Here is a 43,768-nt window from a genome sequence, read left to right as displayed (position 1 = left end):
TTGCCGCCTGCAATTCACAGACAGCAAGCCCTTTCAGCTGCTTGAACAATTTTTACTTCAGAATATTGTCTAACTTTTTGGGGTCACTTCACTTTCGTCCAAGTCCTTTTCTGTTTTTATCAAGTGCTCACACGTCGAGCGCCATATTTGTGCGTTCCATCACCACCACGAAGATGGGAATGAGGATGAGCTGCAAGATGATGCCGGGGATGGCCGTCGTCACCGCGCCGGAGAGGAAGAGGGCGAGGCTGAACTCCGTGCCCTGAAGGCCCGTGAGCAGAAACTTCACAAGCCCCCACACAAGGCGGCCCGCGACCATCGCGGAGATGAGCGAGACGTAGATGCGCCAGCCTGTTTTCGGCAGCTTGCGGTACAGAAGACCGGCGATGGCGCCGTAGGTCGCCATTTCAAACGCCATGGCGATGGCGACCCAAACGGGCGGCATGCCGAAGATCATCGAGCGCAGCAGCGGGGAGATAAAGCCGACCGCGAGTCCCCACGGCCAGCCGCACATGAAGCCGCACAGCAGCGCGGGAATGTGCATGGGACAGAGCATGGAGCCGATCTCGGGGATCTGGCCGGTCAAAAACGGCAGGACCATCGCCAAGGCGAGGAAGAGCGCGGAATAGGTGAGTTTTCTCACCGGGGAAGCGGTACGGGCAGTTGCAGTGGCAGCGTTGTTCATGGTTTGTTCTCCATTCCTTCGAGCAGCGAACGGATGTGCGCCATGGCGTCGTCCAGAATGGCGGAGGATTTTTTGTCCACGCCCGCGACATACGTGCTACATAGATTCATCGGGATGAGCACACGGTAGGCATTGCTTGACGCGACGGCGTTTGCCATGGCGGGGGAGATCTCGCCCATCAGCGCATCGGCGATCGCGATGCCGATGGGGCCGGCGATGATCTGCGCGCTGCGGCAGGCCACGATGACGGGGTTTTCGCCCGTGGCCACGCGGTCAGCGCCCGCGCGGCGCATCGCGTCGGAAGCGGCGCTGTTCGTACCGACCGCCATGATCTCGAGGTGCGGGAAGGACTTTTTGATGTTCTCGACCAAAGTTTTGCCGAGCTTTCCGCCCTGGCCGTCGATGACAAGGATCGTCACGGTGTTCTCATCCTCTCTTGCGTCTTGTTTTCTGCGCGAAAACCCTTGAAAAGATAAAGAAAAGGCATCAATATTTCCCTTGCAGGGAGATTGATACCTTGGTGATACCTCGTTTGCTTTCAGGGAACGCGCGGAAGAAAAGTCAGCTTGTGCCAACGCTGCCGGCTTGTGCCGACGCGGGAATTTTATCAAAAAAGCGCAGGGCTGTCAATCCCTTGCCCCTTGCGAAAGGGGCGAAAAAGCGCTATGATAAACGAAACTTTTTGGTAAAGGAACTCCGCCGCTATGACGAATTTTACCGATATTCGCGACTTTCTGCGCGCCCACTGCGCGCGCTATCCAGAGCTGGCGCTTCAGGACGTCTTCAAGGCGCTCTATCAGAGCGCCTTTGGCTGCGAGCATCTGATCGCCGACCCGTCCGCCGCCGCAGACTACATCCGCGCCGAAGCGGCGCGAAGCGGTGACCGTATCTCCGAGCTCGTCGAGCTGCTCAGCGGCGACTACTGCCGTGTGCACCTCGGCATTTTGCAGGACGGCTTGAACGCGGAGACGTTTGCGCGGCTCTTCGCCCTCTCTGCGCGGCACGAGGAGTGCGGGCGCGAAAAGCTCGAAGCGATGCTCACCGCCTTGCAGACAATAGCAGACGCGGGCGAGCTGCCGTTTTCTGCGCAGGAGACGGCGGAAGCTGTTGAGAGGTGGCGCAAGGACGGCTTTCCGCCGCTGCACCACTCCGAGATATTTCGGCAGAATTACGCGCCCGCGTACCGCGTCCTGCGGCGCGACTTCGCCCGCGCGCTGCCGCTGTTTGCGCGCATCGACCGCCTGACGGCGGAAAGAAGCCGCGTGCTCGTCGCCATCGAGGGCGGCAGCGCCAGCGGCAAGACGACGCTCGGCGAGCTGCTGCAAAATGTTTACGGCTGCCCTGTCTTCCACATGGACGACTTTTTCCTCCGCCCTGAGCAGCGCACAGAGGCGCGCTTCGCGCAGCCCGGCGGCAACGTTGACCGCGAGCGCTTTTTGGAAGAGGTGCTCCTGCCGCTGCGCGAAGGAAAGCCCGTCGATTACCGACGCTTCGACTGCGCGACGTTCACCATTGCCCCGCCGCAGCGGATTAAGGAGGGAACACTCAACATTGTCGAGGGCGCGTACTCCATGCACCCCGACCTTGCGTTGTACTACGATCTATCCGTTTTTCTGTCGATTTCGGCAGAAAAACAGCGCGAGCGCATCCTCAAACGGAATGCGCCCGCGCATGCAAAGCAGTTTTTCGACCGCTGGATCCCTTTCGAGCAGCGCTATTTCGACGCGCTCGATGTGCGGAACCGCTGCGATCTCATCCTTTCGGCGGACGATTAAATGAGCGTGCCGCTCGGCGCGATGCCGAGCACGTACTCGACTGCGATGGCCACAAGAACAACCAGCAGCGAAATGATGAAGCCGTGGAGCATCGGCTTTGCGCCAGACTTGCACAGCGCCGCGAAGTTCGTATTGAGGCCGATGGCGGCGAGCGCCGCGACCATCAGGAACTTGCTGATACTCTTGAGCGTTGTAGCGAGACCGGCGGGGATGACGCCGACGCTGCACAGAATCGACATTGCGAGGAAACCGAGGATGAACCACGGGAACACCGACTTCATATTGACCTTGACGCCATGGTCGCCGCTTTGCGCGGCGGCCTTTTTCTTGAGGTGCACGCTGATGGCGGCGAAGACCAGCACCGTCGGGATGATGGCGAGTGTGCGCGTCAGCTTGACCATCGTGGCAAAGTCGCCTGCGGCCTCGCTGAAGGCGTAGCCCGTGGCGACGACGCTCGAGGTGTCGTTGACCGCCGTGCCGGCCCACAGGCCGAACGCCGCGTCGGAAAGGCCCATCGCGCGGCCGAGCAGCGGGAACACGACGACCATGATCGTGTCAAAGAGGAACGTTGCCGACATGCCGTAAGCGATGTCCATGTCCGTTGCCTCGATGACCGGTGCGATGGCGGCGATGGCGCTGCCGCCGCAGATGCCCGTGCCCGCGTTGATGAGGCTGCTCGTCTTCCAGTCAAGCCCCAGCGCCTTGCCGATCACATAGCCGAGGCCGAAGCACGTCGCCAGTGTGAAGAGCATGACGGTGAGCGAGAACTTGCCGACCGTCAGCACGGTCGTGATGTTCAGGCTGGCACCGAGCAGTATGATGGCGAACTTCAGAATTTTCTTCGAGGTGAATTTGATGCCGGGCTTCGTCTTGGCATTCGGCGCGTAAAAGCGGTTCACGATCATGCCGATGAACATCGCGATGACCGACGCGCCGATCAGGTGCAGCCCCGCAGACTCTTCCAGATGCTCTAAAAACTTGGCTACCACGGCAATGACGAGCGCGATGGCGCAACCGGGCAGCATTTTTTTCACAGTTTCGATGAATTTCATGTGTTTTTCTCTCCTCCAATGCGTGTTGCGGGTGTATTATATCACCGACTTATGATATAATAAAATTATAAATAAGAATATGTCGATTCCTGTTTGTTATCGACAAAGGGGAGAGAACATGGACCAGCGGCTTGAGACCTTTTTGACCGTGTGCGCCACGATGAACTACCGCAAGGCGGCGGAGCAGCTGCATTTGACGCAGCCCGCCGTGACGAAACAGATCCAGGCGCTCGAAGCGCTGTACGGCGTGCGCCTTTTTACCTACGACAGCCGAAAGCTCAGAAAAACGGCGCAGGGCGAAACGCTTGAGATCTACGCCATCAGCCAGCGCTATCAGGACGAGGAGCTGCGCCGCGCGCTCAAACGGCAGGAGAAGACGAGCCTTCGCATCGGCGCGACGAAGTCCATCGGCGACTATATCCTGCTGCCGCAGATCATCCGCTTTTTGAAAGAACCGGACAACGAGCTCTTTTTTACCGTCGACAATACGGCACACCTGCTCGCCCAGCTCGAGGGCGGTGAGCTTGACTTCGTCGTGCTCGAGGGCATTTTCGACAAGAGCCGGTACGAGAGCTTTCTGCTGCGCAACGAGCCCTACATCGGCATCTGTGCGAAAGATCACCCGTTTTCGGGCCGCGAGGTGCCGATGGATGAGCTCTTTTCCGAGCGGCTCATCCTGCGCGAGCCTGGCTCCGGTACGCGAAAGATTTTAGAGCGAGAGCTCATGCAGTGCGGCTACACGGTCGAGGCATTTCGCGCGAATGTCTGCATCAGCAGCTTCAAGCTCATCCGGCATCTGGTGAGCGAGGGCTGCGGCGTGAGCTTCCTCTACGAGGCCGTCGTCAAGAATGATGCGCAGTTCGGGCATTTTTCCTGCCCGCCGCTCACGGGCGTGCACGAGCTGAACGTCGTGTGCCTCAAAAACACCAATGTGCCCGCGCTTGCGCGGCGGTTCCTTGATCTGTAAATTTGGGCAATTCTGCCGATCTGCGCAAAAATGCGGGGAATTGAGCGATATGACTGCGGTTTATGGAATCAGTCAATGGAAAAATCCAACATTTTCCTGTAAAATAGAGCTTGGATAAGATAGGTGATGATCGCCGCGCGATATTTTTGCTGCGCGGTGGCAAGCACGCGGTACACCGCGAAAAGGGAGAGCAGGAACATGAGCGATATCAACGGCAGCAGGCCCACGAATTTCCCTCTCGACGAGAGTAAGCTGGATTTCAAAATACCCCGCACGGACGCCCCGCGCGAAAACGTCCTCAAGCTCGGCAGTATGATCACGAACCGCATCGGCCTCAAGGCCACGGCGGACGACCCCGAGTACTGGGGCCTTGCCGGCGTGATGACCGACGAGATGGTCGACGTCGCGCTCAAAATGGGCGTGCGCAAGCCCAAAACGACCGAGCAGTTGATGAAGCTCACCAAAATGGAGCGTGAGCCGCTCGAAAAGCTCCTCACGGAGATGGCATGGACGGGTATCATCGAGTACAACTGGGAGAACATGGACGGCAAGAACCCCAAGCATGAAAAGCGTTGGGTGCTGCCGCTGTTCGTCCCCGGCAGCGCGGAATTTCTGAACATGCGCAAAAGCCAGATCGACGAGCATCCCGAGGTCGCGGCATTCTTTGAGCGCATGACGATGCTCCCGCTCGAAAAGATCACGCCCATGGTGCCGCCGGGAGGCGCGGGCATCGGCATGCACGTCATCCCCGTGGAAAAGGCCATCGAGACGGAGAACGAGTCCGTTGACTTAGAGCACATCTCCTACTGGCTCAGCAAATACGAGGGCAAGTACGCCAAGAGCATGTGCTCCTGCCGCGCTAGCCGCGCCAAGCTTGGTGAGGGCTGCGGCGATGACGCCGAAAGCTGGTGCATCGGTGTGGGCGACATGGCCGACTACATCGTCGAAACACAGCGCGGCGAATACATCACGAAGGACGAAGCGCTCGAAATTTTCAAAAAGCCGAGGACAACGGCTTTGTCCACCAGATCACGAATATCGACGGTGAGCAGAAAATTTTCGGCATCTGCAACTGCAACGTCAATGTCTGCAACGCGCTGCGCACATCGCAGCTGTTCAACACGCCGAACCTGTCGCGCAGCGCCTATGTCGCGAGCGTCGAGAGCGAGAGCTGCGTCGCCTGCGGCCGCTGCGTCGAAAACTGCCCCGCGGGCGCGGTCAAGCTGGGACAGAAGCTCTGCACGAAGGACGGCTACATCGAATATCCCCGTCAGGAGTTACCCGACGATGTCAAGTGGGGGCCTGAAAAGTGGAGCGTCGACTACCGCGACAGGAACCGCATCAACTGCTACAATACCGGTACCTCGCCGTGCAAAACGGTCTGCCCAGCGCACATCGCGGTGCAGGGCTATTTGAAGCTTGCCGCGCAGGGCAAGTACCTCGAAGCCTTGCAGCTCATCAAGCGCGAAAATCCGTTCCCCGCGGTCTGCGGCCGCATCTGCAACCGCCGCTGCGAGGACGCCTGCACGCGCGGTACGGTCGATCAGGCCGTCGCCATCGACGAAGTCAAGCGCTTCATCGCCCAGCAGGACCTGAATGCGGAGACGCGCTTTGTGCCCGAAAAGGTCATCCCGAAGGTCGACGGCGAATTTTCCGAGAAGATCGCCGTCATCGGCGGCGGCCCCGCGGGCCTGTCGTGCGCATACTACCTCGCTGAAAAGGGCTACCGCCCGACGGTGTTTGAAAGGGAAGCGCGTCCCGGCGGCATGCTGATGAACGGCATTCCGAGTTTTCGCCTCGAAAAAGACGTGGTGGAGGCCGAGATCGACATCCTGCGTGAACTTGGTGTCGAGTTCCGCTGCGGCGTGGAGGCCGGGAAAGATGTGACCATCGCACAGCTGCGCGAACAGGGCTATCAGGGTTTCTATGTGGCCGTCGGTCTCCAGTCCGGCGGTAAGCTGAATATCCCCGGCGGCGACGCGGACGGCGTCATGGCGGGTATCGACTTTATGCGGCAGGTCAACCTGCATGAAAAGAAGACGCTTTCCGGTAAGGTCGTCGTCATCGGCGGCGGCAACATCGGCGCGGACGTTGCGCGCACGGCGGTGCGCTGCGGCGCGGAGAGCGTTGACCTCTACTGCTTAGAGGCTTACGACGATATGCCAATGGGCGAGGAAGACCGCAGCGAGTGCGAGCGCGACAGCATCACCGTCCACGCCGGCTGGGGCCAGACCGAGATCGTGGTGGAGGACGGCAAGTGCGCGGGCATCAGGTTCCGCAAGTGCACGCGCGTCAAGAACGACGAGGGCCGCTTCGCACCTGAGTTTGACGACAGTGTGAGCGAGCAGGCCGAGTGCACGACGGTTCTCTACTGCATCGGCCAGAAGGTCGACTGGCGTGAGCTGCTCACCGGCACCGCTGTTGAGTTCAACCCCAACGGCACGGTCAAGGCAGACCCCGTCACGTATCAGACGGCGGAAAAGGATATCTTCGTCGGCGGCGACGCTTATACGGGTCAGAAATTTGCCATCGCCGCCATCGCCGCGGGCAAGGAGGGCGCGATCTCGCTGCACCGTTTTGTCCAGCACGCGACGTTGACGGTCGGCCGCAACCGCCGCCAGTTCATTGAGCTCGACAAGGAGAACGCTCTGATCCCCGTCAATTACGACACAACGCCGCGCCAGCGCATCGGCTATAACGAGGCGCTGCGCAGGACGTTTAGCGACGAGCGCGTCGCGTTCACCGAAGAGCAGATCAAAAAGGAGACCGCGCGCTGCCTTAGCTGCGGCGCGAGCATCGTCGACCCGAACAAGTGCATCGGCTGCGGCGTCTGCACGACGAAGTGCGCGTTCGACGCCATCCACCTGCACCGCGAGAGACCGGAGTGCAGCAAGATGTACGCCTGTGAGGACAAGATGAAGGCCATCCTGCCGTACATGATCAAGCGTGAGTTCAAGATCAAGCGTACGGCGAGAAAAAGCAAGTAATGCACGAGCTGGGCATTGTCTTCCACGTCATCAAGAGCGTGGAAAAGATCGGAGAGGAAAACGGCCTGACGAACGTCGCGTCCGTGACGCTCGAGCTCGGCGAGGTGTCCGGCGCGATCCCGCACGAACTCGAAAGCTGCTGGAACTGGGCAGTCAAGAAGACCGAGCTTTTACCGGAGGCCGCGCTCAAGATCGAGACCATCCCCGCCGTTACGTACTGCGAGGGCTGCGGGCGCGACTATCCCACGGTGCAGTTTGGCCGCACCTGCCCGCACTGCGGCAGCAAAAAAACATGGCTCAAGCAGGGCAGCGAGATCAACTTAAAGGAGATCGAGGCGATATGACAGAACCCATAAGATCATCGAGGTGAAAGAGAGCGTCTTCGCCGACAACGACCGCGAGGCCGCGCGCCTGCGCGCGTACAGCTCAAGCAGGACAGAACGTTTCTGCTGAACCTGATGTCCTCGCCGGGCAGCGGCAAGACGACGACGCTGCTGCGCACGCTTGAAGCGCTCAAGGATGAGCTGCGCATCGGCGTGATGGAGGCAGACATCGACTCTGACGTGGATGCGAAGACTATCGCGGACGCGGGCGTGAAGTCCATCCAGCTTCACACGGGCGGCATGTGCCACCTCGATGCAAGCATGACGGAGCAGGGTCTCAAGGAGATCGGCACGAAGGACTTGGACCTCGTCGTGCTCGAAAACGTCGGCAACCTCGTCTGCCCCGCGGAGTTCGACACGGGCGCGGTCAAAAACGCGATGATCCTCTCCGTGCCGGAGGGGCATGACAAGCCGCTCAAGTACCCGCTCATCTTCACTGTGTGCGACGCGCCCATCATCAACAAGATCGACGTGCTGCCGTATTTCGACTTTGACATGGAAAAGGTCGTCGAATACGCGCACATGCGCAACCCAAAGCTCAAGATATTCCCCCTCTCCGCCAAGACCGGCGAAGGGGTGGACGCCTGGTGCGACTGGCTGCGCGAGCAGGTGCGCGATTGGAACGAGTGAGAAAAGGAAAAGAGATGTACCGCAAGGTACATCTCTTTTTGTTATGCGTCCAGCCGGAAGACCGACGGATAAATTTGCCCGTCCCTGAACTCAAGCACGCCGTAGGTCGGGCGGCGGGGATCGCCAATCGAACCGGGATTCATCATCATCGGCCGCGACGCCGCGTCCACGAGCGGCACGTGCGTGTGGCCGAAGAGCAGAATGTCGGCGTTCATCTCGAGCGCGCGGTACTGCGCGCGGAGAAGTCCGGTCTTCACCCCTAACGTGTGCCCGTGCGCGATGAGCACGCGGTGATCGTCCAGAATCAGCACGCGCTCAAGCGCTTCAAAGCGCCCGAAGTCGCAGTTGCCGGGGACCTGCTCGAGCGGCAGGCTGGGGAAAAGTTCACGCAGCTCCTCGACATCGCGCCAGCCGTCGCCAAGATGGATGATGCCCTGCGGCTTTACGAGCTCTACCGCGCGCACCATGTTGTCGACATTGCCGTGCGAGTCGGATAGTACCAAGTATTTCATAGCGCTCACAGGAACTTGTCGAGCTCGCGCTCGACCTCATCCATTTTTTTGATCTGCGGCTTGTCGATGCGGTAGCCGCCCTTGACGACCATGTCGAGCTCACGCAGCGCGCTCAAATTCTGAAGAGGGTTGCCGGAGCAGACGATCAGGTCGGCCTGCTTGTCCGCCTCAATGCTACCGGTCAGATCACCGATGCCCGCGAGCCGGGCGTTGAGCTTCGTCGCGCTGTACAGCGCGAACGCGGGCGTCACGCCGCAGTATTTGACGAAATAGTGCAGCTCGCGCCACATGTCGTAATGTGTGATGTACGGGCAGCCGACGTCCGTGCCGAGACCGACCGGCACGCCCGCGGCGAGGTTTGCCTTTGCGAGCGCGACGATGCCGTCGAAGACGATCTTGCCGTTTTCCTGCTGCTCATACGTCGCGTGCGAAATGCTGCGGTCGAAGAGCGCGTAGGGCAGGGCGGGGGAAATGGTCGAAATTTGGAACGCCTTGCGCTGCTTGAAGAGTGCGATCATTTCATCGTTCGGCTGTGCGCCGTGCTCGATGGAATCGACGCCGTTTTGCAGCGCGACCATCACGCCCTCAGGGCTCTCAACGTGCGCCGCGACGATCATGCCGAGCGAATGTGCCTTGTCGCACGCGGCCTTGACAAGCTCGGGCTGCATGCGCAGCACGCCCGGCTCGCCCACGACTTCGGCGTCCAGCACGCCGCCGGTGATCATCAGCTTGATGAGGTCGGGCTTTTCGGCGGCGATCTTTTCGACGAGCGCCGCGGCCTCTTCGGCGGAGTGCGCCTCGTAGGCGAGCGAACCCGCCATGTGCCCGCCGGGGACGGAGACCGCCATGTTCGACGCCAGCACGCGCGGGGCAAGAATTTTGCCCGCCGCGGCGAGGTCGCGAATTTTCGTGTCGTAATCGGCGACGCCGCCGACTGTGCGGATGGTCGTGACGCCGGAGAGCAGCTCGGTTTTTGCGTAGCCCTCGCACATGCTGACACCGATCCTGTTCGTCAGCGCGCAGAAGGTGATGAGCTTCACGAGCTTTTTCGGGTCGCTCGCCTTCTTTTTCGGCTTGCCCGAGGCGGGCAGGTGCACGTGCATGTTGATGAGACCCGGCAGCACATATTTTCCGCCGAGGTCGACTGCCTCATAGCCTGCGGGGGTATGCTGTGCGTCGACGATCTCATTGATTTTCTCGCCGTCGATGCACACGGCCTTGCCCGTCTGCGGCTCCATGTGCTCAGAGCCGTCGAGAAGCACGCAGTTTGTCAATGCGTACTTTTTGTCGTTGTGGTACATCGGAGTGTGCGCCTTTCCTGTTATCGAATCTGGCCGCTGCCGGTGATGACGTATTTATAGGTGCTCAGCTCGTCGAGCCCCATCGGGCCGCGCGCGTGGAGCTTCTGCGTCGAAATGCCCATCTCGCAGCCGAGGCCGAACTCCCCGCCGTCGGTGAAGCGGGTGGAGACGTTGACGTACACCGCCGCGCTGTCGACCTCGTCGACAAAGCGGTCGGCCGCGGCTTGGTTCTCGGTCACGATGCAATCGCTGTGGTGCGTCGAGTGATGCTGGACATGTGCGATGGCCGCATCCAGATCATCTACGACCGCGACGGCGAGAATGTAATCGAGAAATTCCGTGTCGAAGTCGAGCTCCGTTGCCGCCGTGCCGGGAATGATCTCCGCCGCGGCTTCGTCGAGCCGCAGCTCGACGGGGACAAGGCCCGCTTCCCTACGCTTGTCGACAAGCGCGGCCTTGAGCTTGGGGAGAAATTCCTTTGCAATGTCGCAGTGGACAAGGCAGACCTCTTCCGCGTTGCAGACGGACGGGCGGCTCGTCTTGGCGTTTTCGATGATCTTTACCGCCATGTTGAGGTCAGCGTCCCTGTCGACGTACACATGGCAGATGCCCGTGCCGGTCTCGATGCAGGGAACGCTTGCATTTTCCACGCACGCGCGGATGAGCCCCTTGCCGCCGCGGGGGATCAGCAGGTCGACAAGGCCGTCCGCCGTCATCAATACCTGCGCGCTCGCATGCGTTGTATCCTCAACGATGTTGACAATGTCGGGGTCGCCGCCGACGGACTCAACGCCCGCCTTGAGCGCCGTGACGATGGCGTGAGAGGAGCGATAGGCCTCCTTGCCGCTGCGCATCATGCAGACGTTGCCGCTCTTGATGCACAGCGCCGCGGCGTCCGACGTGACGTTCGGGCGGCTCTCGTAGATGATGGCGACCAGACCGAGCGGCACCTGCCGCTTGGTGATGGTCATACCATTGGGGCGCTTGAACTGCGCGAGCGCGCGGCCCACGTGGTCGGGCAGCGCCGCGGCCTCGCGGATGCCCTCTGCCATCGCGTGGATGCGGCTCTCCGTCAGGGCGAGACGGTCGAGCATCACATCGGAGATCGCGCCCTTCGCCGCCTCCATGTCCTTGGCATTTTCGCGCAGGATATCTTCGCTGTTGGCCTCAAGGCTCTCCGCCATCGCGAGCAGCAGCCGGTCCTTCTCCTCGGCGCTTGCGCTGCGGATGCTGCCCCAGGCAGCTTTTGTGCGTTCCAGAAGTTCGATCGTTGTCATGCTTCATCCCTCTTTGCCAAAAATCTTGTGCCCACGCGCTTGCCCGCGGCCACATCGTAGAGTACCTCGGGCGACTGGCCGTTGGCGATGACCATTTCGCAGCCTGCTGCCGTCGCCATCTGCGCGGCGCGGAGCTTGGTCGCCATGCCGCCAGTGCCGAGGTTCGAACCGCTACCCCCGCCGAGCGAAATGATGTGCTCGTCGATCTTTTCCACCGTGTCGATGAGCTTCGCGTCGGGGTTCTTGCGCGGGTCTCCGTCGAAGAGCCCGTCGATGTCCGAAAGCAGAATGAGGAGGTCCGCCTGGATCGTCACGGCCACGATGGCAGAGAGCGTATCGTTGTCGCCGATGCCGAACTCCTCGGTGGAGATGGTGTCGTTCTCGTTGATGACCGGCAGCGCGCCGAGCTCTAAAAGCCGCGCGAGCGTGTTGTGGAAGTTCTGCTTGCGCACGCCGCCCTCTTCGATATCCGGTGCGGTGATGAGCAGCTGTGCCACAGTGTGGTTATACTCGGTGAAGAGCTTGTCGTAAATGTACATCAACTCACACTGGCCGACAGCGGCGGAGGCCTGCTTCGTCGGCACGTCTTTCGGCCGTTCGCTCAGGTTGAGCTTGCCAAAGCCCATGGCGATGGCGCCAGAGGAGACGAGGATGATCTCGTGTCCCATATTTTTAAGGTCGCTTAAAACCTTGCACAGCTTTTCCATACGCTGGATGTTCAGCCGCCCCGTGGGGTGTGCCAGCGTGGATGTGCCGACCTTGACGACAATTCTCATATCGTGATCCCTCCGATCAAAGCGGGCGCGCGATGCGTGCGGACGCTGGAATTTGCCCATTATTATACCGCGCCGATCCGCGTTTTGCATCCTTTTTTTGCAAATTTTACGCCGTACTGACACAGTAAAGTGAAAAAGCACAGGCGCGCGAAAGCGCGCCTGTGCTTTTTTGTGAGTTTCCACTTAAAACGGTTTTTTCGCGACCTCCAAGATCACGTCGAGCATGCCTTGAATCTGCGGGGTGATGACCTTGTTGCGGTGATAAAGCACCTGCCGCCACTGGCTCATCTGGCAGTCGGCCACGGGGATGATGGCAAGGTTGCCCTTGTGAATGCTCATCTTCGCCGTGTAGCGCGGCAGCGCGGAGAGATACTCTGGATTCTCGCGGATGAGCTTGAGCGCGAGCGTGTCGCTCTCGAGCTCCAAAAACGGCTCGACACTTAGATCCTGACGGGCAAGCTCGCGGTCGAACTGGTCGCGGTAGGGGTTGCCGTGGTTCATCAGGATGAACGGGTGCGACACAAGGTCGGCAAGGTGCACATCATCGCGGGCAGAGAGCGGGTTTTCCGTGTTCGTCACGATGACGATGTCCTCCTGCGCTTCAAAGACTTTGACAAACTGCGTGTCGAAGATCTGCTCATCGAGCGTGTAGATGATGTCGAGCTCATTCTTGACGAGCATTTCGGTGATGGAGGCGATATTGCCCGCGTGCAGGCTGATCTGCACGTGCGGAAAACGCTCATGGTAGAGCGGCACGATGTTAGAGAACGAGGCGGTGAGCAGCGAATTGAGCGTGCCGACGCGCACGGTGCCGCTCAGCTCGGAATCCGACGAGGCAAAGGCGCTGGCACGCGCGATGGCGCTCACCACGTCGCGCGCGTAGGAGACAAAGTCCTTGCCGTACTGCGTGATGGAGACCGTTTTGCCGATGCGGTCAAAGAGCTGCACGCCCAGCTCACGCTCGAGCTGCTGGATCTGCACCGTGACGGCGGACTGGGAATAATCCAGAGCTTCCGCCGCACGGGAGAAGCTCTTGAGCTCCGTGACTTTTAAGAATGTGACCAGGTTGCGGACTTCCATGGTTGTCCTCCGATTCAAATTTGTAATACATTTTCAAAAATATATTAGTGGAAATATCTTAATTTGTCAATAGACGCATTATAAAAAATAATGAGTCGGGCGAAAAAGTCGGCCGTGGACACACGGCCGGCTTTTTATGAAGGGGATCAGTCCTTGTACTCGTGGTGCAGCAGCTCGTGCGCGCGCTCATTGAGACCCGCGGCATACATCGCGTCGAGGACGGGGTTGCGCTCGCTGCGCTTGAACATCGCGCTGCGGTCGATCTCGTACAGGCCGTGGGCGCGCTTGAGCTTGGTGCTCATCAGCGCGTAGGGCTGGCCCGCGCCGCCGACGCAGCCGGTGCGGCAGGACATGACCTCGACCAGGTCGACCTCGACCTCGCCGTTTTCGATTTGATCGAGCAGCTTAGCTGCGTTGGCAAGGCCGTGGGCCAGGGCGACGCGCACGTCGCGCCCGTTAACGGGGATGGTCACAAAGCGGACGGCCTCCGTGCCGCGAAGACCGCTATGCTCGAGCATGCGCAGGACGTTTTTGCTCTTGTCGGGCAGGCAGCAGCGGAGCACCGCCTCCGCCACGCCGCCGGAGGTGCCGAAGATCTCGGCCGCGCCGCTGCCCATGCCGAACGGCAGGTCGGGCGACTCCTTTTCGAGCATCTGGAAGCGGATGCCGGATTCCTTGATCATCTTGATGACCTCCTGCGTGGTCAGCACGAGGTCGACGTTCGGTACGCCGTCGCGGCGGAATTCCTCGCGTCCGGCCTCCATTTTCTTGGCTGTGCAGGGCATGATGGCGATATGGAAGGTCGTGCGGCCGTCGGCGGCGTCTTTTTCGCGGTACTTGTCCTTTAAGACCGTTGCGAACATTTGCATGGGCGAGAGCGCGGAGGACAGGTTCTTGATGAACTGCGGGCGCTCCTGCTCCACATAGCGCACCCAGGACGGGCAGCAGGATGTCATCAGCGGGAGATTTTCGCCCGTTTCCAGGCGGCGGAGGAATTCCTTCGATTCCTCGCGCACCGTGAGGTCCGCGCCGAAGATCGTATCGTAAATTTCGTCCGCGCCCATGATCTTGAGCGCCGTGACAAGCTTGTCGAGCACATTTTCGCCCGCGGGCAGACCATAGGCCTCACCGATGGCGACGCGCACGGCGGGCGCGATCTGGATGACGACGCGCTTTTGCGGGTCGTGCAGGGCACGCCACGCCGCGCCGATGTCGTTTTTGACGGTGATGGCGCCGGTCGTGCATACGGCGGCGCACTGGCCGCAGCTGACGCAGTGAGTGGTCGAGATGGGCTGGTCGTCGCCCGCCTCAATGTGCAGCCCGGGGCCGCGGCCGGCAAAGTGCAGGATGCTCATGCCCTGAACCTCCTTGCACACGCGCACGCAGTCGCCGCAGAGGATGCATTTGTTGAGGTCGAATGTGACCGCAGGGCTTGAAAAGTCCATCGGTACATGCTCGCGCGTATCCTTGAAGTGAACGTGATGGATGCCGAAGCGCACGGCCATCTCCTGCAGACGGCAGGAGCGGTTTTTTTCGCAGGCGGTGCAGTCGCGGCAGTGCGAGGCAAGCATCAACTCCAGCGTCATGCGGCGGTATTTGAGAAGGCGTGACGTGTTCGTGCGGATGCGCATGCCGTTTTTCGGCTTGGTCGTGCAGGCGGCGTCGATCTTGCCGGTGTCCAGATCCTCGACCATACACATGCGGCACGCGCCGTAAACGGAAAGGTCGGAGTGGAAGCAGAAGTTCGGCATTTCCACGCCCGCCTTGCGGCAGACATCCATGATCGTGGGCTCGTCGTCGAACTCCACGCGGATGTTGTCGACATACATGATACCCTTAGCCATCGATCTCCACCTCCTGGATCGCATCAAAGGGGCAGGCCTCGATGCAGGTATAGCATTTGACGCATTTTTCCGGATCGATCACGAACGGCGACTTGATGACGCCCGTGATGGCCTCGGCGTGGCAGGAACGCGAGCACTTGCTGCATCCGCGGCAGATGCTCGGGTCGATCTCGAGGCGGATGCGGTTATAGGGAAGTCCACCCGGCTCGATTGGCTCGCGGTCAAGCTCGCAGAGCGCGCAGTCCCCACGCAGGTGATCCTTGAATTCCTCGGGAAAGTATTTGATGGCCGTCTCCAGCGTGTGGTAGGAATTGCGGCCCAGATTGCAGAACGCCGTGACCGAGATCATCTCGCCAAGGTCGGTGAGCATATGAAAGTCCGACTCGCTGAGGCGGTAGTCCCGCATGGCCCAGAGCAGCTCGTTCATGCGCTTTGTGCCCTCGCGGCAGGGAACGCACTTGCCGCAGAACTCTGTCTGCGTGTACTGCATAAAGCGACACGCGACATCGACCATGCAGCGGTCCTCGTCGAGCACCGTGATGACGCTGTCGCCGCGGCGCACGCCGTAGGGCTTGAGCTTTTGAAAGTGCAGGGGCAGATCGAGATGCTCCTCGACGAGAAGGCCGCCGCTCGGGCCGCCGATCTGCACCGCCTTAAACTTTTTCCCATTCGGAATGCCGCCGCCGATCCCGTAGATCGCCTCTCGGATGGTGGTCGCCTCCTCGGGAATGTCTACATAGCCGGGGTTGGCGATGTCACCCTTGAGTAAAAAAATTCTTGCCATTTCTCTCTCCATGTTTCGTTTTTTAAATTTCAAAAAATCTAATAGAATATGTAGCACGAAAGACTCTAACACTGCGCCTTAAAATTGTAAAGGGATGCACTGATAAATTATTTGAATAGGAGAGCGGGCTATAAGCAAAAGACGGAGGAGACCGCCTATAATAAGGCGGTCTCCTCCGTTTCTTCTTCGTCCAAAAGCTGCATGATCGACACTTCGAACGCCGTGCGTTCCTCACTGCCGCTTTCGAGCAGCTTGGTGTAGGTCCGGCTCTGCACGCGGCCCTCAAGCGCCAATCGCTCGCCGACGTCCATGCCCGCGATCTGCACGGCGGTCTGTCCCCAGGCGATGCAGGGTAAGTAGTCCGCGCGCCCGTAGTGGCGGTTGACTGCCAGAATGACGTCGCAAATGCTGCGGCCGAGCGGCGTGCGCCGCAGCACGGGCTTTTTGCACAGCGCGCCCGAGAGCAGGATGCGGTTAAAGTACGAGCCGTCGCCCGGCTCGATGCTCTGGGCGAACACGGTGATGACGAGCCGGTTGCCCTGCCCGCTCTTGTTGTTAAACGAGCGCAGCTGCCCGACGATGCGAAGGCTCTGTCCCTCCTCCACAGGGCAGACGCGCAGCAGTGCCTCGCTCGCCACGATGACGGGCACGTCGTTCTGGCCTGACAGGCGCTCGACCCGCAGGGGAAATTTGTCGAACCGGCGGGTATGGTTCTCGTGCGAAAAGACGGGCTCGCCTGCGGCGACGCCCCACAGCTCCACATAGTTCTGGTTGCGCTCCATATCGTACACCTCAGCACAGTTTTGTTGGTGTATCCTATGAAAAAGAACGTGGAGATATGCCGTGCCGAGCGCGAGGACAAGAAGAAAGAGCCGTCTTTCGACGGCTCTTCCTTTTTGTTGATCGCGTGAGCGATAAATTACATCTTGGAGATGATCTCGACCAGCTCTTCGCCGATGCGGCCCTGAGCCTCGACGGTCGCGGAGCCGATGTGCGGCGTGCAGGAGACCATCGGGTGGGAGTAGAGCGCAACGTTGGTCGCAGGCTCGTCGGCATAGACGTCCAGACCGGCGGCGCGGACCTTGCCGCTGTTGAGCGCGTCAAGAAGCGCAGCCTCGTCGACGTTGGTGCCGCGGGAGGTGTTGATGATGACGACGCCGTCCTTCATCTTGGCGATGCGCTCAGCGTTGATGAGAGCGCCGCCGTCGACAGCGGGAGCGTGGACGGAGATGAAGTCGGACTTGGCGAGCAGCTCGTCCATCTCAACATAGGGGATGCCGAGCTCTTCCTCGATGCCGGGGATGTGGAAGATATCGAACGCGATGACGTTCATGCCGATGGCCTTGGCCATCTTGCCGAGCTTCTGGCCGATGCGGCCGAAGCCGACGATACCGAGCGTCTTGCCGGTCAGCTCGATGCCCTTGCCGTAGGCCTTCTTCTCCCACTTGCCCTCGCGCATGGAGTGGCCGGCGATGGAGATGTAACGGGCGCAGGAGAACATGTGAGCCATGGCGAGCTCAGCAACGGACTCGGAGGGGGACTTCGGGGTGTTCTTCACCTCGATGCCGTTGTCCTTGGCGTACTGCACGTCGATATTGTCGAGGCCGACGCCGGCGCGGATGACGCACTTGAAGCGGCTGCCCTTGGCCTCGTCGATCTGCTTGGCGCGCAGCTTGGTCTTGGAGCGAATGATGGCGACATCAAAGTCGCGCAGGGCCTTACCAAGCTCGTCGGGCTCGTAGAACTGCTCAACGAGCTCGTGACCCATCGCGCGAACCTTCTCGATCGCGCCCTTATCCATACCGTCGGTAACAAGAATACGCATTTTAACTTTCTCCTTGTAAATATTTTAATCGTTGACCCAGCCGCTCTTTAAGCGGCGGCACCGGTGAACGCTTCACCGGTGAGGGAGTATCTAAAAGGGGGATGTGATCCCCCTTTTAAAAAGCAATTACTTGGTGTGCTCGGCCTCAAACTTCTTCAGGAATTCGACGAGAGCCTGAGCGCCCTCGATGGGCATGGCGTTGTAAACGCTGGCGCGCAGACCGCCGACGCTCTTGTGGCCCTTGAGGTTATCGTAACCGGCAGCCTTGGTAGCAGCGACGACTTCGGCGTCGAGCTCGGCGGAATCGGTGACGAAGGGGATGTTCATGAGGGAACGGAACTCGGGCTCAACCGTGCCATGGAACATCTTGGAGGAATCCAGGAAGTCATAGATGACCTTGGCCTTCTCGACATTGCGCTTGTGCATCTCCTCGAGACCGCCGATGCTCTTGAGGTACTTGAACACCTTGCCGCAGCAGTAAATCGCCCAGCAGTTCGGGGTGTTGTACATGGAGTCGTTCTTGGCGTGGGTGTCGTAGCGCATGTAGATGGGCATCTTGGGATCGAGATCCTCGCGGATGAGGTCCTCGCGGATGATGGCGATGACCATACCGGCAGGGCCGACGTTCTTCTGCACGCCCGCATAGATCATGCCGTAATCGCTGACGTTGCAGGGCTGGGAGAGGAACATGGAGCTCTGGTCGGAGACAAGAACATGGCCCTTGGTGTTGGGCAGCTGCTGCCAGGTCACACCGTGGATGGTCTCATTCTCGCAGATGTAGACATAGTCGGCATCCTCGGGAATGTCAAGATCGGAGCAGTCGGGGATGTAGCTGTAGTTCTTGTCCTTGGAGGAAGCGGCGACGATGACCTCGCCGTACTTCTTAGCCTCGGCAATGGCCTTCTTGGACCATGCGCCGGTTTCGACGTAGACGGCCTTGCCGTTCTTCATCAGATTCCAAGGCACAGCCGCGAACTGCAGCGTAGCGCCGCCCTGAATGAACAGGACCTTGTAGTTGTCGGGAATGCCCATCAGGTCGCGCAGGTCAGCCTCGGCCTCGTCGACGATCTGCTGGAAAACCTTGGAGCGGTGGCTCATTTCCATGACGCACATGCCGCTGCCGCGGTAGTTCATCATCTCGTCACGGATTTCCTCCAGCACGGGCTCCGGCATCATAGCGGGACCGGCAGAGAAGTTGTAGGTGCGATTGTACTTCATTGTTGGTGTCCTCCTGATTGTCTTTTTTGAGCAATAGCAACAGAAATTGCATGATATGACAGCTACAGTATAGTCTATCGTGCGGGGATAATCAATAGAAAAAAGCAAACTTATCATTTATTTAAAAACAACTGTGCCGCGCTTTGAAAAACAAAAAGCAAATGCAGAAATTATTGACAAACGATAATTCTTCTGCTACGCTGACGATAGAAATTATCGCAAAACAATAATTCTGGAGGTGCGATATGAAACGTGACCGGATCAAGACCTTACTTTTGGCGGAGGCGCTTATCTGCGCGCTGCTTGCGCTCGCCCTGTGGCTTTTCGAGGGCGACGCCTTTTCTGTCGCCGGATTCCCCGGCAGCGCAGTGGGGCAGGGACTGAGTGCGCTGGCCGCCTCGGGACGCTTTGGCTTCGCGCTGGCGTTCACGCTGTATGCCGCGGTGATCCTGCTGCCGCTCTATGCGCTCGTGCACATCGCGGCGCGGCGGGAGCTGAAGCCCGAGGACGCGCTGCTCGTGCTCATCGCGTTTGCCGCGGCTTGCGCGCTCTTTCCACACGGCTGGACCGCCTATTGGAGCACATCGGCGGAGGCACTGTTCCCGCGCCTTGCCTGGCAGTGGCTCATTTTCGCGCTGCTCGCGGGCTGGGTCGTGCTGCGGCTGCTGCGCCGGTTTTCCGGCGGCGATACGCAGGAGCTCTTGAAGCTCTTCCGCGCGCTGCTTATCCTCGCGGCGGCGTACTTCGTCTTCGAGGTTTGCTTTGCGGAATTTGCGGGCCTGTTTTCCGCCATCGACGCTCTCAAGGCGGGCAACAGCGCCTTTACAACCGATACGGTACTGCCTGCGGCAACGGACATAACGGGTTCGAAGAGCCTTGTGTTCAGCTATGTTGTCCTCGCCCTGCGCTTTGCCGCGGAAGTCCTTCCTACGCTGCTCGCCGCGGCGACGGCGTACTTCGCCATCGGCCTTCTCGACACGATGGAAGACGGCGCGTTTACGCAGGAGAGCGCCGCCTACGCGCCAAAGCTCGCCGAATGGTGCGTCAAGGTCCTCAAGCTCAGCGTGCTGTTTGCGCTCGCGGTCAACGTTTTACAGGCGGTTTGCGCGCCGCTCATCCTCAGCACCAGCATTTCCATCCGCCTGCCGGTCCTCGAGCTGTGCTTCGTGCTGGCGGCGCTCCTCGGCGCGCGGCTCATCGCCTCGAACGTCGCCCTTGCGGCGGACAACGACCTCTTTATCTGAGGGTGCTGCCATGGCGATCACGGTACATTTGGACGAGGTGCTGAAAGCGCGCGGCATGACAAGCAAGGAACTTTGTGCCACCGTCGGCATCACGGAGGCAAATCTTTCCATTCTGCGCAGCGGCAAGGCCAAGGGCGTGCGCTTTGCGACGCTCAACCGCATCTGCTGCGCGCTCGAGTGCAATGTGGGCGACATTCTGCAATGCGACGGAGAATTGGAGGCAGAGCATGAAGAGTAAAACGAAAACGATACTGATTTTTGCTGCGATCCTCGCGGCGGTCTTTCTCATTGCCTTTCTCGACGGCGGCGCGGTGCAGTCCGCCGCGGACGAGGAGGAAGAGGGCACGCTCATCGGCGCTTTCGTCTCGGAAGAGGACATCGACATCGGCGGTGATCTTGCGGTCTCGGCCGCGGGCAAATTCGTCTGGAAGGCCGGGGGGCTCTATATGGAGACAGACGACTGGTCCGCGCTCGGTGAGCGCGGCGGCGGCATCTACTGCACGATGGAGCCGGACGCGCGCTACGGTGAGGAGGACGCCAAGTCGCCGAATATCACGATCTTCGGAGCACTCGGTGCGCCGCTGGGGAAGGCCGGTATCGACGATGACAACGGCGTCCGTACGACGGACATCGACCTCTCGGGCGAGGTCTACGCCTGCGGCAGCAGACATGTGATCTTCAACTTCTATCCCATCTACCAGACGTCGGATGGACGCATTTATTTGACGCGCGGCAACAGCATGGGCATGTCCGGCTCGGACGGCGGCAGCGTGACCCACACGCTCACGAGCGATAAGACCGAGACGATCGGCGGCATGTCCGAGCGCGTGAAGGTCAGAGTTGCCATCACCGCCGTCTCCCGCCCGACGCCGACGAAGTTCACCGTCGCGCACATGGACGAAAACGACGATCTCTTGAAGCTTGAAGAGTTCGCGCCCGACGCGCTGCCCGAGTCCATCACCGCCGCGCCCGGCGCGGCGTATCTCATCGGCACGAGCTATGGACAAGACGGGGACGTAGAGACGGCGGAATACGACATTTGCAGCCGCAGCAATGACAGTGCGCCGTATGCTTACTCAAATCTGGACACTTTCCGCTATCAGGACGGTAAGCTCTGCTCAATCAGCATCAAGGTCAACTGGGGGGAGGGAACAGCATGAAACGACTGATCGCCTTTGCGCTGGCGCTCGCAGTGGTGTTTGGTGTGAGCTTTGCGCTTTACAAGCCCGAGCGGATCGAAGCCGCGGCGCAGGAGACCATGGACGACGAATGGGTCGGATACTTCTTCGCCCTCGAACCCTTCGACGGCAGGCGCTACGCGACGGAGAACGGCGATGATTACGACTTCGGCGTGCCCAGCGTGCCGGCGTTTGTGACCATCACAGCGTTTGAACCCGACGATCCGGATTACGAAGAGGGCTCTGAATTCAACTATTCCGTCGGTGCGGCGGTGTCCGACGAGGTGGTGGGCAGCGGAATGCGCGTCAACGTCGACGACAACGGCAGCAGCTACGAGACGAGCGGAGAGATCGCGCTCGACGCGCTGGGACAGGCGGAACTGTACGAATGTTATGTCTACCGCACGCCCGCGGGGGACTACTATGCCGAGTGCACACAGGACAATGGCACAAATGTGCGTTACAGGACATCCAGCACAAACCTGAACCAGACGCGGACGATATCGACCGAGCGGTCGAGCGACTGGAGCGTGAACGGTAAAACGCAGAGCCGCTCGATCAAGGTGAGCGTTTCATTCGCGGCGCACACGGCGGCAGAATCGGTCGAATTTGTCTGGATGGACAGCGATAAGAACGTTCTGTCGCGCGCGGCATACGCCGCCGACGCTCTTCCTGAGACGCTGACCGCGCCGGACGGCGCGTCGATGCTTGTCGTGACGCAGACGAGTGCGGACGGCACAAGCGCCCGCTCACTCTGCACACAGGATGATCTGTTCGCCAGAGCCTATGTTCCCTCGATGCTTTCCGGCCTCCTGCGTGTCGTCGATGTGTCGCTCGACTGGGGAGAGAATGGGACTTAACCAATTCTTAATAAAGAATTCGCTAAGAAAATGATTGCAATACGCGGGCAAAGCGGGTAAGATGGGGTTAACTCAAAGAAAAGAGGAACTTGCCATGCGTCCCGACGGAACCCGAGTGAAAGAGGCGTCCACCATCGTTTCGGCATTGCCCTATGTCATGCCGCGGCGCTACGATGCGCAGAATTTCATCACCGAATACGCCGATATGGAGGTCCTGCGCCGCTACATTCAGGAAAAGCGCCGCGAAGGCGTGCGCATCCCGTATATGACGCTCATTCTGGCGGCATACTTCAAGGCGTATCAGGAAAATCCGAAGATCAACCGCTTTATCATGAACAGCAAGATCTATCAGCGCAACCACTTCTGCGTCAGCTTCGTCATCCTGAAAACGCGCGCCGACGGCCGCGCGGACGAGACGTCGATCAAGGTGTTCTTTGAGGACGGGGACGATATCTTCTCCATCAACCGCAAGATCGAGGAGGCGGTCGCGCAGAATCAGGTGGCCGCGCATAACAACAATACGGATAAATTCGCGAATTTTCTGTTCGCCATCCCCATCATGCCGGGGCTTTTGTTCGGCCTTGTCAAGCTGATGGACCGCTGCGGCCTGCTGCCGCGTAAGATCATTGATCTGAGCCCGTTCCACACGAGTCTTTTTATCACGAACCTTGCCTCCATCAACACGAATTCCATCTTCCACCACTGCTATGAGTTCGGCACGACGGGTGTGTTCGTCAGCATGGGCAAGCCTATTGCCAATTATATGAGCGGGGAGTATAATAAAAAAATGATCCCGCTCTCCGTCGTGATGGATGAGCGCATCTGCACAGGACACGAGTACGCGCTGTTCTGGGCGAGCGTGCGCCGCTATCTCAAGCACCCCGAACTGCTGGAGGGCAAGACGACGGAGGAAAACGCAGATCTCGCGGAGGACTGCGTTTGATCAGCAGCCACAAGCCGCAAAGCGCGGGATCTGCGCTTTGCGGCGTTTTCTACTTTTATATGTAGAAGAAAGGACAGGGAAGCTTCCTTGATCGAACCAAAGTCTCAGGTAAAGAAATGCAGCGCCCACGCAGAAATTTTGCAGCAAAACGATGAACGCACCGTCTACCGTCTCAGGGAGACGGACGGCGAGGTGCGCATCACGGCCTATCCCGTTTTCTCCGGCATCGAGCTTGCCTATCACGATGTGCACGCGCCGTCCTACCGTCTGTCAGAGCCGGGCGCGGCGGGACTCATCGAGATCCAGCACTGCCGCGAGGGACGCGCGGAATACTGCTGCGGCGGCGAGCATTACTTTTTGGCTCCCGGCGACCTCTCCGTCGTGCGCCGCGCCGCCATCGAGGGGGAGGTGGAATTCCCCACGGGACACTACCACGGCATCACCGTCACGCTCGACCCCGCCCTCGCACCTGACTGTTTGTCCTGCATTTTGCAGGATGTCGACGTCCGCCCCAGCGTGCTGGCGGAGAAGTTCTTCGCCGACTCGGAGTGCTTTGTCTCGCGTTCGTCGGCGCGCGTGGAGCACATCTTCTCTGAGCTCTACGCCGTGCCCGCCGGCATCCGCCGCGGCTACTTTAAGGTTAAGGTGCTTGAACTGCTGCTCTTTTTGAGTGCGCTCGACGTGGCGCACGAAAAGCACGGCTATACCGCCGCGCAGGTGCGCCTTGCGCGCGCGGCGCGCGACGCGCTGCTTGCAAGCACGGAGGACGACGTCACGATCTCGGCGCTCTCGCAGGAGCTTGGCGCGTCGTCCTCGCAGCTCGCCGCGAGCTTTCGCGGCGTGTACGGCATGACGCCCGCAGCGTTTTTGCGCGCGCAGAAGATGCACAGTGCCGCGCAGCTCCTGCGCACGAGCGACCGCACGGTGCTCGATATCGCGGGGCAGTTCGGCTATGACAACGCCAGCAAGTTTGCCAAGGCCTTCCGCAGTGTGATCGGTGTGTCGCCGAGCGCGTACCGCGCGGGCGCGGACAGCGACAGCTGCGCGCCGACGGCGGAAAAGGCAGAATAAAATATTTTGGAGCCTCATCCGATCAATTTGGAGCGGATGGGGCTCTTCTTTTCGGGTATCCTAAGACACGTCAAGAGAGAGGACGCCGCTCCCCAGAAGTTAGAGAAATCTAACTTCTGGGGAGCCACCACCGAAACCAAAGGGGAGGGAAACGGGCATGTCTGAAGAGATCCTGGTGCGGCAGGGTGCGCCGACGTTGGCAGGTATCAAAACGGGCAGCCTCTTCCCTTGTCCTTGCGAAGATAAGGAAGCGCTCTTTGCGGACATCCGCCGCCTGAACCGTCTGCTTGTGCCAAAGGGCCTGTGTCTGCTGCCGATCCGTTTTCTGAAAGGACAGGTCCTTTTGTACCTGTACCGCCCCTCTGAGCTGCGGAGAGATTTGGAGAACGAACAGGCGGCCGAGATCCTGCACCACGCGGGCTACAATAGCGGCCACTGCGGACGCTGCATCGCAAACCTCATCCGCCGATTCCGTGAGGGCGGCGAATTCCCCCATGAGGTCGGGCTTTTCCTCTCGTATCCGCCGGAGGACGTCAAGGGCTTCATCGACCACCGCGCCTGCAACTTCAAATGCGCGGGGCTGTGGAAGGTCTACGGCGACGAGAAGAAGGCGCGCGAGCTGTTCGCCCGCTTCAAAAAATGCACGGAGATCTACTGCGCACTCTGGGAGGCCGGCTCGGGCATCGAGCAGCTTGCCGTGGCAGTGTGATAGATACTGATTTATGAAAGGAACATACTGATATGAAAAAGACTGCTGTTGTTTATTGGAGCGGCACGGGCAACACCGAGGCCATGGCCAAGGCCGTCGCTGAGGGCATGGAGAGCGCGGGCGCGCAGGTCACGATGTTGACCCCTGACCAGGTCAAGGCCAGCGAGCTGAGCGCTTATGACGCGATTGCCTTCGGCTGCCCCGCCATGGGCAGCGAAGTGCTCGAGGAGATGGAGTTCCAGCCCATGTTTGACGAGGTCAAGCGCAGCCTTGGCGGCAAGAGCGCCGCGCTGTTCGGCTCCTACGGCTGGGGCGACGGCGAGTGGATGCGCGGCTGGGAAAAGGACTGCGATGATTCCGGCATCCGCCTTGTGTGCGAGAGCGTGACCTGCTGCGAAGCGCCTGATGACGCCGCGCTGGACGCCTGCCGCGCGCTGGGCAAGGAGCTTGCAAAGTGAGGATTCCTCTGTGGACGAAAAGCGCGCGATGAGGAAGCTCAGGCGGAAAGCACCTGTGCTCGTTGCGCTTGCGGTCATCCTGCTGAGTCTTGCCATCGGCGGATGCCTGCCTTTTTGAAAACACGATGCGATGGAAGGCCGCGTACGGGGAGTGCGCGGCCTTCCGATTTTTATTTGCGCTGCCGAAACGGCAGATTTTTACTGATAGACATTATCGTGGCTTATGAATATGTAAAATATCATCAAAAAACTGATAAATAGGGCGGAGCCTTTCTCTCTTTTGCCGCATGGACGAAAAGAGCCCTCTGTGATACCATATTGCTTGTCAAGTTGAGCTCTTTGTAACTGACGGAAACGTGGGTCACCACAGGGGAGCAGAGAGCGTTTCTTGCTGAAATTCAGCAGCCGACCGTCTGGGCACTTCAACTGCACATTGAGGCAGTGGAGCGCCCATTTTTGCTTTTAAGGAGGCAGAACTATGCGAAAGGTAGCCGTTATTATGGGCAGCACGAGCGACCTGCCCGTCGCCGAGAAGGCGATCCAGACGCTCAAGGAATATGGGATCGAGACCGAGGTCCGTGTGTTATCCGCCCACCGGTGCCCGAACGAGGCAAGAGAATTTGCAGCGTCGGCACGGGAGAGCGGATTTTCTTGTATCATCGCGCTCGCGGGCATGGCCGCGCACTTGGCCGGCGCGATGGCCGCGAATACGACGCTTCCCGTCATCGGCGTGCCGTGCAGCGGCGCGAAGCTCGACGGCATGGACGCGCTGCTCTCGACCGTCCAGATGCCGAGCGGCATCCCCGTTGCCACCGTCGCTATCGACGGGGCGAAAAACGCCGCCATCCTTGCCGTCCAGATCATGGCTGTGAGCGACGAGGGCCTTGCCCACAAGCTCCAGGCCGCACGTGACGAGGGCACCGCCGCTGTCTTGAAGGCGGACGAAGAGCTTCGCGAGCGCTACAAAAACTGAGAAACCATCCATCCATATCAATCAACAAAAATATAAAATAAAAGGAGAACAGTCATCATGGAAAAGAAAGAACAGCTCTACGAAGGCAAGGCCAAGAAGGTTTACGCCACCGAAGATCCCAACCTCGTTATCGTTTCCTACAAGGACGACGCCACCGCCTTTGACGGCGCAAAGAAGGGTACCATCGTCGGCAAGGGCGTCATCAACAACCAGATGACCAACCGTCTGATGGCCAAGATGGAAAAGGCCGGCATCCCGACCCACTTTGTCAAGGAGCTCAGCGAGCGCGACACGCTCGTCAAGAAGGTCTCCATCGTCCCGCTGGAGGTCATCATCCGTAACATCTCCGCCGGTCACTTCGCCTCCCGCTACGGCGTGGAGGAGGGCATCGTCTTCTCCGAGCCCACGATCGAGTTCTCCTACAAGAACGACGATCTGCATGACCCCCTGATGAACGCCTATCACGCCGTTGCCCTCAAGCTCGCGACCTGGGAGGAAATCGAGCTCATCAAGAAGTATGCCTTCGCCGTCAACGACACGCTCAAGGCATTTTGGAGCGAGTGCGGCGTCACGCTCGTCGACTTCAAGCTCGAGTTCGGCAAGACCGTCGACGGCCAGATCGTCCTCGCCGATGAGATCAGCCCCGACACCTGCCGCCTGTGGGACAGCAAGACGAACGAAAAGCTCGACAAGGACCGCTTCCGCCGCGACCTCGGCGGCGTGGAAGACGCCTACGCCGAAGTCATGAAGCGCCTGATGGCCCACGACGCACAGTAAGATCAAATATGACAGAGAATCACAACATCATCCCGGCGCGCCACATTCACGAAGAATGCGGCGTGTTCGGCATCTTTACGCCTCAGGAGGCGGACGTCGCGTCCTATGCCTACTACGCGCTCTACTCCCTCCAGCACCGCGGACAGGAGAGCGCGGGTATCGTCGTCAACGACGACGGCCTGTTCCGCTCGCTACGCGACACCGGCCTTGTGAGCGAGGTCTTCCCGCCTGAGCAGCTCAAGTCGCTCGGCCAGGGCACCATCGCCGTCGGCCATGTGCGCTACGGCACGACCGGCAGCGACAACAAGCGCAACGTCCAGCCCATTCTGGTGAACCACTTCAAGGGCCGCATGGCGCTCGCGCACAACGGCAATCTGACGAATTCCCGCGAGCTGAGGCAGGAGCTTGAAAGCCGCGGCTCCATCTTCCAGACCACGACCGACAGCGAGGTCATCGCCTATATCATCGTGCAGGAGAGACTGAATCGCGGCTCCATCGAAGAGGCTGTCTCCGCTGCGATGGACCGCATCGAGGGCGCGTATTCCCTCGTCCTCTCCTCGCCGACGAAGCTCATTGCCGCGCGCGACCCCCACGGCTTCCGTCCCCTCTGCATGGGGCATCTGAAGGACGGCTCTGTTGTCTTCGCGTCTGAATCCTGCGCGCTCGACGCCATCGGCGCCGAGTTCGAGCGCGACATCCGCCCCGGCGAGATCGTTGTCGTCGACACGGCCGGCGTTCGCTCCGACACGAGCCACTGCGGCAAAGCGCCGAAGAAGCTCTGCGTCTTCGAGTTCATCTACTTCGCCCGCCCTGACTCCGTCATCGACGGCAGCAGCGTCCACATCGCACGCCAGCGCGCAGGCGCGTTCCTCGCGCTCGAGCATCCCGTGCAGGCGGATGTCGTCATCGGCGTGCCGGATTCCGGCCTTGATGCAGCCCTCGGTTACGCGCGCCAAAGCGGCATCCCCTACGGCATCGGCTTTATCAAAAATAAGTACATCGGCCGCACGTTCATCTCGCCCACGCAGACGATGCGCGAAAATGAGGTCAACATCAAGCTCAACCCCATCCGCTCCGTGGTTGAGGGCAAGCGCGTCGTGCTCATCGACGATTCTATCGTCCGCGGAACGACCTGCCGCCGCACGATCGACCTTTTGTGGAAAGCGGGCGCAAAAGAGATCCACATGCGCGTCAGCGCGCCGCCGTTCGTCTCCGAGTGCTACTACGGCACGGACATCGACGACAAAAATAACCTCATCGCCACGCACCACACGGTCGATGAGATCGCGAAGATCATCGGCGTCAACTCGCTCGGCTACTTAAGCATCGAGGACGTCGTCAAGCTCGCCGACAACACCGAAAACGGCTTTTGCACGGCCTGCTTCGGCGGCGGCTATCCCACGAGCATCCCGAAAGACGGCGGCAAGGACCGCTTTGAGTGCAAAATCAGTGAAGGGGAGAAAAAGAAGAATGCGTAGTTTTTCTGAGAGCTACCGTGATGCCGGCGTGAATATCGAGGCCGGCTATGAGGGCGTCAAGCTGATGAAAAAGCACGTCCAGCGCACCATGATCCCAGGCGTTGTGTCCGATATCGGCGGCTTTGGCGGCCTGTTCGCACCCGATCTCACCGGTATGAGCGAGCCCGTGCTCGTCTCGGGCACGGACGGCGTGGGCACGAAGCAGCGCATCGCGCAGCTGATGAACAAGCACGACTCCGTCGGCATCGACTGCGTTGCTATGTGCGTCAACGACATCATCTGCTGCGGCGCAAAGCCCATCTTCTTCCTCGACTACATCGCCATCGGCAAGAATGAACCGGAGAAGGTCGCGACGCTCGTCTCCGGCGTGGCCGAGGGCTGCGTGCAGTCCGGCTGCGCGCTCATCGGCGGCGAGACCGCCGAGCACCCCGGCACCATGTCTGCCGACGACTATGACCTCGCGGGCTTCGCCGTCGGCATTGTCGACCGCGCGAAGATCATCGACCACGACCGCATGCGTCCGGGCGACGTTGTGATCGCGCTTACCTCAAGCGGTATCCACTCCAACGGTTATTCCCTCGTGCGAAAGGTCTTCAACGTCGAGCACGCGGACCTCGGCGCGTATGTCGACGAGCTCGGCTGCACGCTGGGCGAAGAACTGCTGCGCCCGACGAAGATCTACGTGAAGCCCGTCCTCGCGGCGATGGACGTGGCCGACGTCCACGGCGTCAGCCACATCACAGGCGGCGGCTTCTATGAAAATATTCCCCGCTGCATCCCAGACGGCCTGTGCGCGAAGATCGACAAATCCGCTCTCCGCACGCCGCCGATCTTCGGCATGCTCCAGCGCATGGGCAGCATCCCCGAGCACGACATGTTCAACACCTACAACATGGGCGTCGGCATGACGATGATCGTCGCCAAAGATGACGCCGACAAGGCGCTTGCCGCCCTCAAGGAAAACGGCCAGGACGCCTACGTGATCGGCGAGGTCGTGAGCGGGGAAGAGAAGGTCGCACTATGCTGAAAAGCGCGCGCATCGCGGTGTTCGTCTCGGGCGGCGGCACGAATTTACAAGCCTTGCTCGACGCGCAGAGAGACGGCAAAATTCCACACGGCGAGATCGCGCTCGTCATTTCCTCTCAGGCGTGCGCCTACGCGCTCGAACGCGCGGAAAAGGCGAACGTCCCCGCGCACACCGTGCCGTCGAGCCTCATTCAGCACGACTTTGAGGCGGCCATCGAGCTGCTGCTCGAGCAGTACAAGATCGATGTCATCGTCCTTGCAGGCTTTTTGAGCATCCTGAGCGAGAACTTCACGAAAAAGTGGCCGCGCCGCATTCTGAATATCCATCCGTCGCTGATCCCGTCGTTCTGCGGCAGGGGCATGTACGGCTTAAAGGTGCACGAGGCTGCGCTCGCGCGCGGCGTGAAGGTCACGGGCGCGACGGTGCACTTTGTCAACGAAATCCCCGACGGCGGCGAGATCATTCTGCAAAAGGCCGTCGAGATCGAAGAGGGCGACACGCCCGAGACCTTACAGCGCCGCGTGATGGAGCAGGCCGAATGGAAGCTCCTGCCGCGCGCGGCGGAGCTTGTCTGCCGCGCCATCACAGAAGAGGAGAACTGAAATGGTCGACTTTCTGCACTTTCTGAAAAATACGTCTTATCCCGGCCGCGGCATTTTAGTCGGCAAGGACCGCGTCTATTATTTCATCATGGGCCGCAGCGAAAACAGCCGCAACCGCGTCTTTGTCAAGACCGACGACGGCATCCGCACCGAGGCCTTTGACCCCGCCAAGCTCGCCGACCCGAGCCTCATCATCTATCACCCCGTCCGCACGATGGGCAGTGACCTCGTCGTGACGAACGGCGACCAGACCGACACGATCTGCGCACACGGCGACTTTCGCCGCGGCCTGATGACGCGCGAGTACGAGCCCGACGAGCCGAACTGGACACCGCGCATCTCCGCCATCGTGCATGAGGACGGCTCATTCGAGATGTCCATCCTCAAGCATAACAACGGCCGGTGCCTGCGCGAGTTCTTCTGCTACGAGGGCTGCGACGCGGACAAGGCCTACTTCATCAGCACCTATCAGGGCGACGGCACGCCGCTGCCGACGTTTGCGGGCGAGCCGATGGAGGTGAGCGTCCCCAGCCCCGAAGAGGTCTGGGCTGCGCTCAACGCGGACAACAAGGTGTCCCTTTACGCAAACATGAACGGCGAAGTCAAGCTGTTCAACAAGAATTTAGGCGATTGAGGAGAACGATATGAACGAGCTCGAACTCAAATACGGCTGCAACCCCAACCAGAAGCCTGCGCGCGTCTTTATGAAAGACGGCGGCGACCTGCCGTTCACCGTGCTGAACGGCAAGCCAGGCTACATCAATCTGCTCGATGCCTTCAACTCCTTCCAGCTCGTGCGCGAGCTTAAGGAGGCCACGGGCCTGCCCGCCGCGGCGAGCTTCAAGCACGTCTCTCCCGCGGGCGCGGCGCTCGGCCTGCCGCTCGACGAGGTGGACAAGCAGATTTACTTTGTTGAGCCCGACGCGGCCCTTTCGCCCATTGCCTGCGCCTATATCCGCGCCCGCGGCGCGGACCGCCTCTGCTCCTACGGCGACTGGGCGGCGCTCTCCGACGAGTGCGACGCCGCGACGGCGGAATATCTGAAAGGCGAGGTCTCCGACGGCATCATCGCCCCCTCGTTCAGCGAGGAGGCGCTTGCCATCCTGAAGACGAAAAAGGGCGGCAAGTACAACATCGTGCAGATGGACCCCGCCTACATTCCCGCCCCGCAGGAGCAGAAGGATGTCTTCGGCGTCACGTTCGAGCAGGGCCGCAACAACTGCAAGATCGACGAGTCGCTGCTTGCGAACATCGTCACCGAAAATAAGAATCTTCCCGATGACCCGAAGCGCGACATGATCGTTTCGCTCATTACGCTCAAATACACGCAGTCGAACTCCGTCTGCTACGCCAAGGACGGCCAGACCATCGGCGTCGGCGCCGGCCAGCAGAGCCGCATCCACTGTACGCGCCTTGCCGGCAGCAAGGCGGACAACTGGTATCTCCGCCGCCACCCGAAGGTGCTTGCGCTGCCGTTTGTGGACGGTATCCGCCGCCCTGACCGCGACAACGCCATCGATGTTTATATTTCCGACGAGTGTGACGACGTTTTGGCCGACGGTGCATGGCAGCGCGTCTTCAAGGAGCGCCCCGAGCCGCTGACGGTGCAGGAGCGCAAGGACTGGGTCGCCCGCCAGAGCGGCGTGACCGTCGGCTCCGACGCGTTCTTCCCGTTCGGCGACAATGTTGAGCGCGCGAGAAAGAGCGGCGTCACCTACATCGCGGAACCCGGCGGCTCGATCCGCGACGACAACGTCATCGAGACCGCGAATAAATACGGCATCACCATGGCCTTTACCGGACAGAGATTGTTCCATCACTAAAAGGAGGAACGAAACGAATGAAACTCATGGTCATCGGCGGCGGAGGCCGCGAACACGCCATTATCAAGAAGTTAAAAGAAAATCCCGCAGTTGAGGAAATTTACTGCCTGCCCGGTAACGGCGGCATCGCCGCCGACGCGGTCTGCGTGCCGGAGATCGGCGCAAAGGACATCCCCGCGCAGGTCGAATTTGCGAAAGTGCACCGGATCGACTACGCCGTCGTCGCGCCGGACGATCCGCTGGCCCTCGGCGCGGTGGACGCGCTGACCGAGGCGGGCGTTCCGTGCTTCGGCCCCGACAAAAAGGCCGCCGTCATCGAGGCGAGCAAGGCATTTTCCAAGGACCTGATGAAAAAGTACGGCATCCCCACGGCAAAGTATGAGCTCTTCACCGACGCGGATGCCGCCTGTGCCTATATTGACGCGCAGGGCGCGCCCATCGTCGTCAAGGCCGACGGTCTGGCGCTCGGCAAGGGTGTCGTCGTTGCGCAGACGGTGGAGGAAGCAAAGGCCGCCGTCCGCTCCATGATCGAGGACAAGGCCTTCGGTCAGAGCGGCGCGCGCGTCGTCATCGAGGAGTTCATGGAGGGGCCCGAGGTCTCCGTTCTGAGCTTTACCGACGGCGAAACCGTTGTTCCCATGGTGTCTTCCATGGACCACAAGTGTGCGCTGGACGGCGACAAGGGCCCGAACACCGGTGGCATGGGCACGATCGCCCCAAATCCCTGCTACACGGAAAAGATCGCGGACGAGTGCATGCAGACGATCTTCCTGCCCACGATCCGCGCGATGAAGGCCGAGGGCCGCCCCTTCAAGGGCTGCCTGTACTTCGGCCTGATGCTCACAAAGGACGGCCCGAAGGTCGTGGAGTACAACTGCCGCTTCGGCGATCCCGAGACGCAGGTCGTGCTGCCGCTTCTCAAGTCCGACCTGCTCACGGTCATGCAGGCGACGACGAACAGTACGCTCAAGGACGTCCCCGTCGAATTTTCGACCGATTCCGCCTGCTGCGTCGTCCTCGCCTCGAACGGGTACCCCAAGAAGTACGAGAGCGGCTTCCCCATCACGATGAGCGAAGAGGCCGCCGCGCACACCTACGTTGCGGGCGCGAAAAAAGACGGAGACAAGCTCCTGACCGCGGGCGGCCGCGTGCTCGGCGTTACCGCCGTCGCCCCCACGCTGGAAGAAGCCGTGAAGGAGGCCTACCGCTTATCGTCCGAGGTCGATTTTGCCAACAAATACTGCCGCAGCGACATTGGCCGCCGAGCCCTCGCCGCGCAAAAGGAGAGAGAGTAAATGGTCTATCGCGTCTGTGTTGAAAAAAAGCCAGGCCTTGCGCCCGAGTGCGCGAGCCTTCTTTCCGACTGCCGCTCGTTTCTGGACCTCAAGGGTCTCGAAAGCGTGCGCATCTGGAACCGCTACGACGTTGAGGGCATCGACGAGGCCCTCTTTGCCTATGCCACAAATACCGTTTTCTCCGAGCCGCAGCTCGACCTGACGAGCGGGGAGATCGACGCGAGCGGCGCTGCCGCCGTCTTTGCTGTCGAGCCGCTGCCCGGCCAGTTCGACCAGCGCGCGGACAGCGCGGCGCAGTGCATCCAGCTCCTGAGTCAGGGCGAGCGCCCGCGCATCCGCACGGCGAAGGTCTACGCGCTCTACGGCACGCTCTCTGAAAAGGACGTCGAGGCCGTCAAGCACCACGTTATCAACCCCGTCGAGAGCCGCGAGGCCTCGCTTGCAAAGCCCGAGACGCTCGAAGAGAACCTCTCCGAGCCCAAGCCCGTCGCATCGGTCGACGGCTTTACCGGAATGGATGAATCGGCGCTCTCGGCACTTCTTTCGTCCATGGGTCTTGCGATGGACTTAGACGACCTCAAGACCTTGCAGGCCTATTTCCGCGACGAAGAGCACCGCGACCCCACCGTGACCGAGGTGCGCGTCGTCGACACCTACTGGTCCGATCACTGCCGCCACACGACGTTCTCTACGCATTTGGATGAGGTCAGCATCGAGAATCCCGCCGTCAAGGATGCGTATGACCGCTACCTCGCCGCGCGCGAGGAGGTCTACGGCATCGAGAAGGCCGCCAAGCGCCCCCAGACGCTCATGGACATCGCGACCATCGGCACCAAGACGCTCAGGAAACGCGGCCTTCTCCCCGAGCTCGATGAGAGCGAGGAGATCAACGCCTGCTCCATCCATGTTCCCGCCAAGGTGAACGGCGAGGAGCAGGACTGGCTGCTGATGTTCAAAAACGAGACCCACAACCACCCCACCGAAATTGAACCCTTCGGCGGCGCGGCCACCTGCATCGGAGGCTGCATCCGCGACCCGCTCTCCGGCCGCGCTTATGTCCATCAGGCGATGCGCGTCACCGGCGGCGGCGACCCGCGAAAGACGCTCGCGGAGACCCTTCCCGGAAAGCTCCCCCAGCGCAAGCTGGCGCAGACCGCGGCGGCGGGATATTCGTCCTACGGCAACCAGATCGGCCTTGCCACGGGCCATGTCGCCGAGCTCTACCACGAGGGCTACATTGCCAAACGCCTTGAGTGCGGCGCGGTCGTCGCCGCGGCGCCCGCCAAGAACGTTGTGCGCGAGCGTCCCGCCCCGGGCGACGTCGTTATCTTGCTCGGCGGCCGCACGGGCCGTGACGGCATCGGCGGCGCGACCGGTTCGTCGAAGAGCCACGATATGAAGTCCCTCACCACCATGGCGAGCGAGGTCCAGAAGGGCAACGCGCCCGAAGAGCGCAAGATCCAGCGCTTGTTCCGAAACGGCGAGGTCACCCGCCTCATCAAGCGCTGCAACGACTTCGGCGCGGGCGGTGTGTCTGTCGCCATCGGCGAGCTGGCCGACGGCCTCGAGATCGAGCTCGACGCCGTGCGCAAGAAGTATGAGGGCCTCGACGGTACCGAGCTTGCGATCTCCGAATCGCAGGAGCGCATGGCCGTCGTCGTCGCGGCGGAGGACGAGGAAAAGTTCATCGCTGCCGCGCAGGCCGAAAACCTGGAGGCCTACCGCGTTGCAGTCGTCACCGAAAGCCCCCGCATGGTCATGCACTGGCGCGGGCAGACGGTTGCCGACCTTTCGCGCGCGTTCCTCGACACGAACGGCGCGGTCAAGCACGCGAGCGTCCGCGTCGAGGCGGGAGAGGAGAAGACTGCTTCCGCGCCGCGCACGCTGCGCGATATGGCGGGCAGCCTCAAGAGCGCGTCCCGCCGCGGCCTCGCCGAGCGCTTCGACTCCACCGTCGGTGCGTTCTCGCTGCTCATGCCCTTTGGCGGCAAGACGCAGCGCAGCCCCTCGCAGGCGATGGCGGCGCTGCTGCCGGTGCTGCCGGGCAGCAAGACCGAGCAGGGCAGCGTGATGGCCTGGGGCTGCGACCCCGACGCACTGAGCGCCGATCCTTACACGGGCGCGCACAGCGCGGTCTACACCTCGGTTGCTAAGATCGCCGCTGCCGGTGCAGATTATCACAAGGCATATCTTACCTTGCAGGAATTCTTTGAAAAGCTCCGCAACGAGCCTGCGCGCTGGGGCAAGCCCTTCTCCGCGCTGCTCGGTGCGCTCGATGCCCAGCTTGAACTGGGCGCTGCCGCCATCGGCGGCAAGGACTCCATGTCTGGTACCTTCCTTGACCATGACGTGCCGCCGACGCTTATCTCCTTCGCCATCGCGCCCGTGCTGGCAGGCGAGATCGTGACGACTGACTTCAAGGCTGCCGGTCGCGGCGTTTACCTCTTCGCCGGCGCGACGCCCGAAGAGCAGAAAGCGGCGTGGGAACGCTTTACCGCGCTTGCCCGCGCGGGCAAGGTCGCAAGCGCATGGGCGGTTGAAAACGGCCTTGCCGAGGCAGTTTTCAAGATGTCGCTCGGCAATGAGATCGGCTTTGCCGCCGAAAAGACTGCGCGCGACTGGTTTGCTCCCATGCCCGGCGCGATCGTCGCCGAGTTGACGGAGGAAGTTTCCGATGCTGTGCGCATCGGCGCGACCACAGCGGAAAAGACCATCTCCCTCGGCAGCGACGAGGCGAGCATCTCTGGGCTGCTGGCCCTGAACGATTCCGTGCTCGAATCGGTCTACCCGACGAAGACGCAGGATGCCGGCACGGTCGAGAGCTTTACCTATGAAACGGAAAAGCGCGTTGCGCCCGCCGTCAAGACCGCGCGTCCGAAGGCGCTGATCCCTGTCTTCCCCGGCACGAACTGCGAGTACGACACCCAGCGCGCCCTGCTCGAAGCAGGCGCGGACGCCGAGCAGTTCATCATCCGCAACTTAACGAGCGCCGACGTTGCTGACAGCGTCGAGCACTTTGCCAAGGCCGTGAAGGATAGCCAGATCATCGTCATCCCCGGCGGCTTCTCCGGCGGCGACGAGCCCGACGGCAGTGCCAAGCTCATCACGGCGTTCTTCCGCAACGCCGCGGTCAAGGAGCAGGTCACGGACCTCCTCGAAAAGCGCGACGGTCTGATGCTCGGCGTGTGCAACGGCTTCCAGGCGCTCATCAAGCTCGGTCTCGTTCCCTATGGCAAGATCATGGACACCGACGCTGATTTCCCGACGCTCACCTACAACGTCATCGGCCGCCACCAGTCCCGTCTGGTCCGCACGCGCGTGTGCTCCAACAAGTCCCCCTGGCTTGCGGGTACGAAGGTCGGCGACATTTACACCGTGCCCATTTCGCACGGCGAGGGCCGCTTCCTCGCATCCGAAGAGCTTGTCAAAAAGCTCGCCGAAAACGGCCAGATCGCCACGCAGTACGTAGACCTTGACGGGTATGCTACAATGGATGCAGCATTCAACCCCAACGGCTCGATCTGTGCCATCGAGGGCATCACCTCGCCCGATGGCCGCGTATTCGGCAAGATGGGGCACACCGAGCGCATCGGCAAGGAGCTTTACCGCAATGTCCCCGGACAGTATGAGATGGAGCTGTTCACCTCTGCCGTGCGCTATTTCAAGTAATTTAAGAAGAGAGGAGCAGACCCAATGGCTTATTATTATCCCGAACCGTCTCACACGTTCAGCGAATATCTGCTCGTCCCCGGTTACACGTCCGAGGACTGCATTCCTGACAACGTCTCGCTCAAAACGCCCCTCGTGCGCTACCGCAAGGGGCAGGAGGAGTGCCCCATCAGCCTGAATATTCCGATGGTCTCGGCCATCATGCAGTCGGTGTCGAACGACACGCTGGCCATCGCGCTGGCAAAAGAGGGCGGCCTTTCGTTCATCTTCGGCTCCCAGTCCATCGAGAGCGAGGCCGAGATGGTGCGCCGCGTGAAGAGCAATAAGGCGGGCTTTGTGCCGTCGGCCTCGAACCTGACACCCGAGCACACGCTGGCCGATGTTTTGGCCCTCAAGGAGAAAAACGGCTTCTCGACTGTCGCCATCACCGAGGATGCGACGCCCAACGGCAAGCTCCTCGGCATCGTGACGAGCCGCGACTACCGCGTGAGCCGCATGAGCACTGATTTGAAAGTGCGCGAGTTCATGACTCCGCGCGAAAAGCTCGTCACCGCTCCTGCGTCGACCACGCTCAAGGAGGCTAACGACATCATCTGGGAGCACAAGCTCAACGCGCTGCCCATCGTGGATGAAAACGACCACCTGCTCTACTTCGTCTTCCGCAAGGACTACGCCGAGCACAAGGAGCACCCCCTTGCGCTTCAGGATGACAAGAAGCGATACCTCGTCGGCGCGGGCATTAACTCCCGCGACTACGCCGAGCGCATCCCCGCGCTTGTGGAGGCTGGCGCGGATGTGCTGTGCATCGACTCGTCCGAGGGATACTCCGTCTGGCAGAAGAAGGTCATCGACTACGTGCGCGCGAACTATGGCAATACCATCAAAATCGGCGCGGGCAATGTCGTCGACCGTGACGGCTTCCGCTTCCTCGCCGAGAGCGGCGCGGACTTTGTCAAAGTCGGTATCGGCGGCGGCTCCATCTGCATCACGCGCGAAACGAAGGGTATCGGCCGCGGCCAGGCCACCGCGCTCATTGAGGTGAGCGCCGCGCGCGACGAATACTTCCGCGAGACCGGCGTGTATGTCCCCATCTGCTCCGACGGCGGCATCGTGCACGACTATCACATGACGCTCGCGCTCGCCATGGGCGCGGACTTCCTGATGCTGGGCCGCTACTTCGCCCGCTTCGACGAATCGCCGACGAACAAGCTGCTTGTCAACGGCGTGTACGTCAAGGAATACTGGGGCGAAGGCTCGAACCGCGCGCGCAACTGGCAGCGTTACGACCTCGGCGGCAAGACGGGCCTTGCGTTTGAAGAGGGTGTGGATTCCTACGTCACCTACGCGGGCTCCCTGCAGGATAACGTCGCCCGCAGCCTTTACAAGGTCAAGTCGACCATGTGCAACTGCGGCGTGACGACCATCCCCGACCTCCAGAAGAACGCGAAGCTCACGCTCGTCTCCGCCACCAGCATCGTCGAGGGCGGCTATCACGACGTCACCCTCCGCGCCACGAACGCCAGCAACAACTAAGCATCCTCAAGAACAACAAAAAGCGGTTCCCGAAAGGGAACCGCTTTTTTATGGTTGCTTACTTGCAGAACGTCACGCACGCCTGCGAGGCAGTTTTGCCGTCCGGCTTGACGATGCCGATGCGGCACGTGCCGTCATCGAGTGACTTCTTGTAGACCGTCAGCGCCTCGCCCTCGAAGCACGGTGTCGAGTAGTGTAGCTCGACCGATTGAATATTACCGCTCGCGAGCTCCTTTGCCGAAAAGCAGTCGAGCAGCAGGCGTACATAGGCCACGTTGTTCATGTGGTGGCCGAGGTCGATGTCCGTCGGCCGCACGGCGTAGTGCGAGAAAAGGTCGGCGTCCTCAAACTTTTCATGGAAGCGCTGCAATTTTTCGGGGATGGCCGTCTCGGCGGGGAAGGGGTAGTCCTTCGGGAAGCCCGAGTCGCCAAAGCGGATGATCTTCTGCTCCAGTCCTAAGATGGCCCACTCGGTCTTGCCGCGGGCAATGACCGCCTCACCGCGCGAGAGTGTGTAACTGCGGTACGTGCGTACGTCGCGCTCGCTGCACGCCTCCGCCCACGTGCGCACCGTGAGTTCGTCCATCAGGTACGCGCGCTCAAAGAGATCGACGCGCGTGTGGACCGTGAGCCAGAATTCACCCTTTTTCGCCATCGCGCTGCTGCCGACGCCCAGCACCTCCGCGTGCTGCGCTGCGATGCCCTGAAAAATCGTAAACGCCGCCAACGGCGACAGCGCGCCCGACGCGTCACAGTAGTCGGGCGTGACGGTAAGACGTTTTTCAAAAATGCTCTCCATGCAGTTCTCCTTTGAATTTGTCGTTTTCTTAACGATAAGTATAGCATGGAATTGGTATTGCCTCAAGCGGACAAATTTGATCGTTCGTTAAAATGTTACGCACATTGTCCCCTGCGCCGTGCAGGGAATGCGAATAAGGGAGGGGGTATCTCTTTTCAAAAAAGAGATATCCCTCCCTTACACCCTCCCACAGAAAATTTCCATTGCAAGCGAGCAGCTCAAAGAGCTGCAATGCTTGCCGATTGCACTTCCTGCGCGCGGCGGAGCCGCGTTGGGTGTTGCTATACGATTTGCCTCTACTTCTATTATCCGCTGCCGCTCTGCCAGTCTCGTAGTAGTGCCGCCTAATCACCGTCTAACGGGGAACCCATCAATGCGGCGAGCGCAGCAATGCCGCATTTCGCAGGCAGTCTGCCGCCGAGGTAGCGTCACTCGCGCCTCACGATAGTAAGGCGCGGTTGCTGGTCAGTAACGAATCGCAGGGATTCATGGTGAAGCCATGTACACCGCACCCGATTGCGCAGCGCGTGCAGTCATTCAAGCTATAAACTGCCAATGTCGGGGGTCGAGGGGTACTCCCCTCGCGTTCTCTTGGGGGATTTAAAGGGGGCCATTCTCTCACGTGAGAGAATGGCCCCCTTTATTCGCACTCCCTGCGCGGCACAGGGAATAAGGAGCAGCACTTTGTGCTGCAATTTTATTCCGATAAAAGAATTCTGTCGTTATCAAGCTCATGTCCGGCACCTGCTTTGAACCGCGCGATGAGATCGTCGACTCCCATCCCCGCGCGTTCACTGCCCGCGACGTCGAGCACGATGCGCCCGTCCGCCATCATCAGTGTGCGGTTGCCGAGCTCAAGTGCCTGATGCATGTTGTGCGTGACCATCAGGCAGGTGATGTGACTTTCCGCCACGACGCGGCGGGTGAGGTCGAGCACCTTTTCCGCCGTTGCGGGGTCGAGCGCCGCGGTGTGCTCGTCAAGAAGTAAGAGCTGCGGCGGCACCATCGTCGCCATCAGCAGCGTGAGCGCCTGACGCTGGCCGCCGGAGAGCAGGCCCACGGGGTTTTTCATGCGGTCCTCAAGGCCCATGTCGAGCTGCTTGAGCTGCTCGGCGAAGAACTCCTTGTCCTTCTTGCTGATGCGGCTGAACGGATTGCCGTGCGCCGCGCGCAGGTACGCGAGCGCAAGGTTTTCTTCGATCGTCATGCTCGGCGCGGTGCCGCGCAGGGGGTCCTGAAAGAGACGCCCGATGCGGCGGGAGCGCTCGTGCTCGGGCATGAAGGTGATGTCCTTGCCCGCGAGCGAAATGCTGCCCTCGTCGGCATAAAAGCTGCCCGCGATGGCGTTGAAGAGCGTCGACTTGCCCGCGCCGTTCGATCCGACGATGGTGACGAAATCGCCCTCGTCCAAATGCAAAGAAAGGGAAGAAAGCGCCTTTTTTTTATTCACCGTGCCGGGGTTGAAGGTCTTGGAGAGATTTTGAATGTCCAGCATCTTACACGCCCTCCTTATTTCTGGCGGCCATTTTGCGCTTCTGGAATGTCGCCCACTTCTGGATGCTCGGCGCGGCGATGGCCAGCGCCACGATGATGGCCGTCAGGAGCTTCAGGCACTCGACGGGCACGATCTTCGTGTAGAATACGATGGCGTAGATGAAGCGGTAAACGATCGAGCCGAGAATCGCGGCGATGACGCCCTTTTTGACGCTTCTGCGCCCGAGCAGTGTCTCGCCGATGATGAGGCAGGCGAGGCCGATGACGACGATGCCCGTGCCGGAGTTGATGTCCACAGTCTTCTGATACTGGCCGACGATCGCGCCGGAGAGCGCCGTGAGCATGTTGGCAAGGCACAGGCCGACCGTGATCGTGAACGACGGATTCAGGGACGAGGCGCGCACCATGTCGGGGTTATCGCCCGTGGCGCGGATGGAAAGACCCATGCGCGTGCCGAGAAACAGCACCAGCAGAAGACCGGCCAGGATCGTGACGAACGCTGCGAGCAGCAGCTCGTACCACTCGCCGCCGATGCCGGTCTCGCGCAGCATCGTGAAGACGGTCTTGCCGCCAAGCAAGCTCTGGTTGGATTTCCAGCCCATGGCCATCAGGTTCACGGTGTAAAGGCCGGTGTTCGTGACGATACCGGCGAGGATCGACGGCACGCCGAGCTTCGTCTGCAAAAACGCGGTGACAAAGCCCGCGCACGCGCCCGCGAGCATCGCGGCGAAGATGGCGAGGACAGGGTGTCCCGCGGCCGTCACGGTGACGGACACGGCCGCGCCGAGGACGAAGCAGCCGTCAGTTGTCAGATCGGCGATGTCGAGGATGCGGTAGCTTAAAAACAGCGCCATCGCGACCAGCGCGTAGAGGAAGCCCAGCTCAAGGGCGGTCTGCGTGATGATGAGCATGGGGAAATTCTCCTTTCAGGCCAATTTCCCCCGACGGAAGGTAAGGGGAAAGGCAGTTCATTTGCGGGGAAACGGTTTTCTTAGTCCTTGGTGGTCGTGACCTCGACGACGGTGCCCATGCTGTCAAAGAAGGAGTAGTCAAGGCTCATCGCGGCGGCGGTGTCGGTGTTGACGGTGATGATGCCGCCGTCCATCAGGTAGTAGTCCTCCATACCGTCCATACCGTCGGTGATGGCGGAGTAGGCGAGGTCGGCGGTCTTGACGCCGAGGTCGGTGTAGTTCACGCCGCAGGTGGCGTAAGCGCCGTTGCGGACGAAGGAGTCAGCGCCGGTGTAGTGGGGGATGCTGGCCTTGGCGAGGTCCTCATAGATGGCGAGCTCGGCGGCCATGATGACGTTGTCAGTCGGGGTGAAGACGGCGTCCACACCGTCGGCGATCAGCGCGGAAGCGGCAGCGACGACCTCGTCGTTTGTGTTCGCGGTCTGCTCAACGTACTCGATGCCCTTGGCGTCGAGGTAGGCCTTCGTGTCGGCGATGGGCTTGGTGGAGTTGGGCTCAGAGAGGGAGTAGAGCAGGCCAACCTTGGCGATGTCCGGATTCTGGGCGAACATCATGTCCATGATGAAGCTGGTGTTCAGCGCGTCGCTCGTGCCGGTCACATAGTCGATGCCCGTCAGGCTCGCAGCCTCGGGATCGGAGACGGCGGCATAAACAACGGGGGTCTTGGTGTCCTCAGCGGAGAGAGCAGAGATCTGCGCGGCGGTCGTCGCGATGGGGATGATGGCGTCGACCTGATCGGCGATCGCCTGATCGGACAGCTGCTTTAAGATGGTCTGGTCGTTCTGGCCGGAGGCGATGTCGTATTCGATGGTCACGCCGTTGTCGGCTGCGATCTTGTCGAGCTCGGCGGCCACAGCGTTTGCGATCTCGTCGAGAGAGGCGTGGTCGAGCTGCTTGATGATGGCGACCTTATAGGTCTTGCCGCTTTCGTCGCCGCCCTGCTGGGCGTCGTTGCTGCTGTCGTCGCTCTTGCTGCCGCACGCGGCCAGAGACAGGGTCATCGCACCGGCGAGGGCCAGGGTCAGAAGCTTTTTCACCATGTTGTTTTTCATTTTTGTTTTCCTCCAAATTTATTTGATTTCGGGTGGCAGATGAGGTCCTGGTTTGCCGGAACAGGAGGAATATAAAGAAAAAAGACCTTCATCCCATACACATGGGACAAAAGTCATCAAACTTCTGCGATACCACCCAAATTGACGTTTTGTAAAACGCCCGCTCGCTTACGCGCACCATCATACGCGCCCCGATGGATAACGGGTGGGATACCCGTCGGTCCCTACTTGACTTCCGCCGTTCGGTCCGCCCTCTGAAGTCCATTCACCGACCGTCCGCCGCCCCGATCACACCACCCGGGACTCTCTTTGTGCTTATCTGCATCGGCTACTTCTCTCCGTCATAGGTTTGAAGCTCTTCACTTGTTGGTTGCATTATAGCACGCGGGGCCCACTTGTCAAGTGGGTTTTTCAAAAAAGTTGCACTTTTTTGATTTGCCCAACGGGTGAGGGAGTTTCCCGCGCACGGCGCGGGAGGGAGAGGCAGCGCCGATGGCGCTGCGCGGATAAGGGGGCCATTCTCTCCCGTGAGAGAATGGCCCCCTTGGACCCCCAAGAGAACGCAAGGGGCTCTGCCCCTTGACCCCGCACATTGCGGGTTTGCAGCTTGAATGACTGCACGCGCTGCGGAATCAGGTGCGGTGTACATGGCTTCGCCATGAATCCCTGCGATTCGAAACATTCAGCAACCGCGCCTTACTATCGTGAGGCGCGAG

Annotated in this window: 39 protein-coding genes, 1 pseudogene, 1 riboswitch and 1 other annotated feature; of the genes and pseudogenes, 23 read left to right on the top strand and 17 right to left on the bottom strand. The window is 60.5% G+C overall.

Annotation, left to right across the window (positions count from 1 at the left end; genetic code table 11):
- Window positions 1-127: 127 nt before the first annotated feature.
- Window positions 128-685, bottom strand: a complete 558-nt coding sequence (locus NI20_RS0100200) for an ECF transporter S component (RefSeq protein WP_052084309.1) — start codon at window positions 683-685, stop codon at window positions 128-130.
- Window positions 682-1,104, bottom strand: coding sequence for a DUF3842 family protein (locus NI20_RS0100195; RefSeq protein WP_033119444.1), 423 nt, complete (start codon window positions 1,102-1,104; stop codon window positions 682-684). The genes NI20_RS0100200 and NI20_RS0100195 overlap by 4 nt, the downstream gene beginning before the upstream one ends.
- Before the next feature lie 285 nt (window positions 1,105-1,389).
- On the opposite strand from NI20_RS0100195, the gene NI20_RS0100190 reads away from it, so the two are divergent.
- A complete protein-coding gene (locus NI20_RS0100190) occupies window positions 1,390-2,460 on the top strand; it encodes a uridine kinase (RefSeq protein ID WP_197055326.1) in 1,071 nt (356 codons plus the stop codon).
- Here the strand turns inward: NI20_RS0100190 and NI20_RS0100185 are convergent.
- Complete coding sequence (locus NI20_RS0100185; protein ID WP_197055325.1) at window positions 2,457-3,512, bottom strand: YeiH family protein; 1,056 nt, start codon at window positions 3,510-3,512, stop codon at window positions 2,457-2,459. The two genes, NI20_RS0100190 and NI20_RS0100185, sit on opposite strands and share 4 nt — an antisense overlap.
- Before the next feature lie 118 nt (window positions 3,513-3,630).
- Between NI20_RS0100185 and NI20_RS0100180 the strand changes: the two genes are divergently transcribed.
- The 4 genes and pseudogenes from NI20_RS0100180 (at window position 3,631) to hypB (ending at window position 8,479) form a co-directional block, all read left to right on the top strand.
- Complete coding sequence (locus NI20_RS0100180) at window positions 3,631-4,479, top strand: LysR family transcriptional regulator (protein WP_033119443.1); 849 nt, start codon at window positions 3,631-3,633, stop codon at window positions 4,477-4,479.
- Window positions 4,480-5,387: 908 nt separating this feature from the next.
- Window positions 5,388-7,466 carry an FAD-dependent oxidoreductase gene (locus tag NI20_RS13715; RefSeq protein WP_369699377.1) on the top strand — a complete coding sequence of 693 codons (2,079 nt, stop codon included), beginning with the start codon at window positions 5,388-5,390 and terminating at the stop codon, window positions 7,464-7,466.
- Window positions 7,466-7,810 carry a hydrogenase maturation nickel metallochaperone HypA gene (locus NI20_RS0100170; protein ID WP_033119442.1) on the top strand — a complete coding sequence of 115 codons (345 nt, stop codon included), beginning with the start codon at window positions 7,466-7,468 and terminating at the stop codon, window positions 7,808-7,810. Before NI20_RS13715 ends, NI20_RS0100170 begins: the two co-directional genes overlap by 1 nt.
- Before the next feature lie 13 nt (window positions 7,811-7,823).
- Window positions 7,824-8,479 (top strand): annotated as a pseudogene (hypB, locus tag NI20_RS13710) (hydrogenase nickel incorporation protein HypB).
- A gap of 41 nt (window positions 8,480-8,520) precedes the next feature.
- Here the strand turns inward: hypB and NI20_RS0100160 are convergent.
- From NI20_RS0100160 to serC, 10 genes are all read right to left on the bottom strand, one after another.
- A complete protein-coding gene (locus NI20_RS0100160) occupies window positions 8,521-8,991 on the bottom strand; it encodes a metallophosphoesterase (protein WP_052084308.1) in 471 nt (156 codons plus the stop codon).
- Between the two features lie 5 nt (window positions 8,992-8,996).
- Window positions 8,997-10,292, bottom strand: coding sequence for an amidohydrolase family protein (locus NI20_RS0100155; protein WP_033119441.1), 1,296 nt, complete (start codon window positions 10,290-10,292; stop codon window positions 8,997-8,999).
- Between the two features lie 20 nt (window positions 10,293-10,312).
- Window positions 10,313-11,569 (bottom strand): glutamate-5-semialdehyde dehydrogenase, encoded by a 1,257-nt coding sequence (locus tag NI20_RS0100150; RefSeq protein ID WP_033119440.1) that lies wholly within the window; start codon window positions 11,567-11,569, stop codon window positions 10,313-10,315.
- Window positions 11,566-12,345, bottom strand: coding sequence for a glutamate 5-kinase (gene proB / locus NI20_RS0100145; RefSeq protein WP_033119439.1), 780 nt, complete (start codon window positions 12,343-12,345; stop codon window positions 11,566-11,568). The genes NI20_RS0100150 and proB overlap by 4 nt, the downstream gene beginning before the upstream one ends.
- Before the next feature lie 183 nt (window positions 12,346-12,528).
- Window positions 12,529-13,425, bottom strand: coding sequence for a LysR family transcriptional regulator (locus NI20_RS0100140; protein ID WP_033119438.1), 897 nt, complete (start codon window positions 13,423-13,425; stop codon window positions 12,529-12,531).
- 146 nt (window positions 13,426-13,571) lie between these two features.
- Window positions 13,572-15,269, bottom strand: coding sequence for a [FeFe] hydrogenase, group A (locus tag NI20_RS0100135; protein ID WP_033119437.1), 1,698 nt, complete (start codon window positions 15,267-15,269; stop codon window positions 13,572-13,574).
- Entirely contained in the window at window positions 15,262-16,053 is a 792-nt protein-coding gene (locus tag NI20_RS0100130) for an NADH-ubiquinone oxidoreductase-F iron-sulfur binding region domain-containing protein (RefSeq protein ID WP_052084307.1), read from the bottom strand. The genes NI20_RS0100135 and NI20_RS0100130 overlap by 8 nt, the downstream gene beginning before the upstream one ends.
- A 155-nt stretch (window positions 16,054-16,208) precedes the next feature.
- Window positions 16,209-16,835, bottom strand: coding sequence for a single-stranded DNA-binding protein (locus tag NI20_RS0100125; RefSeq protein WP_033119436.1), 627 nt, complete (start codon window positions 16,833-16,835; stop codon window positions 16,209-16,211).
- A gap of 137 nt (window positions 16,836-16,972) precedes the next feature.
- Window positions 16,973-17,878 carry a D-2-hydroxyacid dehydrogenase gene (locus NI20_RS0100120; RefSeq protein WP_033119435.1) on the bottom strand — a complete coding sequence of 302 codons (906 nt, stop codon included), beginning with the start codon at window positions 17,876-17,878 and terminating at the stop codon, window positions 16,973-16,975.
- A 126-nt stretch (window positions 17,879-18,004) separates the two neighbouring features.
- Window positions 18,005-19,096 carry a 3-phosphoserine/phosphohydroxythreonine transaminase gene (gene serC / locus NI20_RS0100115; RefSeq protein ID WP_033119434.1) on the bottom strand — a complete coding sequence of 364 codons (1,092 nt, stop codon included), beginning with the start codon at window positions 19,094-19,096 and terminating at the stop codon, window positions 18,005-18,007.
- 245 nt (window positions 19,097-19,341) lie between these two features.
- Here serC and NI20_RS0100110 point away from each other — a divergent pair, with 245 nt between their 5' ends.
- The 18 genes from NI20_RS0100110 (at window position 19,342) to NI20_RS0100025 (ending at window position 38,736) form a co-directional block, all read left to right on the top strand.
- A complete protein-coding gene (locus tag NI20_RS0100110) occupies window positions 19,342-20,340 on the top strand; it encodes a hypothetical protein (RefSeq protein ID WP_033119433.1) in 999 nt (332 codons plus the stop codon).
- Between the two features lie 10 nt (window positions 20,341-20,350).
- Window positions 20,351-20,578 (top strand): helix-turn-helix transcriptional regulator, encoded by a 228-nt coding sequence (locus tag NI20_RS0100105; protein WP_033119432.1) that lies wholly within the window; start codon window positions 20,351-20,353, stop codon window positions 20,576-20,578.
- Window positions 20,568-21,500: a hypothetical protein gene (locus tag NI20_RS0100100; protein WP_033119431.1), complete on the top strand. Its 933-nt coding sequence runs from the start codon at window positions 20,568-20,570 to the stop codon at window positions 21,498-21,500. Before NI20_RS0100105 ends, NI20_RS0100100 begins: the two co-directional genes overlap by 11 nt.
- Window positions 21,497-22,378 (top strand): hypothetical protein, encoded by an 882-nt coding sequence (locus NI20_RS0100095; RefSeq protein ID WP_033119430.1) that lies wholly within the window; start codon window positions 21,497-21,499, stop codon window positions 22,376-22,378. Before NI20_RS0100100 ends, NI20_RS0100095 begins: the two co-directional genes overlap by 4 nt.
- A gap of 94 nt (window positions 22,379-22,472) precedes the next feature.
- The gene (locus NI20_RS0100090) at window positions 22,473-23,321 is read left to right on the top strand and encodes a hypothetical protein (RefSeq protein WP_052084306.1); all 849 of its coding nucleotides are present in this window, start codon (window positions 22,473-22,475) and stop codon (window positions 23,319-23,321) included.
- Window positions 23,322-23,408: 87 nt separating this feature from the next.
- Window positions 23,409-24,392 carry an AraC family transcriptional regulator gene (locus NI20_RS0100085; RefSeq protein ID WP_052084305.1) on the top strand — a complete coding sequence of 328 codons (984 nt, stop codon included), beginning with the start codon at window positions 23,409-23,411 and terminating at the stop codon, window positions 24,390-24,392.
- Between the two features lie 157 nt (window positions 24,393-24,549).
- On the top strand, window positions 24,550-25,101 hold the full coding sequence (locus tag NI20_RS0100080; RefSeq protein WP_033119428.1) for a DUF3793 family protein: 552 nt from the start codon (window positions 24,550-24,552) through the stop codon (window positions 25,099-25,101).
- Window positions 25,102-25,133: 32 nt separating this feature from the next.
- Window positions 25,134-25,559 carry a flavodoxin gene (locus NI20_RS0100075; protein ID WP_033119427.1) on the top strand — a complete coding sequence of 142 codons (426 nt, stop codon included), beginning with the start codon at window positions 25,134-25,136 and terminating at the stop codon, window positions 25,557-25,559.
- Window positions 25,560-25,890: 331 nt separating this feature from the next.
- Window positions 25,891-25,985, top strand: a riboswitch (ZMP/ZTP riboswitch).
- Window positions 25,986-26,037: 52 nt separating this feature from the next.
- Window positions 26,038-26,532 (top strand): 5-(carboxyamino)imidazole ribonucleotide mutase, encoded by a 495-nt coding sequence (gene purE / locus NI20_RS0100070; protein WP_033119426.1) that lies wholly within the window; start codon window positions 26,038-26,040, stop codon window positions 26,530-26,532.
- A 57-nt stretch (window positions 26,533-26,589) separates the two neighbouring features.
- A complete protein-coding gene (purC, locus tag NI20_RS0100065) occupies window positions 26,590-27,309 on the top strand; it encodes a phosphoribosylaminoimidazolesuccinocarboxamide synthase (protein ID WP_033119425.1) in 720 nt (239 codons plus the stop codon).
- An 8-nt stretch (window positions 27,310-27,317) separates the two neighbouring features.
- The gene (gene purF / locus NI20_RS0100060) at window positions 27,318-28,787 is read left to right on the top strand and encodes an amidophosphoribosyltransferase (RefSeq protein ID WP_052084304.1); all 1,470 of its coding nucleotides are present in this window, start codon (window positions 27,318-27,320) and stop codon (window positions 28,785-28,787) included.
- Entirely contained in the window at window positions 28,780-29,814 is a 1,035-nt protein-coding gene (gene purM, locus NI20_RS0100055; protein ID WP_033119424.1) for a phosphoribosylformylglycinamidine cyclo-ligase, read from the top strand. The genes purF and purM overlap by 8 nt, the downstream gene beginning before the upstream one ends.
- A complete protein-coding gene (gene purN / locus NI20_RS0100050) occupies window positions 29,808-30,416 on the top strand; it encodes a phosphoribosylglycinamide formyltransferase (protein WP_033119423.1) in 609 nt (202 codons plus the stop codon). The genes purM and purN overlap by 7 nt, the downstream gene beginning before the upstream one ends.
- Before the next feature lies 1 nt (window position 30,417).
- On the top strand, window positions 30,418-31,050 hold the full coding sequence (locus NI20_RS0100045; RefSeq protein WP_033119422.1) for an IMP cyclohydrolase: 633 nt from the start codon (window positions 30,418-30,420) through the stop codon (window positions 31,048-31,050).
- Between the two features lie 10 nt (window positions 31,051-31,060).
- Window positions 31,061-32,239, top strand: coding sequence for a phosphoribosylaminoimidazolecarboxamide formyltransferase (locus NI20_RS0100040; protein WP_033119421.1), 1,179 nt, complete (start codon window positions 31,061-31,063; stop codon window positions 32,237-32,239).
- A 17-nt stretch (window positions 32,240-32,256) separates the two neighbouring features.
- Window positions 32,257-33,534, top strand: coding sequence for a phosphoribosylamine--glycine ligase (gene purD / locus NI20_RS0100035; protein ID WP_033119420.1), 1,278 nt, complete (start codon window positions 32,257-32,259; stop codon window positions 33,532-33,534).
- Entirely contained in the window at window positions 33,535-37,203 is a 3,669-nt protein-coding gene (locus NI20_RS0100030; protein WP_033119419.1) for a phosphoribosylformylglycinamidine synthase, read from the top strand.
- A gap of 24 nt (window positions 37,204-37,227) precedes the next feature.
- Window positions 37,228-38,736, top strand: coding sequence for an IMP dehydrogenase (locus NI20_RS0100025; protein WP_033119418.1), 1,509 nt, complete (start codon window positions 37,228-37,230; stop codon window positions 38,734-38,736).
- A 58-nt stretch (window positions 38,737-38,794) separates the two neighbouring features.
- On the opposite strand, the gene NI20_RS0100020 is transcribed toward NI20_RS0100025, so the two are convergent.
- The 4 genes from NI20_RS0100020 to NI20_RS0100005 form a co-directional block, all read right to left on the bottom strand.
- Entirely contained in the window at window positions 38,795-39,535 is a 741-nt protein-coding gene (locus NI20_RS0100020; protein WP_033119417.1) for an acyl-[acyl-carrier-protein] thioesterase, read from the bottom strand.
- Window positions 39,536-40,232: 697 nt separating this feature from the next.
- Window positions 40,233-41,030, bottom strand: a complete 798-nt coding sequence (locus tag NI20_RS0100015) for an ABC transporter ATP-binding protein (RefSeq protein WP_033119416.1) — start codon at window positions 41,028-41,030, stop codon at window positions 40,233-40,235.
- Window position 41,031: 1 nt separating this feature from the next.
- Entirely contained in the window at window positions 41,032-41,940 is a 909-nt protein-coding gene (locus NI20_RS0100010; protein WP_033119415.1) for an ABC transporter permease, read from the bottom strand.
- A gap of 80 nt (window positions 41,941-42,020) precedes the next feature.
- Window positions 42,021-43,052 (bottom strand): ABC transporter substrate-binding protein, encoded by a 1,032-nt coding sequence (locus NI20_RS0100005; protein WP_033119414.1) that lies wholly within the window; start codon window positions 43,050-43,052, stop codon window positions 42,021-42,023.
- Between the two features lie 99 nt (window positions 43,053-43,151).
- Window positions 43,152-43,406: a binding site (T-box leader), on the bottom strand.
- Window positions 43,407-43,768 lie beyond the last annotated feature (362 nt).

Origin of the sequence: Oscillibacter sp. ER4 (assembly GCF_000765235.1) — a bacterium.
In the GTDB taxonomy this organism is placed as follows: Bacteria; Bacillota; Clostridia; order Oscillospirales; family Oscillospiraceae; genus Hominicoprocola; species Hominicoprocola fusiformis.
Note: the sequence above shows the minus strand (reverse complement) of the source record. Positions and strands in the feature narration are given on the sequence as shown.

Bases quoted from the DNA above. Each gene is read 5' to 3' on its own strand.
- NI20_RS0100125 (WP_033119436.1), bottom strand. From the start codon at position 16,835: ATGGAGCGCAACCAGAACTATGTGGAGCTGTGGGGCGTCGCCGCAGGC.
- NI20_RS0100140 (WP_033119438.1), bottom strand. From the start codon at position 13,425: ATGGAAGTCCGCAACCTGGTCACATTCTTAAAAGTCACGGAGCTCAAG.
- NI20_RS0100200 (WP_052084309.1), bottom strand. From the start codon at position 685: ATGAACAACGCTGCCACTGCAACTGCCCGTACCGCTTCCCCGGTGAGA.
- NI20_RS0100190 (WP_197055326.1), top strand. From the start codon at position 1,390: ATGACGAATTTTACCGATATTCGCGACTTTCTGCGCGCCCACTGCGCG.
- purN (WP_033119423.1), top strand. From the start codon at position 29,808: ATGCTGAAAAGCGCGCGCATCGCGGTGTTCGTCTCGGGCGGCGGCACG.
- NI20_RS0100075 (WP_033119427.1), top strand. From the start codon at position 25,134: ATGAAAAAGACTGCTGTTGTTTATTGGAGCGGCACGGGCAACACCGAG.
- NI20_RS0100160 (WP_052084308.1), bottom strand. From the start codon at position 8,991: ATGAAATACTTGGTACTATCCGACTCGCACGGCAATGTCGACAACATG.
- NI20_RS0100150 (WP_033119440.1), bottom strand. From the start codon at position 11,569: ATGACAACGATCGAACTTCTGGAACGCACAAAAGCTGCCTGGGGCAGC.
- NI20_RS0100100 (WP_033119431.1), top strand. From the start codon at position 20,568: ATGAAGAGTAAAACGAAAACGATACTGATTTTTGCTGCGATCCTCGCG.
- NI20_RS0100090 (WP_052084306.1), top strand. From the start codon at position 22,473: ATGCGTCCCGACGGAACCCGAGTGAAAGAGGCGTCCACCATCGTTTCG.
- NI20_RS0100025 (WP_033119418.1), top strand. From the start codon at position 37,228: ATGGCTTATTATTATCCCGAACCGTCTCACACGTTCAGCGAATATCTG.
- NI20_RS0100120 (WP_033119435.1), bottom strand. From the start codon at position 17,878: ATGCGTATTCTTGTTACCGACGGTATGGATAAGGGCGCGATCGAGAAG.
- NI20_RS0100105 (WP_033119432.1), top strand. From the start codon at position 20,351: ATGGCGATCACGGTACATTTGGACGAGGTGCTGAAAGCGCGCGGCATG.
- proB (WP_033119439.1), bottom strand. From the start codon at position 12,345: ATGAGAATTGTCGTCAAGGTCGGCACATCCACGCTGGCACACCCCACG.
- NI20_RS0100080 (WP_033119428.1), top strand. From the start codon at position 24,550: ATGTCTGAAGAGATCCTGGTGCGGCAGGGTGCGCCGACGTTGGCAGGT.
- NI20_RS0100135 (WP_033119437.1), bottom strand. From the start codon at position 15,269: ATGGCTAAGGGTATCATGTATGTCGACAACATCCGCGTGGAGTTCGAC.
- NI20_RS0100030 (WP_033119419.1), top strand. From the start codon at position 33,535: ATGGTCTATCGCGTCTGTGTTGAAAAAAAGCCAGGCCTTGCGCCCGAG.
- NI20_RS0100185 (WP_197055325.1), bottom strand. From the start codon at position 3,512: ATGAAATTCATCGAAACTGTGAAAAAAATGCTGCCCGGTTGCGCCATC.
- purD (WP_033119420.1), top strand. From the start codon at position 32,257: ATGAAACTCATGGTCATCGGCGGCGGAGGCCGCGAACACGCCATTATC.
- purM (WP_033119424.1), top strand. From the start codon at position 28,780: ATGCGTAGTTTTTCTGAGAGCTACCGTGATGCCGGCGTGAATATCGAG.
- NI20_RS0100010 (WP_033119415.1), bottom strand. From the start codon at position 41,940: ATGCTCATCATCACGCAGACCGCCCTTGAGCTGGGCTTCCTCTACGCG.
- NI20_RS0100040 (WP_033119421.1), top strand. From the start codon at position 31,061: ATGAACGAGCTCGAACTCAAATACGGCTGCAACCCCAACCAGAAGCCT.
- NI20_RS0100110 (WP_033119433.1), top strand. From the start codon at position 19,342: ATGAAACGTGACCGGATCAAGACCTTACTTTTGGCGGAGGCGCTTATC.
- NI20_RS0100155 (WP_033119441.1), bottom strand. From the start codon at position 10,292: ATGTACCACAACGACAAAAAGTACGCATTGACAAACTGCGTGCTTCTC.
- NI20_RS0100180 (WP_033119443.1), top strand. From the start codon at position 3,631: ATGGACCAGCGGCTTGAGACCTTTTTGACCGTGTGCGCCACGATGAAC.
- NI20_RS0100045 (WP_033119422.1), top strand. From the start codon at position 30,418: ATGGTCGACTTTCTGCACTTTCTGAAAAATACGTCTTATCCCGGCCGC.
- NI20_RS0100015 (WP_033119416.1), bottom strand. From the start codon at position 41,030: ATGCTGGACATTCAAAATCTCTCCAAGACCTTCAACCCCGGCACGGTG.
- purF (WP_052084304.1), top strand. From the start codon at position 27,318: ATGACAGAGAATCACAACATCATCCCGGCGCGCCACATTCACGAAGAA.
- NI20_RS0100005 (WP_033119414.1), bottom strand. From the start codon at position 43,052: ATGAAAAACAACATGGTGAAAAAGCTTCTGACCCTGGCCCTCGCCGGT.
- NI20_RS0100095 (WP_033119430.1), top strand. From the start codon at position 21,497: ATGAAACGACTGATCGCCTTTGCGCTGGCGCTCGCAGTGGTGTTTGGT.
- NI20_RS0100170 (WP_033119442.1), top strand. From the start codon at position 7,466: ATGCACGAGCTGGGCATTGTCTTCCACGTCATCAAGAGCGTGGAAAAG.
- serC (WP_033119434.1), bottom strand. From the start codon at position 19,096: ATGAAGTACAATCGCACCTACAACTTCTCTGCCGGTCCCGCTATGATG.
- NI20_RS0100020 (WP_033119417.1), bottom strand. From the start codon at position 39,535: ATGGAGAGCATTTTTGAAAAACGTCTTACCGTCACGCCCGACTACTGT.
- purC (WP_033119425.1), top strand. From the start codon at position 26,590: ATGGAAAAGAAAGAACAGCTCTACGAAGGCAAGGCCAAGAAGGTTTAC.
- purE (WP_033119426.1), top strand. From the start codon at position 26,038: ATGCGAAAGGTAGCCGTTATTATGGGCAGCACGAGCGACCTGCCCGTC.
- NI20_RS0100130 (WP_052084307.1), bottom strand. From the start codon at position 16,053: ATGGCAAGAATTTTTTTACTCAAGGGTGACATCGCCAACCCCGGCTAT.